General features: G+C 44.2%; 53 protein-coding genes, 1 tRNA gene, 1 other RNA gene and 1 other annotated feature (2 of these 56 running past the window's edge). Of the genes, 8 read left to right on the top strand and 47 right to left on the bottom strand.

From position 1 onward, the window contains the following. The 6 genes from HMPREF9429_RS06170 to ilvC form a co-directional block, all read right to left on the bottom strand. Nucleotides 1-460, bottom strand: partial view of a TrkH family potassium uptake protein gene (locus HMPREF9429_RS06170; RefSeq protein WP_006942453.1) — the 5' portion only. Its footprint begins 971 nt before the window's first position; only the first 460 of its 1,431 coding nucleotides appear in the window; the start codon lies at nucleotides 458-460; the stop codon falls past the left edge of the window. A 3-nt stretch (nucleotides 461-463) separates the two neighbouring features. Next, entirely contained in the window at nucleotides 464-1,810 is a 1,347-nt protein-coding gene (gene trkA, locus HMPREF9429_RS06165; RefSeq protein ID WP_006942451.1) for a Trk system potassium transporter TrkA, read from the bottom strand. A 104-nt stretch (nucleotides 1,811-1,914) separates the two neighbouring features. Then, nucleotides 1,915-2,508, bottom strand: coding sequence for a DNA-3-methyladenine glycosylase I (locus HMPREF9429_RS06160; protein ID WP_006942448.1), 594 nt, complete (start codon nucleotides 2,506-2,508; stop codon nucleotides 1,915-1,917). 94 nt (nucleotides 2,509-2,602) lie between these two features. Beyond that, nucleotides 2,603-3,112: an acetolactate synthase small subunit gene (gene ilvN, locus HMPREF9429_RS06155; protein ID WP_006942445.1), complete on the bottom strand. Its 510-nt coding sequence runs from the start codon at nucleotides 3,110-3,112 to the stop codon at nucleotides 2,603-2,605. After that, on the bottom strand, nucleotides 3,081-4,808 hold the full coding sequence (ilvB, locus tag HMPREF9429_RS06150; protein WP_006942444.1) for a biosynthetic-type acetolactate synthase large subunit: 1,728 nt from the start codon (nucleotides 4,806-4,808) through the stop codon (nucleotides 3,081-3,083). Before ilvB ends, ilvN begins: the two co-directional genes overlap by 32 nt. 27 nt (nucleotides 4,809-4,835) lie before the next feature. Further along, nucleotides 4,836-5,846 (bottom strand): ketol-acid reductoisomerase, encoded by a 1,011-nt coding sequence (gene ilvC, locus HMPREF9429_RS06145; protein WP_006942439.1) that lies wholly within the window; start codon nucleotides 5,844-5,846, stop codon nucleotides 4,836-4,838. Between the two features lie 55 nt (nucleotides 5,847-5,901). After that, nucleotides 5,902-6,138: a binding site (T-box leader), on the bottom strand. Nucleotides 6,139-6,286: 148 nt separating this feature from the next. Between ilvC and HMPREF9429_RS06140 the strand changes: the two genes are divergently transcribed. Continuing rightward, nucleotides 6,287-7,561: a M18 family aminopeptidase gene (locus HMPREF9429_RS06140; RefSeq protein WP_040774001.1), complete on the top strand. Its 1,275-nt coding sequence runs from the start codon at nucleotides 6,287-6,289 to the stop codon at nucleotides 7,559-7,561. A gap of 56 nt (nucleotides 7,562-7,617) precedes the next feature. Next, nucleotides 7,618-8,577, top strand: a complete 960-nt coding sequence (locus tag HMPREF9429_RS06135; protein ID WP_006942433.1) for a 3-hydroxyacyl-CoA dehydrogenase family protein — start codon at nucleotides 7,618-7,620, stop codon at nucleotides 8,575-8,577. A gap of 56 nt (nucleotides 8,578-8,633) precedes the next feature. Here HMPREF9429_RS06135 and HMPREF9429_RS06130 read toward each other — a convergent pair whose 3' ends face one another. Together HMPREF9429_RS06130 and HMPREF9429_RS06125 are read right to left on the bottom strand one after the other, a co-directional pair. Next, a complete protein-coding gene (locus tag HMPREF9429_RS06130; protein ID WP_006942432.1) occupies nucleotides 8,634-9,539 on the bottom strand; it encodes a vWA domain-containing protein in 906 nt (301 codons plus the stop codon). Between the two features lie 131 nt (nucleotides 9,540-9,670). Then, nucleotides 9,671-9,859 carry a twin-arginine translocase TatA/TatE family subunit gene (locus tag HMPREF9429_RS06125; protein ID WP_006942431.1) on the bottom strand — a complete coding sequence of 63 codons (189 nt, stop codon included), beginning with the start codon at nucleotides 9,857-9,859 and terminating at the stop codon, nucleotides 9,671-9,673. Between the two features lie 160 nt (nucleotides 9,860-10,019). On the opposite strand from HMPREF9429_RS06125, the gene nadE reads away from it, so the two are divergent. Then, a complete protein-coding gene (gene nadE / locus HMPREF9429_RS06120; RefSeq protein ID WP_006942429.1) occupies nucleotides 10,020-11,915 on the top strand; it encodes an NAD(+) synthase in 1,896 nt (631 codons plus the stop codon). A gap of 97 nt (nucleotides 11,916-12,012) precedes the next feature. Here the strand turns inward: nadE and HMPREF9429_RS06115 are convergent, their stop codons facing one another. From HMPREF9429_RS06115 to smc, 8 genes are all read right to left on the bottom strand, one after another. Further along, nucleotides 12,013-15,165 (bottom strand): efflux RND transporter permease subunit, encoded by a 3,153-nt coding sequence (locus tag HMPREF9429_RS06115; RefSeq protein ID WP_006942426.1) that lies wholly within the window; start codon nucleotides 15,163-15,165, stop codon nucleotides 12,013-12,015. 11 nt (nucleotides 15,166-15,176) lie between these two features. Further along, nucleotides 15,177-16,334, bottom strand: a complete 1,158-nt coding sequence (locus tag HMPREF9429_RS06110) for an efflux RND transporter periplasmic adaptor subunit (RefSeq protein ID WP_006942424.1) — start codon at nucleotides 16,332-16,334, stop codon at nucleotides 15,177-15,179. 18 nt (nucleotides 16,335-16,352) lie between these two features. Further along, nucleotides 16,353-16,922: a TetR/AcrR family transcriptional regulator gene (locus HMPREF9429_RS06105; protein WP_006942421.1), complete on the bottom strand. Its 570-nt coding sequence runs from the start codon at nucleotides 16,920-16,922 to the stop codon at nucleotides 16,353-16,355. A 129-nt stretch (nucleotides 16,923-17,051) separates the two neighbouring features. Beyond that, nucleotides 17,052-17,555, bottom strand: a complete 504-nt coding sequence (thiW, locus tag HMPREF9429_RS06100; RefSeq protein WP_006942419.1) for an energy coupling factor transporter S component ThiW — start codon at nucleotides 17,553-17,555, stop codon at nucleotides 17,052-17,054. Further along, complete coding sequence (gene thiM, locus HMPREF9429_RS06095) at nucleotides 17,548-18,366, bottom strand: hydroxyethylthiazole kinase (protein ID WP_006942418.1); 819 nt, start codon at nucleotides 18,364-18,366, stop codon at nucleotides 17,548-17,550. The genes thiW and thiM overlap by 8 nt, the downstream gene beginning before the upstream one ends. Before the next feature lies 1 nt (nucleotide 18,367). Continuing rightward, nucleotides 18,368-18,844, bottom strand: coding sequence for a YhcH/YjgK/YiaL family protein (locus tag HMPREF9429_RS06090; RefSeq protein WP_006942417.1), 477 nt, complete (start codon nucleotides 18,842-18,844; stop codon nucleotides 18,368-18,370). Between the two features lie 54 nt (nucleotides 18,845-18,898). Next, the gene (ftsY, locus tag HMPREF9429_RS06085) at nucleotides 18,899-19,846 is read right to left on the bottom strand and encodes a signal recognition particle-docking protein FtsY (RefSeq protein WP_006942416.1); all 948 of its coding nucleotides are present in this window, start codon (nucleotides 19,844-19,846) and stop codon (nucleotides 18,899-18,901) included. Nucleotides 19,847-19,849: 3 nt separating this feature from the next. Next, nucleotides 19,850-23,407: a chromosome segregation protein SMC gene (gene smc, locus HMPREF9429_RS06080; RefSeq protein WP_040773998.1), complete on the bottom strand. Its 3,558-nt coding sequence runs from the start codon at nucleotides 23,405-23,407 to the stop codon at nucleotides 19,850-19,852. A 286-nt stretch (nucleotides 23,408-23,693) separates the two neighbouring features. Between smc and HMPREF9429_RS06075 the strand changes: the two genes are divergently transcribed. Further along, complete coding sequence (locus HMPREF9429_RS06075) at nucleotides 23,694-24,647, top strand: magnesium transporter CorA family protein (protein ID WP_006942414.1); 954 nt, start codon at nucleotides 23,694-23,696, stop codon at nucleotides 24,645-24,647. Between the two features lie 59 nt (nucleotides 24,648-24,706). On the opposite strand, the gene HMPREF9429_RS06070 is transcribed toward HMPREF9429_RS06075, so the two are convergent. The 10 genes from HMPREF9429_RS06070 to HMPREF9429_RS06025 form a co-directional block, all read right to left on the bottom strand. Next, complete coding sequence (locus HMPREF9429_RS06070; RefSeq protein WP_006942413.1) at nucleotides 24,707-25,507, bottom strand: ribonuclease HII; 801 nt, start codon at nucleotides 25,505-25,507, stop codon at nucleotides 24,707-24,709. After that, a complete protein-coding gene (gene ylqF / locus HMPREF9429_RS06065) occupies nucleotides 25,500-26,369 on the bottom strand; it encodes a ribosome biogenesis GTPase YlqF (protein ID WP_040773996.1) in 870 nt (289 codons plus the stop codon). Before ylqF ends, HMPREF9429_RS06070 begins: the two co-directional genes overlap by 8 nt. A gap of 133 nt (nucleotides 26,370-26,502) precedes the next feature. After that, complete coding sequence (gene thrS, locus HMPREF9429_RS06060; protein WP_006942411.1) at nucleotides 26,503-28,410, bottom strand: threonine--tRNA ligase; 1,908 nt, start codon at nucleotides 28,408-28,410, stop codon at nucleotides 26,503-26,505. 347 nt (nucleotides 28,411-28,757) lie between these two features. Then, nucleotides 28,758-29,141, bottom strand: a complete 384-nt coding sequence (locus HMPREF9429_RS06055; protein WP_006942410.1) for a RidA family protein — start codon at nucleotides 29,139-29,141, stop codon at nucleotides 28,758-28,760. A gap of 47 nt (nucleotides 29,142-29,188) precedes the next feature. Then, nucleotides 29,189-30,601: an amino acid permease gene (locus HMPREF9429_RS06050; protein WP_040773993.1), complete on the bottom strand. Its 1,413-nt coding sequence runs from the start codon at nucleotides 30,599-30,601 to the stop codon at nucleotides 29,189-29,191. Between the two features lie 16 nt (nucleotides 30,602-30,617). Continuing rightward, nucleotides 30,618-31,838 carry a threonine ammonia-lyase gene (ilvA, locus tag HMPREF9429_RS06045; protein WP_040773991.1) on the bottom strand — a complete coding sequence of 407 codons (1,221 nt, stop codon included), beginning with the start codon at nucleotides 31,836-31,838 and terminating at the stop codon, nucleotides 30,618-30,620. A gap of 329 nt (nucleotides 31,839-32,167) precedes the next feature. After that, on the bottom strand, nucleotides 32,168-33,178 hold the full coding sequence (locus HMPREF9429_RS06040) for an electron transfer flavoprotein subunit alpha/FixB family protein (protein WP_006942406.1): 1,011 nt from the start codon (nucleotides 33,176-33,178) through the stop codon (nucleotides 32,168-32,170). 16 nt (nucleotides 33,179-33,194) lie between these two features. Next, nucleotides 33,195-33,998 (bottom strand): electron transfer flavoprotein subunit beta/FixA family protein, encoded by an 804-nt coding sequence (locus HMPREF9429_RS06035; protein WP_006942405.1) that lies wholly within the window; start codon nucleotides 33,996-33,998, stop codon nucleotides 33,195-33,197. Between the two features lie 80 nt (nucleotides 33,999-34,078). Beyond that, complete coding sequence (locus tag HMPREF9429_RS06030; protein ID WP_006942404.1) at nucleotides 34,079-35,218, bottom strand: acyl-CoA dehydrogenase; 1,140 nt, start codon at nucleotides 35,216-35,218, stop codon at nucleotides 34,079-34,081. Nucleotides 35,219-35,573: 355 nt separating this feature from the next. Next, the gene (locus HMPREF9429_RS06025; RefSeq protein ID WP_040773989.1) at nucleotides 35,574-37,022 is read right to left on the bottom strand and encodes a [FeFe] hydrogenase, group A; all 1,449 of its coding nucleotides are present in this window, start codon (nucleotides 37,020-37,022) and stop codon (nucleotides 35,574-35,576) included. A 361-nt stretch (nucleotides 37,023-37,383) separates the two neighbouring features. On the opposite strand from HMPREF9429_RS06025, the gene HMPREF9429_RS06020 reads away from it, so the two are divergent. Further along, nucleotides 37,384-38,943 carry a putative polysaccharide biosynthesis protein gene (locus HMPREF9429_RS06020; RefSeq protein WP_006942402.1) on the top strand — a complete coding sequence of 520 codons (1,560 nt, stop codon included), beginning with the start codon at nucleotides 37,384-37,386 and terminating at the stop codon, nucleotides 38,941-38,943. A 74-nt stretch (nucleotides 38,944-39,017) separates the two neighbouring features. On the opposite strand, the gene HMPREF9429_RS06015 is transcribed toward HMPREF9429_RS06020, so the two are convergent. Then, nucleotides 39,018-39,869 (bottom strand): polysaccharide deacetylase family protein, encoded by an 852-nt coding sequence (locus tag HMPREF9429_RS06015; protein ID WP_006942401.1) that lies wholly within the window; start codon nucleotides 39,867-39,869, stop codon nucleotides 39,018-39,020. A 297-nt stretch (nucleotides 39,870-40,166) separates the two neighbouring features. On the opposite strand from HMPREF9429_RS06015, the gene HMPREF9429_RS06010 reads away from it, so the two are divergent. Next, nucleotides 40,167-40,784 (top strand): SAP domain-containing protein, encoded by a 618-nt coding sequence (locus tag HMPREF9429_RS06010; RefSeq protein ID WP_006942400.1) that lies wholly within the window; start codon nucleotides 40,167-40,169, stop codon nucleotides 40,782-40,784. 290 nt (nucleotides 40,785-41,074) lie between these two features. Here HMPREF9429_RS06010 and HMPREF9429_RS06005 read toward each other — a convergent pair whose 3' ends face one another. The 10 genes from HMPREF9429_RS06005 to HMPREF9429_RS05960 form a co-directional block, all read right to left on the bottom strand. Continuing rightward, entirely contained in the window at nucleotides 41,075-41,449 is a 375-nt protein-coding gene (locus tag HMPREF9429_RS06005) for a hypothetical protein (RefSeq protein ID WP_040773986.1), read from the bottom strand. A gap of 52 nt (nucleotides 41,450-41,501) precedes the next feature. Beyond that, complete coding sequence (locus tag HMPREF9429_RS06000; RefSeq protein WP_040773983.1) at nucleotides 41,502-42,131, bottom strand: ECF transporter S component; 630 nt, start codon at nucleotides 42,129-42,131, stop codon at nucleotides 41,502-41,504. A 226-nt stretch (nucleotides 42,132-42,357) separates the two neighbouring features. Further along, on the bottom strand, nucleotides 42,358-42,642 hold the full coding sequence (rpmA, locus tag HMPREF9429_RS05995; RefSeq protein WP_006942396.1) for a 50S ribosomal protein L27: 285 nt from the start codon (nucleotides 42,640-42,642) through the stop codon (nucleotides 42,358-42,360). A 20-nt stretch (nucleotides 42,643-42,662) separates the two neighbouring features. Beyond that, nucleotides 42,663-42,971, bottom strand: a complete 309-nt coding sequence (locus HMPREF9429_RS05990; protein WP_006942395.1) for a ribosomal-processing cysteine protease Prp — start codon at nucleotides 42,969-42,971, stop codon at nucleotides 42,663-42,665. Next, complete coding sequence (rplU, locus tag HMPREF9429_RS05985; protein WP_006942394.1) at nucleotides 42,971-43,282, bottom strand: 50S ribosomal protein L21; 312 nt, start codon at nucleotides 43,280-43,282, stop codon at nucleotides 42,971-42,973. The genes HMPREF9429_RS05990 and rplU overlap by 1 nt, the downstream gene beginning before the upstream one ends. Before the next feature lie 161 nt (nucleotides 43,283-43,443). Next, nucleotides 43,444-44,568, bottom strand: a complete 1,125-nt coding sequence (locus HMPREF9429_RS05980; RefSeq protein ID WP_040773980.1) for an N-acetylmuramoyl-L-alanine amidase — start codon at nucleotides 44,566-44,568, stop codon at nucleotides 43,444-43,446. Nucleotides 44,569-44,670: 102 nt separating this feature from the next. After that, a complete protein-coding gene (locus HMPREF9429_RS05975) occupies nucleotides 44,671-46,329 on the bottom strand; it encodes a bifunctional ADP-dependent NAD(P)H-hydrate dehydratase/NAD(P)H-hydrate epimerase (RefSeq protein WP_006942392.1) in 1,659 nt (552 codons plus the stop codon). Between the two features lie 11 nt (nucleotides 46,330-46,340). Continuing rightward, entirely contained in the window at nucleotides 46,341-46,709 is a 369-nt protein-coding gene (gene acpS, locus HMPREF9429_RS05970; RefSeq protein ID WP_006942391.1) for a holo-ACP synthase, read from the bottom strand. A gap of 55 nt (nucleotides 46,710-46,764) precedes the next feature. After that, nucleotides 46,765-47,064 carry a hypothetical protein gene (locus tag HMPREF9429_RS05965; protein ID WP_006942390.1) on the bottom strand — a complete coding sequence of 100 codons (300 nt, stop codon included), beginning with the start codon at nucleotides 47,062-47,064 and terminating at the stop codon, nucleotides 46,765-46,767. 6 nt (nucleotides 47,065-47,070) lie between these two features. After that, complete coding sequence (locus HMPREF9429_RS05960; RefSeq protein ID WP_006942389.1) at nucleotides 47,071-48,294, bottom strand: aspartate kinase; 1,224 nt, start codon at nucleotides 48,292-48,294, stop codon at nucleotides 47,071-47,073. 344 nt (nucleotides 48,295-48,638) lie between these two features. On the opposite strand from HMPREF9429_RS05960, the gene HMPREF9429_RS05955 reads away from it, so the two are divergent. Then, nucleotides 48,639-50,135: a pyruvate kinase gene (locus HMPREF9429_RS05955; RefSeq protein WP_006942388.1), complete on the top strand. Its 1,497-nt coding sequence runs from the start codon at nucleotides 48,639-48,641 to the stop codon at nucleotides 50,133-50,135. A gap of 111 nt (nucleotides 50,136-50,246) precedes the next feature. On the opposite strand, the gene hisJ is transcribed toward HMPREF9429_RS05955, so the two are convergent. The 10 genes from hisJ to HMPREF9429_RS05910 all read right to left on the bottom strand — a co-directional run bounded on the left by hisJ (nucleotide 50,247) and on the right by HMPREF9429_RS05910 (nucleotide 57,225). Next, the gene (gene hisJ, locus HMPREF9429_RS05950; RefSeq protein WP_040773976.1) at nucleotides 50,247-51,113 is read right to left on the bottom strand and encodes a histidinol-phosphatase HisJ; all 867 of its coding nucleotides are present in this window, start codon (nucleotides 51,111-51,113) and stop codon (nucleotides 50,247-50,249) included. Nucleotides 51,114-51,182: 69 nt separating this feature from the next. Then, nucleotides 51,183-51,530, bottom strand: an RNA gene (rnpB, locus tag HMPREF9429_RS08920) — RNase P RNA component class A. Between the two features lie 44 nt (nucleotides 51,531-51,574). Beyond that, the gene (thiE, locus tag HMPREF9429_RS05945; protein WP_006942386.1) at nucleotides 51,575-52,216 is read right to left on the bottom strand and encodes a thiamine phosphate synthase; all 642 of its coding nucleotides are present in this window, start codon (nucleotides 52,214-52,216) and stop codon (nucleotides 51,575-51,577) included. A 12-nt stretch (nucleotides 52,217-52,228) separates the two neighbouring features. After that, nucleotides 52,229-53,023: a Nif3-like dinuclear metal center hexameric protein gene (locus tag HMPREF9429_RS05940; protein WP_040773973.1), complete on the bottom strand. Its 795-nt coding sequence runs from the start codon at nucleotides 53,021-53,023 to the stop codon at nucleotides 52,229-52,231. Beyond that, the gene (locus HMPREF9429_RS05935; protein ID WP_006942384.1) at nucleotides 52,990-53,691 is read right to left on the bottom strand and encodes a tRNA (adenine(22)-N(1))-methyltransferase; all 702 of its coding nucleotides are present in this window, start codon (nucleotides 53,689-53,691) and stop codon (nucleotides 52,990-52,992) included. The genes HMPREF9429_RS05940 and HMPREF9429_RS05935 overlap by 34 nt, the downstream gene beginning before the upstream one ends. 77 nt (nucleotides 53,692-53,768) lie before the next feature. Beyond that, a tRNA-Ile gene (locus HMPREF9429_RS05930) sits at nucleotides 53,769-53,843 on the bottom strand. A gap of 67 nt (nucleotides 53,844-53,910) precedes the next feature. Then, nucleotides 53,911-54,600 (bottom strand): RadC family protein, encoded by a 690-nt coding sequence (radC, locus tag HMPREF9429_RS05925; RefSeq protein WP_006942383.1) that lies wholly within the window; start codon nucleotides 54,598-54,600, stop codon nucleotides 53,911-53,913. Next, on the bottom strand, nucleotides 54,597-55,157 hold the full coding sequence (locus HMPREF9429_RS05920; RefSeq protein ID WP_006942382.1) for a Maf family protein: 561 nt from the start codon (nucleotides 55,155-55,157) through the stop codon (nucleotides 54,597-54,599). The genes radC and HMPREF9429_RS05920 overlap by 4 nt, the downstream gene beginning before the upstream one ends. Nucleotides 55,158-55,170: 13 nt before the next feature. Continuing rightward, nucleotides 55,171-55,440 (bottom strand): DUF4321 domain-containing protein, encoded by a 270-nt coding sequence (locus tag HMPREF9429_RS05915; RefSeq protein WP_006942381.1) that lies wholly within the window; start codon nucleotides 55,438-55,440, stop codon nucleotides 55,171-55,173. 108 nt (nucleotides 55,441-55,548) lie between these two features. Next, entirely contained in the window at nucleotides 55,549-57,225 is a 1,677-nt protein-coding gene (locus HMPREF9429_RS05910) for a glutamine--tRNA ligase/YqeY domain fusion protein (RefSeq protein ID WP_006942380.1), read from the bottom strand. A gap of 133 nt (nucleotides 57,226-57,358) precedes the next feature. Between HMPREF9429_RS05910 and HMPREF9429_RS05905 the strand changes: the two genes are divergently transcribed. Continuing rightward, nucleotides 57,359-57,671 carry the start of a fumarylacetoacetate hydrolase family protein gene (locus HMPREF9429_RS05905; protein ID WP_006942379.1) on the top strand. It continues 590 nt past the right edge of the window, so 313 of the gene's 903 nt are visible here — the first part of the coding sequence; its start codon is at nucleotides 57,359-57,361; its stop codon lies off the right edge, out of view.

Below are 57,671 nucleotides of genomic sequence, written 5' to 3'. Positions count from 1 at the left end.
TGAAAACCTTACTAATCTGAGGCATAACGGTTACGAACAGATTAATAAAGATAAAAGCACCCATCCATTCTAAAAGAATATGCCAGTCCTTAAAAATCCCCGTTTCTTCATGACTTAAAAGAAAGAGACCGTTTGTCGTAACTGCCGAAACGCTGTCCAAGATGCCATCAACTACGGAAAGCCTATGACTTATTATAAAAGGCAAGGCTCCCAAGAGAGCTAAAACTACCCAAGAGCCGGTAAGTAATACGGCTCCTTCACTAAGTCTCATTTGCTGTCGACGTGCTTTCCCCGGCCCGTAACACAGGCAAGAACCTATACCGGCAAGGGCCAGAGTGGGCAAAAAACACATGGTCACGCCGGTTTCCGAATATAGAGACAAGGCCGTAATAAGAAGCGCACCTACCGTAAAAAACGCCAAGATACGGCTTAAGCCGTAAAATATAAATGCACCTTTCATTTCCTATGCCTTTCCTGCAAAATATTTCATTACCTTATTGGCAAATTCCATGCGAATAAAGAGTATCGCTCTATCACCGGCTTGTAGTGATGATTGTCCGGTCGGTACGAAGGCTTCATCATCACGAACAAAAGCACAAATCAGACATTCTTTCGGCAATTGCAAATCCATCAGTTTTTTATTCTCTACATACGACCCTTTCTGAACGATAACTTCCATTGCTTCCGCTTTTGCTCCTTCCAAAAGAGCGACGGAAACAACCCCGCCTCGCCGAGCAAAAGCTAAAATTTCACCGGCAGCTAATAAGCGTGAGGATAATACAATATCGACGCCGACTTTTTCCATTAAATCCACATATTCAATGCGGGCAACGCGCACAATGGTTCTGGCAGCACCTAAATGCTTAGCTAAGAGGGCCAACATCAAATTCAGCTTGTCATCAGCCGTAAGACAAATGACGACATCCGCTTCCCCCACTCCTTCTTGGGTGAGTAAATCAATATCAGTTCCGTCTCCGCGAACAACGATGCCTTCTTCAATTCGTTCCGCTACCATGCGACTACGTTCGGCATCCTTTTCGATGACCTTTACTTGAACGCCCTGTTTATCCAACATTTTAGCCAAGGTTCGTCCCGTACGACCGGCACCGATAATCATAACTCGTTCGGGAGCTTTGATACCCGTCCCGACAAAATTCTTACTGAACTTTTCTATTTCTCCGGATGCACCGACAAAAAAGGTGTTGTCATGCGGTAAAAGATAGTCATCGCCGTGAGGAATGATCATTCGATTATTTCTGAAAATAAGTCCCGCCAAAACATCTTGAGGTAATCGCAAATCTTTTAAGGGAATATTGGCCAACTGAGATCCGGGCTGAATCTTCGTTTCGAAAATCCGCACCTTACCTTGGGCAAAATCTTCTACGTTTAAGGCTGCCGGCGTCATCAAAATACGATTGATTTCGCGAGCCGTAATATATTCAGGGTTAATCATTAAATCAATATTAAAATTTTCTTTTAAATAGACTTTAGATTCAGACAGGAAATCCAAATCCCTAATACGTGCCGCTGTATAAGAGATTCCGTGTTTTTTTGCCAAAATACAGGAAATCATATTCGTTTCGTCACTACTCGTCGCCGCCACGAGAATATCAGCTCCGTAAATATCGGGATCATTCATAGTTACGGGACTGGCACCGTTCGCCGGAACAGTCAACACATCCAAGGTATTTTTCACGACTTCCAGACGATCTTCATCATGATCGACTACGACTACATCCATTTGTTCATTTGATAATAACTCGGCAATGCTGTATCCCAGCTTACCCGCTCCGACAACAACTATACGCACCCTGTTACCTCCTACGTATACGCATATACTTACTTGATTACTGACTTGTTAAAGTTATCATACTCTCATTACAAACCTATGGCTATATGTAAAACATTAAATTTTTACATATCCTCCCGATATATAAAAGGTGCCGTCCGTCTGATAATCTCTCCGGCAGGGCATGAAGACGCGTGATCATGAATGATTCCGCAAGCCTGCAAATGAGAATACACGGTTACGGGTCCCAAAAATACGAAGCCCCTTTTTTTCAAATCGACAGCAACAGTCGTCGACAATTCATTAGCTGCCGGCACTCCCAATTTTTCATGACTCTTATAGACATATACCTTTCCCTTCGTATAGCTCCATAAGTAATCGCTGAAGGACCCGAATTCTCGGCGTATTTTTTTTAAGGCCCGGGCATTTTGAAAAACCGCCTTAATCTTGCTCCTTTGACGAATAATCCCTTCACAGGTCATAATCTTATCCGCCTCTTCCGGACCGCAATCAGCCAGAACCTCATAATTAAAGTTCGCATACGCCGCTTTTAAGGTTTCCCTCTTTTGTAAAATCGTATTCCAGCTCAGACCGCTTTGCATAAGTTCCAATACAAGATACTCGAACAGTACGGTGTCGTCATAAACGGGAACACCCCACTCACAGTCATGATATACCTTCATTTTTTCATTGACATTTGCCCAATCACAAATTCCCATGTCTTCACCCCCTTGCAAGACATATGTACATCATAAACCGTGCTTACAAGAACGTAAAGGGCATGTGTCCAATGTGACACATGCCCTTACACTTTTATAAAATCTGTACACCTTTAACTGCCGTTTCACCACGACTCAAACTGATTTGTCCCGTTCTGGCAATTTCTAATATCGTGTACTCATCCAACATTTGTAACAGCGCTTCTACGTGTTCTTCCGTTCCCGTTAAACGCAACATAAGGCTATTCTTTCCTACATCGACAATCTTGGCGTGAAAGAGCTCAGCTAAATTACTCAAATCCATCCGTTCTTTAGCCGTTTTATAGAGAACCTTAATCATAGCCAATTCATAGCTTACAAAGGGATTATCATCAAGCGTAACCACCTTAATAACATCAATAAGCTTGGCCAATTGAAAGACGGCCTGATCCAATTCCCAACGATCCTCTACGGTTACAACTATATTAATTCGCGTTACGTCCGCATCTTCTGTATAGCCCGCGTTAATATATTCTATATTAATGGCGCGACGACTCAAAAGGCCCGCTACATGGGTCAATACGCCGGGCTTATTATCTACCAGCAGTGCCAGATGTTGTCTCATGGTCGTCATCACCTCCAATGATCATTTCATCCAATTTTTTCCCGCCCGGAACCATGGGGTATACATTTTCATCAGGCGGAATATCCACTTCTATAAAAGCCGGACCGTCGACGGCAAAGAAAGCATCCAACACTTCTTCCAAATCGCCCGGATCATGTACGGCAAAAGCCTTAACACCCATAGCTGTAGCCACTGCCGGCATATCGGCATGATTTCCCAAGACGGATGCGGCGTAATGCTTTTCATAAAACATTCGTTGCCACTGATTGACCATACCCAAGACGCCGTTACGCAAAACAACAATCTTTACAGGAATATGATAATTAGCCAACGTTTCCAATTCTTGGCAATTCATGCGAATACTTCCGTCTCCGGAAAAGAGGACTACTTGATTTGCAGGGCAACCTAACTGTGCTCCCATAGCGGCAGGCAAGCCGTACCCCATAGTACCTAACCCTCCTGAAGTCAGAAAATGTCTGGACTGTGTAACATCATAAAACTGTGCCGCCCACATTTGGTGCTGTCCTACATCGGTAGCAATAATAGCCGAATCTCCTGCACGCTTACGCACTTCCTGCATCAATTTACGCGGAGAAACATAATTCTTTATGTCTCTGGAATAACAAGGATAGGCCCGATTCGTTTCCTTTACTTCTTGTCGCCATGCAGTATATTGTTCTGCCAATCGATCCCCAGTTGATTGAATTTTTTGGGCTAAAAGTGGTAAAGACCAACGCAAATCGCCGTTAACACTCACATGAGAATGGACAATTTTATTGATTTCCACGCGATCAATATCAAAGTGTATGATTTTAGCTCTTGCAGCGAAGGTATTAGCATTACCGGTTACACGGTCATCAAATCGAGCCCCTATAGCCAAAAGCAAATCACACCCTACAATAGCTCGGTTGGCTGCCCCCGTGCCGTGCATTCCCGCCATTCCTAAATGGTAGTCATACGTATCCGGTATAGCCCCTTTCCCCATTAAGGTCGTTACAACAGGAATTTGCAATTTCTCAACTACCTCTTGCAAAATCTGTGCCGTATCGGATGAAACAATACCTCCGCCTGTAAGTAAGACAGGACGTCGGGACTCACACAGTGCTTGTACGGCTTCATCAATATCCGTTTCATTGCCTTCATAGTGGCCCGTATACCCTCGTAATTGAACGGTCTCAGGATATTCATAATCGAATTCGGCATCAAATACATCCTTAGCCACATCAACGAGAACGGGACCGGGTCTACCGCTACGAGCAATAAAAAAGGCTTCTTTTAAAACACGCGGTAATTCGTGTACGTTCTTTACCAAATAGTTATGTTTCGTAATGGGCGTGGTAATCCCCGATATATCCGCCTCCTGAAAAGAGTCGCGACCAATCAAATGAGTTGCCACCTGGCCGCTGATTACAACCAGGGGTACCGAATCCATATAAGCCGTAGCAATGCCTGTTACCATATTACAAACACCGGGTCCTGACGTGGCAAAACAAACTCCGACCTTACCGGTAGCTCTCGCATAGCCATCCGCACCGTGCACGGCCCCCTGTTCATGACCCGTCAGAACATTCGGAAATTTATCTTTATATACTTCGTTATATAACGTGAGCACCGTTCCGCCGGGATAGCCGAAGATAACTTCAACACCTTCTTTTTTCAGCGACTCGATGACCGCTTTCGCACCGTTCATCAACATTTACCGAATCCCCTCCTTTATCGGGATTTATGAGTCTTTTTTATCTGTTTGCAACCAGGGCATCATAGCTCTTAAGTTAGCACCGACTTTTTCCAATTCGTGTTCACCATGCAATCGACGCATAGCCAAAAATTGAGCTCTGCCGCCGCCGTTATTTTCAAGTAACCAACTCTTTGCAAACGTGCCGTCCTGAATATCGTTCAAAACCGCCTTCATAGCCTTCTTGGATTCGTCAGTAACTACGCGTTTACCCGACATATAGTCACCGTATTCAGCCGTATCGCTGATAGATTTACGCATTTTCGCCATACCGCCTTCATACATTAAATCAACAATCAGCTTCATTTCGTGAAAGCATTCAAAATAAGCGATTTCCGGTTGATAGCCTGCTTCTACAAGCGTTTCAAAGCCGTTAGTAATCAACTGACAAATACCGCCGCACAAGACGGCCTGCTCACCGAACAGGTCCGTTTCCGTTTCTTCTCTAAACGTCGTTTCTATAACGCCCGCACGTGTACCGCCGATTCCCCAGGCATAGGCTAAGGCCAAGTCAAAACAATGTCCCGTAGCATCCTGGCCTACGGCAAATACGTCGGGAACACCGCCACCTTCAACATACGTACGGCGAACCAGATGACCCGGTCCTTTCGGAGCTACAAGGAAAACGTCGACGCCTTCAGGAGCCACTATTTGATTGAAGTGCACATTAAATCCGTGTGCAAAAGCAAGGGCGCTGCCGTCCCTCAAATTAGGTTCAATTTCGCTCTTATATACAGCCGCCTGTTTTTCATCGGGAATAAGAACCATCGTTACATCTGCTTCCGCAACAGCTTCGGAAACGGTTTTAACCGTAAGTCCGGCCTGACGTGCCGCATCAACGGATTTACTGCCTTCATATAAGCCTACTACTACATCCACGCCCGATTCTTTCAAATTCAGTGCATGCGCATGACCCTGACTTCCGTAGCCTATGACAGCTACCTTCTTTTCTTTGAGTAAGTTGCAATCCACATCTTTGTCGTAAAATACCTTTGCCATTTGAGCTTCCCCCTGTTGAATTAAAATAATAAGGATAAAAAAATAGTCCGTCCCCTAAAGGGACGGACTGTATCCGCGTTACCACCCTGATTCCCGACTTCTTACAAGACGGGCACTCTACAACGTACTAACATACGCGTTTCCTGTAACGTAGAAATAACGTCGATACTTAGTAAATTCGGCATCGCTCTTCAGGGAGGATTTTCATTTCTTCGTTGTCATCGACTCACACCGACCGTCGACTCTCTGTAGACACGGAGAAGAAACTACTCGTTCCCGTCATCAGATTTATGTATTTACATGAGGTATGAACGTATTATACATAAAAGTAATTTTGCCTGTCAAGTAATTATTTTTTACCTGTCCGTATCGGTTTTATGCCCCTTTTCGTCGTGCTATAATACTTGATATAGTTAGTTTTTATGCGAAAGGAGCGAATTATGACTCAACAAACGCACTCTCTCTTTAACCTTATCGAGCAAGGGGTCTCACCCTTTCATGTCGTCAATATCTGCAAGGAACGCTTAACAAAATCCGGCTTTATTGAACTGAATCCGACTGAAAAATGGAACCTTGAATGCCGTAAAAAATATTTTATTTCTTATTATGATTCGACCTTAATTGCCTTTACTGTCGGCACCGATCCGTTGAACAGTTTACGTCTGGCAGCGGCACATACCGACTTTCCGTGCCTAAAAATCAAACCGAATCCTGATGTAAGAAAGCCCCCTTACGGATTGTTAAATATAGAAGCTTACGGTGGCCTAATCAGACACGCATGGTTGGACCGCCCTTTATCCGTTGCCGGCAAGGTCATTACTAAAGGACATACGGTATTTGCTCCCCAAAGTCATCTCATTAATTTTGAAAAAGCCGTAGCGGTCATCCCCGAACCGGCTATTCATATGAACCGGACTGTCAACGAAAGTGCATCCTTCAACATCCAAACGAATATGTTACCCCTTCTGACACTTTTAGATAAAGACACGACAGACGACTTTTTCCTTTCTGCTTTAGGTAATATCTGCCATATTGAAAAAGACGAAATATTAGCTTACGATCTTAACTTATATCCTCTCATACAACCTACTTATATGGGCCTAAATAATGAATTTATAGGCTCTTCCCGTTTAGATAATCTGACCTCCGTCGATGCTTGCGTAAAAGCCCTGGAAACGTCTCATCCTCAAGGTCTTTCTATGATTTGCCTCTTTGATAACGAAGAGGTGGGAAGTAGAACCAAGCAAGGGGCCGCATCATTTATCATTCCCGACTTACTGAGGAGAATTTATGTCGACTTGGGCTATAGTGAAGACACGTATACCCGTCAATGTGCTTCCGCCTTTCTTCTGTCCGTCGACGTAGCGCATGCCTACCATCCCAATTACGAAGAAAAAAACGACATAACAAACTATCCCGTTTTAAACGGCGGCGTCGTCATTAAACGAGCTTCCGACCAATCCTATGCGGGTGATGCGGAAGCTGTCGCCGTTATAACCGCCTTGGCTGAAGAAGCGAAAATTCCTGTCCAGACCTTTGTCAATCGTGCCGACCAACGTGGCGGTACAACCTTGGGCTCCCTTTTATCGGCCAATTTACCCGTCCGCGCACTGGATATAGGAATCCCGTTACTTTCCATGCACTCTACCTTCGAAACGGCAGGAGCGGCCGACCAGTCACATTTAATTTCGCTATTGCAAGCTTATTTTTCTTAATCATCATTTATTGATGCAGCGGCACCTATTACTTTACTGCCGCCAAAGGAGAGTATATGAAACCTATAAAAGATATAAAAACAATTTGTAACTTAGGTTGCGGTACTATGGGGTTCGGTACGGCTATAGCCTTTGCCAATGCCGGTTATGAAGTAAACATGTTCGGCCGTAGAAATGCCAGTATTGACCGTGCGATGAAAAATATTCGCTTTACCTTGGATATTATGATGAAAAACAAGCTACTGACCGCTGAGGACTCAGAAGGAGTCGTAAATCGTATTCACGGCGTAACTACCCTGAAAGCAGCAGCCCGAAATGCGGATTTCGTCATTGAATCCGTAGCTGAAGAATTAACGGTAAAGCAACAGGTCTACCAAGAAATGGAAAAATATGTAGACAAAGATGTCATCTTTGCCACCGATTCATCAGGACTCAGTCCTACGCAAATCGCCTCCGTTTTAAAACATCCCGAACGTTTCGTAGTAGCTCACTTTTGGAATCCGCCACACTTAATTCCCTTGGTTGAGGTCGTCCCCGGCGAAAAAACGGTACAAGAAGTCGTTGATATTACGTGGACATTAATGGAAAAGATTGGCAAAAAACCGGTCGCTCTTTTAAAAGAAGCACCCGGTTTTGTCGGCAACCGCCTACAGTTCGCACTCTTACGAGAAGCCCTTCATTGCGTACAGGAAGGAATTGCTACAGCCGAAGCGGTCGATACAATTTGTAAATACAGCATCGGACGCCGCCTTTCCGTCACCGGTCCCTTGGAAACGGCAGATTTGGGCGGACTGGACATTTTTTACAATATATCCGCTTATTTAAACGCCGATTTAGCCGATGATAAAGCGGGCTCCTCAGTTATGAAAAAATGTGTAGACGAGGGAAAACTCGGTGCTAAAACAGGTACAGGTCTTTATCAATGGCACCCTGACGAATTAAACGCCATAAAAGAGCGCCGTGAAGAAATTCTTATCGAATGGCTGCAAAAAGATAATCACGGGAAAAAATTTTAATCTTTAGCAAGCACAACAAAAAGCACTTATCCGAGGATAAGTGCTTTTTCATGTCATTATTGATTGTCTTCAACTAAATTGTTTTTCCAATTACTCCGAATACGGTTATCCGACACAATGTCTTTTGCCAAATCAGCCACAGCCGCATAATTAGCTCTTACACCTGCATCCGTATTCTTATATTTTGCTGCATTTTCCGCTTTCACGCCGATACTCTTAGCTTCCGATGCGGCATCAATGTTAGCACCCAAGAAAACGAATTCCCAACCGTCTTTTTCCTGTTTATCCGAAATCATACGCTTAATGGTATCCTTCGTATATTCCTTACTATCGTTTTCCTGACCGTCCGTAATAATAACGAAAAGAACCTTATTATTCTTTTCGTTAATGCCGTCATACTTTTCTACCTTCGTAATAGTCGTACCGATAGCATCCATCAGGGCTGTCATACCGCCGGGAGTATATTCCTTATCAGTCATTTCCCGGACATTTCCCAAGCGTTCACGATCATAAATAGTTTTCGCATTATCGCTGAAAACAACAGCGGTTACATTAGCATCCACATCATCTTTTTTCTGCTTGGAAATCATGGAATTGAAGCCGCCGATAGTATCGTCTTCCAATCCGCTCATAGAGCCGCTCTGATCGATGACCATAACCAGTTCCAAATGATTGGGCCGTTCTTTTTTATCCGTCGCACCCTTATTATCGGACGACGAAGAAGTCTTGTTATCCGTAGCGGAAGTACTGCCGATATCCTTTGCCGAGGCACCGCCCTTAACCATATTAAGAAGTTGAGACACCCAATCAGACCCGCTTCCCTTCAATGAATTCCCGGCAATGCCGCTTGCCCCGTACTGTGAAAGAACCGTATCTGAAAGCGTTCCGGTCGCTCCTACGACGCCGAAGGACGCCATATACATGGTTGCAACCATGGTTGCAAATGCAGTTTTTAATTTCATACTGAATCTCCTTTCATCGATAAACTCGATTACACGGATTATTATATCAGAAAACTAAATTACTTTCTATAGTTTTCTAAAACTATAGAAAGTAATTTAGTTTTCTTTTCATTACAATCTTTTATACAAGTTTATTTCTCCGATTTTTCGTCCTTCGAAATATCCTTTTTCTCCTCATCACTTTCACTGCGATTTACTTCTTCTTTAAATTCACGCATGCTTGTTCCTAAAGCTTTACCGATGCCTGCAAGACGACTACCTCCGAAAAGCACGATAACAATGATTAATATAACTACCAATTCCTGTACGCCTAAATGCATGTGTTGTCACAATCCTTCCGCTAATGTTAATAAAACTTTTAAACTGCTTTATTATACCATGAAACGCGGTCACAAAAAAAAAGATTATTATGCGCCTTATCTGTCTTTACCGCTTCCATTATGGTAGTATTATAACAAGATATGTCGAAGGAGGCAGATTATGTTAAAAATCGGCTTGGCACAACTATTGGTAGAGCCCGGAAATGCAAGGGGAAATGTAACACGCATGAAAGAATATATTCAAGAAGCAGTCACTAAAAATTGTGATCTTGTCATTTTTCCCGAATTATGTATACCGGGATATTTCATCGGCGATAACTGGGATCAGACCGATTATATGAATGAATGTATCAGTCTGGGCGAAGAAATCCGAGCCTTATCGGAGAATATTACCGTCATATTCGGCAATGTCGCATTGGAAAAGGGAAAAATCAATCCTGACGGCCGTATACGAAAATATAATGCCATGTTTATTGCGCAAAACGGTAAATTCATTGCCCCCGGGCGTTCTCCTTATCCCTTTTATATAAAAACCCTCCTACCCGACTACAGAGAGTTCGATGATCTTCGCTATTTTACCTCTCTTACCGAGGTGGCTACGGAACGCCACGCTTTTCCGGAAGATTTTCTGTCACCGCTTCATCTGACTTTTAAAAACGGCGATGAGTTAATTATAGGTCCCTTAATCTGTGAAGACAGTTGGGATGAAAACTATGCTGTAAAGCCCATGTCTTATCTGAACGATTCATATGATATAGATTTGTATGTAAATATCTCCAATTCTCCCTTTACCTTAGGAAAACCGGAACGGCGTCATCGCCTCTTCGGTCATTCGTTAAACCGCTTCAAAAAGCCGGCAGTTTATGTAAACTGTACAGGTGTCCAAAATAACGGAAAAAACATTTATACTTTCGACGGATCGGCCGGGGCCTATAATAATGACGGTTCTCTTTTTTATGAAGGCTTCCCCTATACAAATGAATTGGTCGTCTTGACCTTCGATCCCGATACTCGCTCCTTTACAGGCATGAAATCCATATCTTCGCAACGTTCTGAAACAGCTTCTATCTATGAAGCCCTGCATTACGGGATTCAAAAATTCACGGAACAAGCCGGTATCCGCAAGGTCGTCATCGGCGTGTCCGGCGGTATCGATTCAGCGGTAAATGCCGCTCTTTACGCAACAGTCTTTAAACCTGAAGACATGCTGCTCGTCAATATGCCGAGTACATATAATTCGCAAATGACAAAAAGTCTTGCTGAAGAATCGGCTAAAAATATCGGCTGTACTTATGCGGTCATTCCTGTCCAGGATAGTCTGGAACTTACGAGAAAGCAATTTTTACAAATGAATCTTACACGTAACGGCGAGGTATTGTCATCTCTTACACTTACGCCTTTTATGGAAGAAAACGTTCAGGCTCGTGATCGGTCTTCGCGTATTTTAGCAGCCGCCGCCGCTGCCTTTGGCGGAGCATTTACCTGTAACGCCAATAAGGCTGAAATGACTGTCGGTTATGCCACCTTATACGGAGACGGAGCCGGCTTTTTAGCCGCTACAGCCGATTTATGGAAACACCAGGTATACGACTTGGCACACTATCTTAATACTGAAGTCTTTGGCCGTGAAGTAGTACCCCAAGGCAGTATCGACATTATTCCCAGCGCCGAATTATCGGCCGCTCAGGATATTACAAAAGGCCAGGGTGATCCGCTTATCTATCCCTATCATGACTATCTCTTCTCCGCCTTTGTCGAACGTTGGCAAAGAGCCACACCCGAAACGATTTTGCGTTGGTATGACGAAGGGACTCTGGAAGAAAACCTGCATACTCCCTTATGTATTACCGACATCTTTCCGGGTCCGTCCGAATTCATTGCCGACTTGGAACGCTGGTGGAACCTTTTTTCCGGCTTTGCTGTCGCCAAGAGAATTCAGTCACCGCCCATGTTGGCAATCAGCCGAAGAGCTTTCGGCAATGACCTTAGAGAATCACAAATACGACCGTACTACACGCAAGAGTATGAACGCTTAAAAAAGAAGCTACTTCAATAACTAAAAGATGAAGACCGGCCCTTTATTATAAAGGGCCGGTCTTCTCTTCAAGCAAAAAACAGGTACTTCCTTTGGAACTACCTGTTTTTTAGGCCTTTTATTCGTGTAAACGAGTAATCTGACCTTCTTCACGTATCTTTTTATCGCCACCTATACTTTCAATAATAATGAAGAGCATAGGTATGATAAACACACCTAAGATTGTCGCAACGGATGTCCCGAAAACGACCGTAATCCCCATGGTAACACGAGATGCCGCTCCGGCCCCGCTGGCAATAGCCAAAGGTATACAACCCATGACAAAGGCTAGAGACGTCATAACGATAGGACGAAGTCGAATCTTGGCCGCTTCAATAGCTGCTGAAACTACATCCATCCCTCTTTCATCAACACGCACCTTCGCGTATTCAATAATGAGGATAGCATTCTTAGCCGCCAAACCGATAACTGCCAAAATACCGATTTGGAAATAAATATTGTTCGTCTGATTCAGTAAGTATACAAATAAAGAAGCTCCGAACAACCCCGTAGGCACACTGAAAAGCACGGCAAACGGAACCTTCCAACTTTCATATAAAGCCGCCAAAACCAGAAATACGAAGAGTAATGCCAACGCGAAGATATACAGAGTCTTGCTGCCTGCAGCTACTTCTTCACGACTCATACCCGACCATTCATACGTATAGCCTTCAGGGAGCGTCGTATTTGCCGTTTCCTGAAGGGCTTTTAAGGCATCACCCGAGCTTGCTCCCTGTGCCGGCGAACCGGTAATCTTAATAGCCGGATAGTCATTAAATCTGGTAATCATCGGTGCCGTACCCGTCATTTTGGGACGAACAAAGTTATCTACAGAAATCAACTGACCGTCCGAGTTCCGTACGTAAATATGTCGATTATCTTGAATCTTTTCTCTAAATTCGGGTGCTGCTTGAAGTACGACCTTAAAGTTACGTCCAAAGGTTGTAAAGTCATTAACCTGGTACGACCCGTAATACGCCTGTAAGACGGCATACAAATCCGTTAAAGCCACTTTTTGTCGAGCGACCTGTTCTCTGTCAATATCTAACTGATACGTAGGCGTATCATTGGAGAATGAAGTGCGAATCGAACCGATCTCCGGGTGTTTGCTTGCCGCAGCGATAAACTTTTTCGCTACATCCGCCAATTCGGCCGTAGTGTGACCGCCACGGTCTTCAATTTCAATGGTAAAACCCGAACTTGTGCCCATGCCGTCAATAGGCGGCGGATTAATGGCTATAACAGTAGCTTGGGGAATGGCATTGCCGAATCCCATAGCCTTGCCTACCAATGTATCGATAGATAAATCCTTGGTCTTTCGCTCACTCCAATCATCCATAGTGACAAAGACGACGGCCGCATTCGACTTTTGGCCGCCTGCCAACATGCCGAAGCCTACAATTTCCATGGCGTCCTTAACACCCGGTTGCTGTTGCACCCACGTGCCTACCTTACGAGCTACCTTTTCTGTTTCCGTCTGAGATGTACCTTCGGGAAGTGTAATATCGACCATGGCAAACCCGTTATCCTCCGACGGAACAAAGCCGGTAGGGATACGCGTAAACAAAAGACCTGTTACAGCACTGATAATGACAAGAAAAGCCACTACCCACTTTAAATGAAGTTGCAAGTGAGCCAGCCTCTTGCCGTACCAGTTAATAAATTTATCAAAATATTCATTGAATTTCTCAAAGAATACCTCAATCCCCTTTGCCGATTCTGTAGGTTTGTGAACCTTAAGCATTGTGGCACAAAGTGCCGGCGTTAAAGTCAGTGCGACGAAGGCTGATATGGCGACGGAGATAGCAATAGTCAAGGCAAACTGCCGATACAGGATGCCGCTCATGCCGCTTAAGAAAGATACGGGAACAAATACGGCCGCTAACACGCAGGCAACCCCGATAACCGGGTTTTGTACGTTTTCCATGGCAATAATTGTCGCTTCTTTAGGCTTTTTATTATTGTATTTAATTTCATACTCAACGGCTTCAATAACGACGATAGCATCATCGACAAGAAGCCCGATTGCCAATACCATGGCAAAAAGGGTTAACGTATTAATCGTAAAATCGAGTACCTGGAAGAGTGCAAAAGTACCGAGCAAGGATACGGGAACGGCAATCAAAGGAATCAACGTCGACCGTCCGCTTTGCAAGAAAAGATATACAATTAAAGCTACAAGCAATAACGCTTCAATGAAGGTTTCAATAACTTCCTTAATGGATTCACGAACAAAGTTCGTACTGTCATATATAACCTTGTATTCCATATCACTGGGGAAGTTTTTCTTAGCTTCTTCCAATGCTTTTCTGACTCCGGAAACAGCCTGCATAGCGTTAGCTCCTGCCGACAAGCTGACCATAAATATCGCACTGGGGTTACCCTTATATAAACCGAATACATCATAACTCTTCGATCCCAATTCCACTTTGGCGATATCTTTAACGCGAACCGCACTGCCGTCCTTATTGGTTCGAATAATTACATTTCCGAACTCATCGGCCGTAGACAAACGGCCGTTAGCACGCAAAGTGTACTGATAAGCCTGATCCGTCGGAGACGGCTGAGCACCGATAGTACCGACAGCAGCCTGTGAATTTTGCGTACGAATAGCCGTAATGACATCCGTCGGTGTAACTTGTAAAACACTCATTTTTAAAGGATCGAGCCAAATACGCATAGCGTAATCGGCACCGAATTCCTGAACCGTACCGACACCGTTTACGGACTTCAATGCATCCATGAAATACTGAGTTGCATAGTTTTTCATAAAAGTACCGTCATAAGTCCCGTTAGGCGATACCAGTGAAAATACCATTGCCGTGGAATTTGACGACTTTTGTACGGTTACGCCCGTACTCGTAACTTCCGTAGGTAAGGTAGACGATATTTGACTGACACGGTTCTGAGTATTAACCGTATCCATATCTTCGTTACTGCCGCTCTTATACTGAACGTTCAGCGAATACATACCGTTGTCACTACTGGTACTTTCCATATAATCTAAATCGTCGACCCCCATCATTTGCCGTTCAATAACACTGGCAATGGTCGTTCCGACAACTTCCGCATTAGCTCCCGTATACATGGCAGATACACGAACTTGCGGCGGTGTAACCTTAGGATATTTGGAAACAGGCAAGGTTATAATCGACAAGATCCCGGCAATGGAAATGACCAGAGAGATGACGATAGCAAAAATCGGCCTGTTTATAAAAAACTTAGATATCACTTTTGATCCCCCTATTTGGACTGTCCGTCATCGGCTGAAGGGTTGAGAATATCATCCTTCGTCAACAAATGCTGATTCAATTTTGCACCGTTAGCTTTCTGATAACCGTCAACGATAATGATATCATTATCTTGTAAACCGTCCGTAATCAGCCAGAATTTGCCGATCTGCGGACCTACTTTTACTTCTTTTTGTTTAGCTTCTCCGTTTTCATCAATAACGGAAATGAAGTATTTACCTAAAGTCTGCTGTACGGCACGCTGCGGCACGGTAATCGCTTTTCTCTTAACCTGTGCATCGGAAACGACTGTAGCATACATACCCGGCAAGAGAACATTTTCCGGATTATCGAAGACGGCCCTTACAACAATAGCGCCCGAGTTACCGTTCATACCGTGATTTACTTGTGCAATATGCCCCTCATAAGCATATACGGATCCGTCGCTGAGACGCAGTTTTAAATGATCGCCCCAAGATGTAGGATTACCGGCCCCGGATTTGACCATTTCCAAGTACTCGGCTTCACTGATTGTAAAGTCGACAAATACGGGATTATTGGACGAAATAGTGACTAAAGCCGTACCTCCGGCTGTCGCAAAGGTACCGATCGGTACATCATCAACATTCAGCGTCCCGCTGAAGGGAGCATACACAATAGTATCATCCATATTATCCTGTGCCGCCGCTACCTGTGCTTCTTGAGCCTGTAATACGGCATTTTGTTGAGCCGTAGCCGCTTCCTGATCCGTTACGGTCTGCATGGCAATAGCGTCTTCATCAGCCAAAGTCTGGTAACGACGCAAGTTAAGCTCTTGGTTGGCAAGATTAGCCGCCGCCTGTGCCTGTCCGGCCTTTGCAGCATTTAAAGCCGCCTGATAGGAACGACTGTCCAATCGAAACAACGGTTGGCCTTCCGCAACGGCTTGACCGCCCTGTACGTATTTTTCCAAAACGCGACCGGACACCTTCGGCATAACGGGTACCTTATCCGTCGCCGCTACGACACCGCTGTATTCAGCGGGAACAATCGTGTCTTCCGCTACAATTTTATATGTATTAACGGCTACGGGCTGCTTCTCTCCGCCTGTGTTACCGCCACAACCGGCAATAGCCGCCGCCACAGCAATTGCTAATAAACTTACTGCCAAACCTTTGCATTTTGACCTCATAGTAGGTAACTCCTCCTCTTACTTCTTAATACCGTATAACACGATGCGCATACATTCTTCCATATACTTCGGATAGGAATAGTATTTATCGTCTTCAAGTTCATCCAAATGATTCAAAATATTGGTGGCCGCACCCATAAGCATATGCAACAAAGCAAGAACATAAAAGTCTTTATACTCATCCGACTGTTCTACGTCTTGCAAAAAGTTTAATAATAAATCCCAGTCTCTTTTGCTTGCCTCTGCCAATTCGGCGGCGATTTCCGGCATTTTTCTCAAGATGGCTTCATATTGGCGGAGCGAAAGAATTTCGACCATTTCGGATCGCGCGTCAAAATAGGTGAGCAATTTCTCCTCCACCGTCTTACTTTCATCCTCAATTAGCTTTACGTGGTGTGTATATAAATCATTCATAACTGAAAGAATGGCATTTTTAACAATTTCCTGTTTGGATGAAAAATTCTCATATAAGGTTCTCTTACTGATATGCAGACGACGAGCCAAATCATCCATATGAAATGCGGGGCCGCGTTGATTCAATTCTTCAAGAGCGACACGCAAAACATGGGTACGAATATCTTTCTCCATATAAACTCCTCGTTAAGTTAAAAATTATAAATAAAACCGGTATTGAAAACCCAGTACCATCTATCAGTTTAATACATACATACTTTATAAGTCAAGTCGTGAAGCGGAAATCCCCATATTAAAACAGGCTTATCTGTATATGTATTCTTTGAGTCTTTCCAACGGCAGTACCTTGCAAACGAAGGTACCGACGACCGCCCCCGTTACGGTACTCGGTAAAAAGGCAACGACGAAGAAAAACCAAGCCGCACCGGCAGACCCGAGTATGTAAGATCCTATCGGCCAGGAAATGAGACCTCCGATAATACCCGTACCTACTACTTCCCCTATAGCCGCCGCATACACACTACCCGTACGTTTATACATAAAGGCTGACAAAAAGGCACCGCACATACTGCCCGGATAGGCCAATACCGTTCCCATGCCCAAAATATTACGCAATGTTGAAATACAAAAAGCCGCAGCCGTTCCGTAACGACATCCCAAAATAACGGCGGCCATAACATTTAATGCATGTTGTACGGGAAATATTTTCGCCGCTCCGACAGGTACCGATAAAGGGGACAATAAGACTCCCAGCGCAACCAACAAAGCGGCTACGGCCAAGCGGGTCAAGGGCCTTCTATTATTCATAGTCTTTCACTACCCTTCCGTCCAAAATATAAATATCTTTATGCAACTCAAAAACGCAATCACATAATCGTTGTCTTAAAGTTCCCGGTCCCGTTCGAGGATCTCTGTTTACAACCATTTCACTCGCCAGGCCTAAAGAGAGAATGCCCCCTACAGCCGCTGTAAAAGCATCCGTTACGGAAGCAAAAGCGGCAATGAGAGCCGTCGTCATACACCCCGTGCCGGTAACAAAAGGTAGCAACGGGCTGCCGTTATGACAAGACACGGTCCGCTTTCCGTCGGAGATAATATCCACAGCGCCCGTAACAGCAACGACAGTCCCCAGTTTCCGGCTGAATTCGCTTACTTCTTCACCGGTAAGTTGTACCTTGCCGCTATTATCCACGCCCGCGCCTTGAATAAGTTTCCCCGTTGCCAAGCTAGTTATTTCATCACCATTACCACGAATCACGGCCATGTGTCCCGCTTCAAGCAATTTACCGGCTGCATTGGCACGGCTTTCCATACTGCCGGCACCGACCGGATCGAGTACCATGGGGACTCCGTGATCGGTACCTATGGCCGCCACCTTTTCCATAATCTTAAGCCGTTCATCGTCAAGGGTTCCTAAGTTTAATACGGCCCCTTTGGCCCGCGTAATCACTTCTTTCGCTTCTATCGGTCTTGTCGCCATGATAGGCTTGGCTCCTAATGCTAAAGTAATATTCGCACAGTCAGTAGCCGTAACATAATTTGTGATTTCGTGAATCAGCGGTTTCCGTCGCCGTATATCGCACAGGGCCAGTCCGACTTCCTTTAATAAGGTCTCCATATCAAGCCTCTTCCTGTACTTTTACTTTGACAATTATCTTACGGACGGCTGCTCCCCTACCGTCAGGAGCACATAAACACCGATGCCCGTCTGTAGGATAAAAAACGGCAAAAGTTTTGCGTCTTTCCATCACTACGGAAAGGTCATTTTCAAGGGACGGGCTGAAAAAACGTGCATCTTGCGCCGAACGATCTTCTGTCACCTCGCCCAAACGACACAAAGGCTGCCATCCTATACATTCACTTCCGTCAACGAGTACCTGAATATCTATATACCGACTATGACATTCCGTCTTACATTTATCTGCCGGTGCCGTCATACTCTCATCAACATTCATATAGTTGCCGTTACCCAAATCATGTCTGCCCGTTTCAATCGTATCGAAATCCACATGAGCCAACATTTCGATAAACGGTCTTATATGTGCGGGTACATACTGTGCATCTTTCTCCCATTGATCCAGATTGCCGAGAAACATAGTATCTCCTCCTAATTTTATATGTACTTCCGTCCCGTTTTACGTAGAGCTTACTTATCCCATTTCACTATCTTCTTCCATTTCCGCACCGGCTCTTTCAAACAGAGCATCGGCAAATTGAGCCGCATCAAAGGGCTGTAAGTCGTCCGCACCTTCACCGACACCGACCCAGCGAACAGGTACACCGAGTATCCGTTTTATAGACAATACGATACCGCCCTTAGCCGTTCCGTCTAATTTCGTCAAGACTACGCCTGTAAGAGGAACTACTTCACCGAATAACTTAGCTTGACTGACGGCATTTTGCCCTGTCGTCGCATCCAGTACCAATAAGGTTTCATGCGGAGCCCCTTCAACATTTTTAGCAGCTACACGGGCCATCTTCCGCAACTCTTCCATCAAGTTATTTTTCGTATGCAACCGCCCCGCCGTATCTACGAGGAGTATGTCCGCATGACGGGCTTTGGCGGAAGCCGTAGCATCGTAAACCACCGCCGCCGCATCAGCGCCTTCTCGGTGCTTAATGATAGGTACTCCTACACGTTGCGCCCAAATAGTCAGCTGATCGGAGGCGGCAGCCCGGAAGGTATCTCCGGCGGCAATCATGACGGACTTACCGTGTTCCGTATAGTATTTTGCAAGTTTACCGATAGTTGTCGTCTTACCGACACCGTTTACACCGACTATAAAAATGACCTTCGTCCCTTCCATATCTTGTTCCGGCTCATCGTTTTCTTCCAATAATTTTACAACGACCTTTTCCAAATACGGTACAACATCGCTTCCGTCTTTAATCTCCTTTGACTTTACGCCCTCTCGAATCTGTTCCAGTAAATAATCGGTCGTTTCAATACCTATGTCGCCTGTGAGCATAACCGCTTCCAAGTCATCGTACATTTCGTCGTCTATGTTTGCATACCCCAGAACAACCGTTTCAATACCTGTAAATAAGGATTTCTTCGTTTTTTCCAGACTGTCTTTTAATTTTGAAAAAAAGCCCATTCCTTAAGTTCCTTTCTCTATGAATTCATCAACTTGGACCGTGATCAACTTCGATACCCCTTTTTCCTCCATTGTTACGCCTTGCAGGGTATTAGCCGCTTCCATGGATTTACGTCGATGTGTGATAACAATAAACTGCGTATCACCGCTGTAATTTTTCAAATACCTGGCCATTCGATCTACATTAGCCTCATCCAGAGCCGCATCAACTTCATCGACCAGACAAAACGGAGCCGGCCGATAAGCCAGGAAAGCTAATAACAGTGCAATAACCGTAAGTGCCCGTTCACCGCCGGACAATAAGGTTAAAGACTGGGCCTTTTTTCCGGGAGGTTGAATTAAAAAGTCGATGCCGCTGGTCAATATGTTGTGAGTGTCGTTCAACAATATCTTAGCCGTACCGCCGCCGAAAAGTCGTGAAAAGATTTGTTGAAAGTAACCTCCGATTTCATTGAAGGCTTGCTCAAACTGCATAGACATGGCCTTATCGATTTCTGCTACTATCGCTTCCAATTTTCCTTGCGATTCAGCAAGGTCACGACTCTGTTGCTCATAAAGTTCAGCTTTGGCAGCCACTTCTCTATACTCTTCATCCGCATTGGGATTGACCGTACCGAGTTCAGCTATACGGTTTTTTAAAGAGCGGACCGTTTCTTGCAATTCTCGCAAAGAACCTTCTTGTTTACGAGCTTCCGCTTCTTCACGTGTCAATCCCTGGTCGGTTAATTTTTCAGTACATCTTGAAATCTCACTACCGTATTTTTCAATTTGAATATCGGCACGACTTATTTGCTGCCGGTAATGTTCTTTTTCTTCTCGTAAAAGCTTAAGTTCCTCGTCAGCCGCCTGTCCCTTACTGAAATTCGCTTCTCTGGCCTGATAAAAAGCATTCTTGTCAGCCTCTTTGGCAATAACGGCCTTTTCCTTTTCAACCAGTAACGTTTCATCAACACGCCGCTGCCGACTTAATGACTCAATCTGCTCTTTTACTTCGTCAAGCTTACGGCTCAGCCCTTTTTCCTGTGCCCCCAGCTCTTCCAGACGTCCAATCTGTTCTTGCCTGCTTTCCTGTAAATGTGCAATTAGTTCTGTAAGCTTGGCCGCTTCTATACGCCGTTCTGTCAAAGAGGTGCCTATATAGTCCGTATTTTCCCGAGCTTTTAACACTTGCTGTTTCAGATCTTCAATGATTGAGGTGTTTTCTTTTTCCTCATAAGCGGACAAGCGCTCTTGTGCCTTTACCAGAAGGTTCTGTATTTCCGAACGAACCTCATTCAGGCGTTGCTCCCCTGCCGCTTCATTACGAATTTCATCCTTTATTTGCTCGTAATCAGCTGCACTTTTCTGTAGTTGCCATTCACAGCGCCTCAAAACCTCTGTCGTTTCATTAAACTTTCTCGTAAGTAAGGTTACCGCCGTACTCCGTTCATTAAAAATTCTCGTGGCTGTCGCTACTTCCGACGATATATTTTGCAATACATCTTCTTTTTTTCTTAAGTCGCAAGCCGTTTTCTCAATAACCTGCTTGCGTCCCGTTACGGAAGACATGGCTCGGGCAGAACTGCCGCCGGTAAGGGAGCCGCCTACGTTAAAGACGGTTCCGTCTAAACAAACGATACGTATGCAATTTCTATATTTTCTTGCTACTTCCGACGCTCTGTCAACCGACTCGGCAATCAAGGTTTTTTCCAACAAAGAAGAAAAAACGGATTCATAGACGGCATCATACGAGACAAGGGACTTTGCCGTTCCTATAATTCCTTCTTCAGCAAGGGCTGCCTCTTCATCCTTGCCTAAATGTCTGGAACGAACCGTATCAACCGGTAAAAAGGTAGCCCTTCCCGCCTTAATCCGCTTTAAAAAGGTCACGGCCTCTTTTGCCGCTTTTTCCGAGGTAACGACAATATGTCTGGACGCTCCGCCCAGAGCCGTGTCTATAGCCGTCATATATTCTTCAGGAATTCGGCAAAGATTTCCGGCAATACCGCAAACAGATGAACTCCACGGCTCCTTGGACTGAAGGACTGTCTTGACAGCACGTCCCAATCCTTCGCCATCACGTTCCAAGCCCTCCAACAGGTGCAATTTCTGACGCAGTGCATCACACTCGCTCTTTAAGACCCCTTCTTGTTTCGCCGTTTCGTCTAACGATTTTTTTAAAGACTCAAGCTCCTCACTTGCCGTCCGAAGCTTATCTTGAAGAGACTTTTCATTTATTCGAACTTGCCCTATCTCGGCTTCCAAGTCGAGGTGATGCCGTTCCAGTTCTTTTTTACGCTCCTCAACTCGTTCAATTCTTTCTTTTAACTCTCCGGACCGTTCTATATTTTCCGTTAATCGACGTTTAAAATCCTCGACATCTCGATGTAAAGCATACTGCTTTTCTTTGCGTAATTGTACCGCTTTTTCCTCTGACCGCAAAGATTCTTGAATCGCCTCGGCCTGCGTCGTCGCCTCAAGCATCAATTTTTCCGTAAGTGTTACACTTTGCACTGCCGCTTTTTCTTCTGCTCGACCGGATTCCAATCGGGAAGTCAATTCCGAAATTCGTGCGGATACCTTTTCTTTACGAATGCTTATATCTTGAAGATCCGATTTTACAGTCTCTATAATACGTCGATTATCTTCGACTTGAAGGTCATACCGTTCCAACCTTTCTCGCAACCTGTCCGCTTCACTTTTAGCCGCTCCGGCGGCCTCATTTAAAGCCTGCATGCGAGCACCTTCCGCCTCAATAGAAGCCATGACGCGTTGACGTTCCCGCTCTTTTGCTTCTATCTGTTTTTCTACATTACGATCTGCAAAAAAAGCTTGCTGACGAATATTTTCCGCCTTAGACAACAGTCTTTCAAAGTTTTTTAACTCTTGTAAGGTCAAGGTTCCCTCATAGGCCCGTCGTTCTTCATCTAAAAGACGGAAAGAGCGTAATTTTTCCACTTGTCTCGTCAAGGGTTCCAACCGTTCTTCCAGCAAAACGGTCATATCGTGAATGCGCTCCAAATTGGCCTTAGTCTCGCAAATTTTCTTCAACCCTTCTTCTTTACGTCCCTTAAACCGACTGATTCCGGCAACTTCTTCAAAAATAATCCGCCGTTCTTCAGGCCGGCTATTTAGAATACGATCAACTCTATTTTGCCCGATAACGGCCATAGAGTCCTGTCCTATACCCGTATCGGCAAAAAGATTATGAATATCCTTTAAGCGACAATGTCTTTTATTAATATAAAATTCACTGTCACCGGAACGAAAATAGCGGCGAGTAACAACGACTTCCCTAAATTCCGTGTCCAACGTCTTATCGGAATTATCGAAATACAAGGATACTTCTGCAACCCCCTGAGGTCGTCGCGTATCCGTACCGGAAAAAATGATGTCTTCCGCTCGCTGTCCGCGTAACTGACGCACATTCTGTTCACCCATGACCCAACGGACGGCATCGGAAATATTACTTTTCCCGCTGCCGTTAGGTCCGACAATGGCGGTAATACCCTTGTCAAAGGTCAATGTCGTTTTATCTGCGAATGACTTGAATCCCCGCAATTCCATCTTCGTCAGTTGCACGTTACAATTCCTTTCCGTCTACCTCATAAAGATTGTATATGTAACAAAAGTGGACGCATAAGTCGCCCATTTCTTATCTTGAGTCAATTGCATCCCTTAAAAAAATTGAATGCTACATATATATAACCTATTATATTATATAGCAAAACCTCTCCCCTGTCTTTAAAAAATCCTTTGAAACGGCTTGTAAATCTTTGTTCTTTCCTCTTGACTTGTCTCGTCCCGTGTGATTATATTAGTTTGAGTTTATGTGCACCTGAAGTCGCAACGAGGGGAGGTATACGGCATGCTGGAAGTATTCAAACATAATAACGGCCACTTGGAAGATGATTTATCTATCGCTACGGCCGAAAAAGGCTCTTGGATTAATGTTGTGAACCCCGACTCGGACGACCTGCAAATTGTTTCTATGGTCACGGAAATTCCTACAGACGTACTGAAAATGGCCCTGGATACGGAAGAACGTTCTCGTGTGGAAATCGAGGATGACTACGTGTTCGTCGTCATCAATATTCCTATTATTCTGGAAACGGACAGTTATGACACTTTGCCTCTCGGGGTCTTTATTACACCTGATTTTATCGTAACTGTCTGCCTGCAGGAAACGGATGTTATGAAAGCCTTTACACAGAACAAGTATCCTTTATTTTATACTTTTAAAAAGACTCGTTTCCTCTTTCAAATACTCTTTCGCACGGCCACTCTTTTCTTGCGTTACTTACAACAAATTAACCATCGCACGGACGACATTGAATCCATTTTGCGTCATTCCATGCGTAACCGTGAATTCTTCATGCTCCTTGAATTACAGAAATCTTTGACCTTCTTTGCATCCGCTCTGCGAGGTAACGGAGCTGTCATGGAAAAGCTTTTGAGGTTGAGACGAAATCAATCGCTCCACCATCTTTTAAAGCTTTATGAAGAAGATGAAGATTTACTGGAAGATGTTATTATCGAAAATAAACAGGCCATCGAAATGGTGGAAATGTACTCCAACATTCTCATGAATATGTCCGATACCTTCGCCTCCATTATTTCGAACAATCTGAACATAGTAATGAAGTTTTTGGCCTCCATTACCATTATTTTATCTGTACCGACAACTATTTTCAGCCTCTGGGGCGTCAACGTTCCCCTTCCTTTCCAAGAAAATGAATGGGGATTTTTCCTGGTTATTACGATTGCCATGATTTGTTCCGCCGTAGCCGTAGCCCTCTTGTGGATGAAAAAATTATTTTAGAGCGAAACACAAAGACCTCCTTACCGACGGTAAGGAGGTCTTCTTTTCTATATTTTTTTCTACAGAGTATCCCGGCTAAAACCTACCATAGATTTAACGGGCTCAAAACTTTTTCGGTGAATGGGACAAGGTCCGTATTGTGCAATAGCATCTTTATGAGTCTGCGTCAAATATCCCTTATGTTCGGCAAATCCGTACCGGGGATATTGTCGATCATATTCTTCCATAATACGATCTCTCGTAACTTTGGCTATAATCGAGGCTGCCGCAATAGATTGGCTTTGTGCATCGCCACCGACAATAGACTCATGGTAGATTTCCAAATCCGGTAAAGGCATAGCATCAATTAAAACGGCTTGAGGGGAAATATCCAAAGTCTTAACCGCTGTGTACATCGCTCGTTGCGTAGCGTGATAAATATCGTAACGATCAATATCTGCTTCCGAGAAATTTATGCATGACACAGCTATAGCTTCATTCATAATCGTGTCAAATAACTCTTCTCTTCTTTTATGTGATACTTTTTTGCTGTCATTAAGACCGTAAATAAGCGGCCGAATCGGTAAAATAACCGCAGCAATCGTTACGGGACCGGCTACGGGACCGCGCCCCGCCTCATCAATGCCTGCAATATAACGATATCCTTTTGCATACAGTTTTTCCTCATAGCGGAGCATTCCCTTTAATCGGGCTTTTTCTTTTCTTATTCTTTCCCGTCTTTTTCTGTACGCAGCTGCAGCCGTTTGGACTCCTTTACGATGATCCTCATCCATGGCCTGTAATAAAGGCTGTATATGTTCGCCTTCCGTTTCCAGTAACATGCGAATTTCTTCTAAAGAAAGGGTTTGTATATCAACCATCCTGTTTCTCCGCAAATTCTTCAGGCATATCCAGAGAAATAGGCCCTATATGACCTTCTCTGAAATCTTTTATAATAAGTTTATATGTTTTTTCCATGTCAATACGATTGCCCGGCAAAACAGCACCGCGATTTCTCCCGATGCGCTCAATAGTTTTATACGGGTCTTCATCTATTTCGGACAGTTTAAAACGTTTCTTCAATGCCTCACTATATCTTACCGATAAGGTGGTAATCAAATCGGCGACAACTTCTTCCATATCGTATACCGTATCCGATATAGCTCCTGTGGCGGCCAAACGTCTGGCACACTTTTGTTCCTCCAACTTAGGCCATAAGACACCCGGGGTATCAAGTAAGTCCAAATTATCTGCCAAGTGAACCCATTGCTTGCCTTTAGTTTCACCCGGCTTATCAGCTGTTTTAGTAGCATTGCGACCGGCCAGACGATTGATCAAAGTCGATTTTCCTACATTGGGAATACCTAGAATAATTGTCCGGACAGAGCGACTTTTTAATCCCTTGGCACGCCACTTTACAAGCTTCGGTTCCGCCAGCTTTCGCACCGCTTGTACCAACTGCTTAATTCCCTTGCCGTCCTTACTGTTTAAGGCCATCACCATGCGTCCCTGCTCTTTATAATAAGCCGTCCACAGCTTAAGAATTTCCGTGTCTGCCAAATCGGCTTTATTCATGACGACAATCGACGGTTTCTGTCCCAAAAGTTGCCCTATCATAGGGTTGGTACTGCTCATGGGTATACGTGCATCGACCAACTCGATAGCCACGTCAATAATTTTCAGATTTCCTTCTATCAGTCGTCTGGCCTTAGCCATATGACCGGGATACCAGTTAATAATCACGGTTTTTCCCCCTTCTACACTACAAGTACACCTATTGTACGGTAAAAGACCTGCGTAAGTAAAGATGCCATACGCTACGGGCTGCATACAAAAAGAGAACCGACCTTAAGGACGGCTCTCTTTTTGTATAATCTTAACCCTTACGGCTTTCGGATAATTCTTGAATATGTGCGATGAATTCATCAACATTACGGCTGCCCAAATCGCCTTGCGAACGATCACGAACGGAAACGGTTTGTTCCTGTACTTCTTTTTCGCCGATAACACACATATACGGAACTTTTTCCATTTGTGCCTTACGGATTTTATAGCCGATTTTTTCATTGCTTTCATCAAGTTCTACTCGAATACCGGCTTTTTTGAACTTCTTGCGAAGTTCTACTGCATAGTCCATTTGCTTTTCCGAGATAGGCAAAATCTTTACCTGTGTCGGAGCCAACCACACGGGGAATGCCCCTGCATAGTGTTCAATTAAGATGCCGATGAAGCGTTCAATACTTCCGAAGCAAGCACGATGAACCATGACGGGACGATGCTTCTGACCGTCTTCACCTACATAGGTCATATCAAAGCGTTCCGGCATGAGCATATCGAGCTGAATAGTACCGCATTGCCAGGTACGGCCGATAGAATCCTTAACATGGAAGTCAAGTTTCGGACCGTAGAATGCGCCGTCGCCTTCGTTGATCTGATAGGGTACGCCTTTTTCTTCAATGGCTTCCTTCAAGGTTTGCGTTGCTAAATCCCAGATTTCATCGCTACCCATAGAATTTTCCGGGCGAGTAGACAACTCTACATGGTACGGTAAACCGAACATCTTATAAGCTTCATCGAATAAATCAAGAACGCCTGTAATTTCTTTCTTCATCTGTGACGGCAGCATAAAGATATGAGCGTCGTCCTGAGTAAAGCTGCGAACACGGAAAAGACCGTGCAATGCACCGTGTAATTCATGACGATGAACCAAGCCTAATTCAGCAGTACGCATGGGAAAATCGCGATAGGAATGAACATTGCTCTTATAAACCAGGATACCGCCCGGGCAGTTCATAGGCTTAATAGCATACGGTTCATCGTCAATAGTTGTAAAATACATATTTTCCCGATAATGATCCCAATGCCCCGACTGTTCCCATAATTGACGATTTAAAATAATCGGCGTACTGATTTGGTCATATTCATAACGGTCATGAAGTTCATTCCAGAACTTAAGCAAAGTCTGACGTAAGAGCATTCCCTTCGGGTGAAAGAAGGGGAATCCGGGACCTTCTTCATGAAAGCTGAACAAATCCATTTCCTTGCCCAGTTTACGGTGGTCACGGCGTTCAGCTTCTTCACGCAGTTTCAAGTATTCATCGAGAGATGACTGCTTGTCAAAAGCGGTGCCGTAAATACGCTGCAACATCTTATTTTTTTCATCGCCGCGCCAGTAAGCACCGGCAACAGATAAAAGTTTAAAAGCCTTAACCTGACCGGTTGTCATTACATGAGGACCGGCACAAAGGTCATAGAAGTCACCTTGGCGATATACAGAAATAGTTGCATCTTCCGGTAAATCTTTGATCAATTCCACCTTGTAAATTTCGTTTTCTTTTTCAAACATGGCCAAAGCTTCGGCTCTGGAAACTTCTTCATAGGTAACGGGGAGATTCTCTTTTACAATTTTATGCATTTCCGCTTCAATAGCCGCAAAATCATCTTTCGTAAAACGATGTTCCGTATCGAAATCGTAATAGAAGCCGTTTTCAATAGCCGGGCCGATTGCTACTTTTACATCTTTAAACAAACGACGCACAGCCTGTGCCATAATATGTGAGGCCGTATGACGCAATGCGTCCTTACCTTCTTGAGATTCAAACGTAAGAAATTCTACAGTCGAACCGTCTTTAACGGGTCGGCGCAAATCCGTAACTTCTCCGTCCACCTTAGCTACCAGTACCTTTTTGGCAAGGCTGTTGCTCAATTGTGCAACGGCATCTCCCAAAGAACAGCCGTCCGCGAATTCTCTTTTGGCTCCGTCTTGTAAAATAATTTCTGCCATTCTTCACATCTCCTTTAAAAATAAACATGACCTCTCATCCCAAGGGACGTAGAGGTCATGATCACGCGGTTCCACCCTAATTACCGAATACAATCTCGGTATCTTTTATTGCTGTAACGGTGCAACCGTATCTGTTTCAACAGTAGGCTCCGAGGCGGTAACGGTCATACGCTCATAGAATGCTCTCACCGATTGCATTCCTCTCTGCATAAGCGGTTCACATGCCGTCGTGTCCTCATCACGGCTTTAATATATATCTTTGATATGACGTCATTATAAGACTATCATTTTTTACTGTCAAGATAAAAAATTAAAAAAGCGGATCTCATGATCCGCTTTCTTTTTAATTATTCGGCATAAGCCGTTACTTCCACTTCAACAGATGCACCTTTAGGCAACTCCGCTACGGCTACACACGAACGAGCAGGGAGGTTATTTTTAAAATATTCTCCGTATACGGCATTTACGGCACCGAAATAGGACATATTCGTAATATATACAGTTGTTTTTACGACATTATCGTATGTCATGCCGGCAGCTTCCAATAATGCTCCTACATTTTTCATGCACTGCGTTGCTTCAGCCGTAACTCCGCCTCCAACGAGTTTCCCCGTTTCCGGATTGAGAGCTATTTGGCCGGATGCAAATAAAATATTACCGGCTTTAATGCCTTGCGAATACGGTCCTACAGCACCGGGGGCCTTATCGGTTTTAATTACGTTTACTGCCATATAAAACACTCTCCTTTTAATGTTTTTATTTATTATATCAAAGGAATTTAACCTTCGCTACCGTTGTTAGCCCCTTTTTCCTGTAAATTACCGTGTATATCATACTCTTTCTTATTCAAGCCGCAAATAAAGTAAAAAACGGTAATAACTGCCATATAAACCCATGAAGAAATAAGGGACATACGCGTATCTTCGTTAAACCACATACCGATAGTAACAAGGACGAGAAAGGCAATACAAAACCAGTTCGCATAAGGATACAGGGGAGACTTGAACTTATGGGCATCCATTGCCTCTTTACCCCAGTAAGCACGAAATCTCTTCTGCGAATAGGCCAGAACAAACCAGGCTATCATACCGGGAAATACGGAAGCACTGTATAGGTACAGGAACAGCTTTGAATCGGGAATCAGGTAGTTCAAAATAACGCCGAAAATCAAAAATCCTATAGTGACACCGATACCCACGCGAGGCACTCCGGACTTGGAAAGTCGCATAAAAATTTTCGGTGCCTGACCGTTTTTTGCCAACGTATATAACATACGGCCGGAACTGTACAAGCCGGAATTGCATCCTGACAGAGCTGCCGTAAGGACTACAAAGTTGATCAGGCCGGCTGCAGCCGTAATTCCCACCTTACCGAAAGTCATAACAAAGGGGCTTCCTATAAAACTTACCTGATTCCAAGGATAAATACAGAGAATGATAAAAATGGAACCGATATAAAAGATAAGTATGCGCCAAACAATACTTTTCGTCGCCTTACGTAAAGTTTCCTTCGGTTCCTGTGCTTCTCCGGCCGTAATCCCTACAAGTTCAACACCTTGAAAGGCCGCCGCTACTACGCACATGGCTGCCAACATGCCACCAAAACCGTTAGGCATAAAACCGCCATTAACCCAAAGATTATCTATCCCTACGGGCACTCCTTCATTACCGAAGCCGAAGATAATAACGGCCGCACCGACGAAAAGCATAACAACGATGGTCGTAACCTTAATAAATGCGAACCAAAATTCAAATTCACCATAATACTTAACGGCTGCTAAATTGGCTATAGCAACAATGAGCATACCTACAAAAGCTGAAATCCATTGCGGTATATCGGGAAACCAATAGTGTACATAAATCCCTACTGCCGTAATTTCCGACAGACCGATGACAACCCACATGAACCAATAGCTCCAAGCTGTGAGATACCCCACATAGGGGCTGATATACTTATGCCCGTATGTGGCAAAGGACCCGGTTACCGGTTCCTGATACAACATTTCGCCCATAATGCGCATAATAAAGAACATAACCACGCCGGTCAATGCATAGCACAATAATACGGCCGGACCGGCCATCATAATCGTATTGGCCGATCCCATAAAAAGGCCTACGCCGATAGTTCCGCCAAGGGCAATCATTTCAACATGACGAGGCTTTAAGCCCCTTTGCATCTCTTCTCTTTCCATTTGTGACACCGCCTGTTTACTTAAAAATGACTTCGTATTTTTCATTTATTAATCGTTGTTTTAAATCATCTACGTGCTTTTCATTAGCCGTTTCCAATTCCAGCGTAACCGCCGAATGTTTAGCCCCCATACCGTGCTGACTACGCTCATGTGTGACAGCCAAAACATTGGCCCCCGACTCGGCAATAATGGACAACAACCGGACCAGCTCACCCGGTCTGTCAGGGATCACCGTCGTAAAACACGCTTTACGCCATGCTTCCGTAAGGCCGCTGTTAATAATGCGCGTCATATTATTTACATCGATATTCCCGCCGCTAATAACAGCCACGACCTTCTTTTTGTCCAGGCCTAAAATCTTATGATTCATTAAGGCGGCCACCGGAGTTGCACCGGCTCCTTCGGATACTGTTTTAACTCGTTCAATGAGCCAGAGAATGGCTGCCGCTATTTCTCCTTCATCAACCGTTACGATATCATCCACATAGTCACGGCAAACGGCGTACGTTAAATCACCGGGACGCTTTACAGCAATTCCGTCAGCCAATGTAGCCATGCCGTCATAAGTACAAATAGCCCCGTCATATACGGATTTTTGCATAGACGGCATATTGGCAGACTGTACGCCTATAATCCTGATTTTCGGATTTACGCTCTTAGCCGCTACGGCAATGCCCGAAATTAAGCCGCCACCGCCTATAGGAACGACAATAGCATCCGTGTCGGGAAGTTGCTCCAACACTTCCAAAGCAATCGTCCCCTGACCGGCCATAACATAGGGGTCGTTGAAAGGATGTACATACGTATAGCCGAATTTATCCGATAATTCCTGAGCTTTTGCCGCTGCTTCATCAAAAAAGTCACCGTGTAAAACTACTTCCGCCCCATATCCCTTAGTAGCTGCAATTTTCATTAACGGCGCGTGTTTGGGCATACAGACAATGGATTTACAACCGTAACTGGTTGCTGCCAAGGCCACGCCCTGAGCATGGTTTCCCGCCGAAGCGGCAATAACACCCTTAGCTCTTTCTTCGTCTGTCAATGCGGCAACCTTATTGTATGCCCCCCTAAGTTTGAAGGACCCCGTTCGCTGCAAATTTTCCATCTTCAAATAAACTTGACAGCCTGCTACATGACTGACCGAGTTGGAATAGGATAAGCCGGTTTTTTGAGCAATTCCTTTCAACCGTACCTGTGCTTCCCTTACCATCTCGGGAGTTACACAAGGTGTACCCATATAGATCCCGTCCTTTCATTCGATTCGAGTATGTTATGAATCTTTATTTGTCATAAAATATACACGCTTTATTGTGCACCGTCAATGGAAAAGTTCTATTTTTCACTTTTAGCATATTGACCTCAATGCTATTACAGACGTGAATCTAATCATGTTTATACCATTCTTTCCAACCTATTATATTATATATTTGTCTTTCTACAAAATACATTTGTGTAAGTAAGTGATGCACCGGCTTTGAAACCTCTCCCCTTTTACGACCGGGAAAATCGGCATACAAAAAACCCCGACAGATAAACTGTCGGGGTTTATATTTAGGTTGTAGTATATTACATACCTTTAGCGGCTTTAATAGCTGCCGTTAATTTCGGAACGATTTCAAAAGCATCGCCTACAATGCCGTAGTCAGCTACTTTGAAAATCGGTGCGTCTTCATCTTTATTGATGGCAATGACGCAATCAGAACCGCTCATACCTGCCAAATGCTGAATAGCACCGGAAATACCTGCGGCAATATAAATTTTCGGTCCTACAGTTTTACCTGTCTGACCTACCTGGTGCAAAGCATCAATCCAACCGGCATCGACAGCTGCACGAGATGCACCTACGGCACCGCCCAAAACGTCCGCCAATTCTTTCAGCATACCGGTGAACGCTTCATTTCCGTTCATGCCGCGACCGCCTGCGACGATAATATCGGCTTCTTCAATCTTAATACCGTTGCCGCCCACTTTAATGAGTTCGACAAACTTCGTCAGGAAATCGGCTTCCGTCAAATCTACATGCATATCGATAACTTCACCGGTTGCATTCGGATCAGCTTCAGGTTTCTTAAATACGTTCGGACGAACCGTACCCATTTGCGGACGATTGTTACGGCACACGATTTCAGCCATAATGTTGCCGCCCAATGCAGGACGAGTCCAAACGATAGTCTTGCCGTCATCATCAACAAAAAGGTTCGTGCAGTCTGCCGTCAAACCTGTTTGCAATGCATTGGCAACACGGGGGCCCAAATCACGCCCGATATTCGTAGCACCTACGAGGTAAACATTCGGTTTCACTTCGTTGAAGAAATGAACTAATGCACGCGTAAATGCTGTTGTATTATAGTGTTCAAACTTAGGATCGTCATATACATACACTTTATGTGCACCGTGCGCAATTAATTCCTGTGCCAACGGTTTTACGTTATGTCCGATTAATACGGCACCGACTTCATCACCGATACCTTCAGCCAACTGTTTGCCCTGGCCTAACAGTTCTAACGTTACGTTACGTAATTTGCCTTCAAATTCTTCAGCGATTACATACACGCCTTTGTATTCCGCTAAATCCATTTCACGTACCTCCTTGTTATATAATCTTTTGTGCAGTCAATTTTTCCATCAAAACGGAAACTGCTGCATTCGGATCTTCTTCTTTAATAACAAGCCCCTGTGTTCTCTGAGGCGGAGTGAAAATCTTACGAACCATCGTCGGAGAGCCTTTCAAACCGATCTTGGTTTCGTCAACTTTAATGTCGTCTGCTGACAAGTGCGGAATTTCGCGTTTTTTTGCTTTCATGGTACCGCGAATGGTCGGGAATCTGGGTTCATTCAATTCCTTAACAGCCGTAATCAATACGGGGAACTGAGCTTCCGTTACGATATAGCCTTCTTCATTCTGCTGTTTTACGCGAACCGTTGTGCCGTCCACGTTAATTTCCGCAGCATACGTAATCTGAGGAATACCGAGTTCCGTAGCAATTTGCGGACCTACCTGAGCCGTATCGCCGTCAATAGCCTGTTTACCGCAAAGAACGATGTCGAATTGTTCGATACCCTGCAATTCGGCTACTTTTCTGACAGCCTGTGCCAAGCAATAGCCCGTAGCCAGTGTATCGGAACCGCCGACTTTTCTGTCCGTCAGGAGATATGCATCATCAGCACCCATTGCCAAACCTTCACGCAGTACTTCTTCAGCTTGCGGGGGGCCCATAGAAAGCAAGGTAACACGAGCACCTTGACTGTCTTTCAACTGAAGTGCCGCTTCAAGTGCGTTCTGGTCAAACGGATTAAAAATGTTGGGAACGCCGGCGCGAATGACCGTATGCTTTTCGGGATCGATTTTAACTTCCGCCGTGTCCGGAACCTGCTTGACACATACTAATATTTCCATATTATGTCTACCTCCTAAAGTAGTATATTTATATCACACGGGTCCGGCCCCTGAAGGCCGGACCCGCATCATAAACAAATTTACCGCAAAATATTGCCGGAAATAACTAAGCGTTGAGCTTCGTTCGTCCCTTCGTAAATCTGAGTAATCTTAGCGTCACGCATATGACGAGCCACCGGATATTCTTCACTGTAGCCGTAACCGCCGAAGATTTGAACAGCGTCGGTCGTAACTTCCATAGCAATATCGGAAGCATACATTTTAGCCATAGCAGCATCGACAGAATAAGGTTTCTTTTCTTCTTTACGCATAGCTGCCTTATAAACCAATTGACGAGCTGCTTCAATCTTCGTAGCCATTTCAGCTAATTTGAAGGAAATAGCCTGGAACTTGCAAAGCGGTTTGCCGAATTGAACACGCTGTTTGGAGTATTCAATAGCATCAGCCAAAGCTGCTTCGGCAATACCCAAAGCCTGTGCCGCAACACCGATACGGCCGCCGTCCAAAGTCATCATTGCAATCTTGAAGCCTTTACCTTCCTGTCCGAGGAGGTTTTCAGCCGGAACTTTTACGTTCTGGAATACTAATTCCATCGTCTGGGAAGTATGTATACCCATTTTATCTTCTTTTTTACCAAATGTAAAGCCGTCCATGCCTTTTTCGAGAATGAATGCACTGATGCCCTTCGTGCCCTGGGACTTGTCAGTCATAGCGAAAACGATATAAATATCAGCTGCGCCGCCGTTGGTAATGAAAATCTTGGAGCCGTTCAATACATAGTGGTCGCCTTCTTTAACGGCAACGGTCTGCTGGCCGGCAGCATCCGTACCTGCATTCGGTTCCGTCAAAGCAAATGCACCCAGCTTCGTGCCTTCACAGAGGGGTTTCAAGAATTTTGCTTTTTGTTCTTCCGTACCGAATTCATAAATCGGATTTGCACACAGGGAAACGTCTGCCGAAAGAGTAATGGAGATACCGGCATCATATTTAGCCAGTTCTTCAACTGTCATAATGTAACTTAATACGTCAGCACCTGCTCCGCCGTATTCTTCAGGGAAGTACGTTCCGGCTAAGCCCATTTCCAACATTTCAGCTACGATACCTTCATCGTATTCATGGTTATGATCGCGTTCCGTAATGCCCGGCAACAAGCGTTTTTCACCGAAATCTTTAACCATTTTCACAAACATTTCCTGGTCTTCTGTCATGTTGTAATCCATTGTTTGCCACACTCCTTCAATGATAATAATAGATAATAAGTTGCAATCTTTAATATAAAGATTACTTAAAGAAAGCCTAAAGCATGAATAAAAAGAATACTTCTTACCTGTTTTCTTTATATAGATTGTACTTCTTTTCACATTACAATGCAATAGAAAGATTTTATAATTATCCTTTTTGTAATGTTTATTATCAATGGCTACATGAATATCTATCTCTTTTTATCATATCAGACAGCTTAAAGCACTTAAAACATTGTAGTTTACCGTTGTATAATGTCCATAAACTGTAAAAAAGTCGCTGTAAAGACGACTTCCACATCTACAACGACTTCCTTACTTAATATTTATAATTTTATTCTATCGGTTTATATTTCGGCGACAACGGATTGGTCTGCGGGGTTACGGCCCCGCCTTCCCCCAAATTCCCCGACTTATCTTCAAAGAAGGTATGAATATATTTTTCAGACCTTTCGGATAAAGGTTGTCCGTAGAAATCACTGTACAGTTCTTGAATTTCCGGATTTTCCCACGCTGCCTTAATCGACACTTCCGAATCTCGTTTGTATAAGGAGTTCATACGCGCCTGATTCGTTTTTTGCACTAAGGGCATCTTCACCTTAGGCTGACCGCCACCGTTAATACAGCCGCCCTGACAAGCCATAAATTCAATAAAAGTATAGTCCTTAAACGTACCGTCGGCCATAATTTTATCCAAAAAACGACGAGCATTCCCAAGTCCGCTGACGACGGCAACATGCAGGGAAATCCCGGAAAAATCAATAGTCGCTTCTTTGACACCGTCAAGACCTCTTACCGGTTCATAAGGAATATATTCAGCCGGCATAGGTTTTCCCGTATAGAAATAATAAGCCGAGCGCAAGGCCGATTCCATAACACCGCCCGTACTGCCGAAAATAATACCTCCACCGGAAGCTTCGCCTAAATGAGAGTCGAAAATCCCGTCATCCAACGTGTTGAAGTCGATATTTTCCGCCTTTAACCATCTGGCAAGTTCCCGCGTCGTAATACAAATATCCGAATCCTTCAAGCCGTCAATATGCCAATATTCGGCTGCGGCATTTAATTCTTTCCTCTTAATTTCCGCCTTTTTCGCCGTGCAGGGAGTAACGCATACGGTTACCATTTTTTTGGGATCTATCCCCGCTTTTTCAGCAAACCAGATTTTTTCCGTCGTATTTTGCATTAATATGGGACTCTTAGCCGATGATAAATGAGGAATGTATTCGGCATAAAATGTTTCGGCAAATTCTACCCAAGCAGGACAACAACTCGTAAACTGCGGCATGGCAAAATTTCCCGTCGTAATACGCCGTACCAATTCACTGGTTTCTTCCATTATCGTCATATCGGCACCGAAATTGGTATCGAAAACATAGTCTCCGCCGAGAGCTCTCAATGCTGAAATCATTTTCCCCTGTGCAAAGGTACCGGCCTCAGCTCCGAATTCTTCCGCTATGGCAACACGCACAGCCGGGGCTGTCTGAAAAACGACAACCTTATCAGGATCGGCAATTGCCGCTTTTACAAGATTCGTATCATCTACTTCCATCATAGCACCGAAGGGACATGCATTGGCACATTGGCCGCAATGAACACAAACAGGTACATCTCCCGTGCGTTCCAGGGAATAATAATCGAGAACGGTCTGCGTTGTTTCACAAGCTCTACGACACAAGGTGCAGTTCTTACACTTTGTTTCATCAAAATGCACAGCCGGATTATCATCGGCAATAGGCACCCGTTTATCATAAAATTTATATTTTGATTCAAAGCCTTCCACAGCCTTCACTCCTTTTATTTTTATGTCCCATCCTATATTTCCATAACAATATCAGGGTGTTTTCTTAAAAATATGTAAGTTTTACCGTTTTCCTATGACTCAAACTACATACTTATTCTTATATCATGCGTTCAAGTTATATAAATAATACTATTTTTCACAAACTTTTGTAAAGGAAAAATCGATACCTATCTGCTATTAAACGCATACTTTCCTTTCACTTATAACAACAATAGTCGTCACCGTCTGTATAGATGCGGTCATTGCTTGTAGCCCCATTTCAGATATGCTAGAATAAATTGTTATTTTATTAAACGATTAGGATCTCTCTATATATAAATTATGTTGAAAAGAGGAAATTATGGCAAATAAATTTGTTTCCGGTACACTGATCCTCACTTTATCAGGCTTTGTCGTCAAAGCTATCGGCAGTGTCAACTGGATTATTCTGTCGCGTATTCTCGGCGGCGAAGGAATCGGCATCTACCAAATGGCCTTTCCCATTTATCTGCTGGCACTGGAAATTTCCAGCGCCGGTATCCCTATTGCCATCTCCATTATTACGGCCGAAAAAGCGGCTCGCAAAGACTACGGCAACGCCAAGCGGGTTTTTAGAGTGTCTCTCACCCTACTCATGTCGGCAGCCGTCGCCTTGAGTATTATTGTTTACTTTGCTTCATCCCTTCTCATTGAATACCATCTGATTCGTGACAGTCGTGCATACTATTCGCTGATTGCTTTAGTTCCTGCCATTTTCTTTACTACCGTCATTGCCGGCTACCGCGGTTATCTGCAAGGCTGGCAGCAAATGACGCCTACGGCCTTATCACAAATTGTGGAACAACTTGTGCGCGTGGCGACTATGCTGGCCTTTGCCTACTTGCTCTTACCCTACGGTCTCGATTATGCAGCCGGCGGTGCCAGTTTGGGTGCTGCTATGGGCGGTATTTCCGCTTGGCTGGTACTCTTATACTTCTACTATAAGTTAAAACGTTCTCTCCCTGAAACATCTCCCGATGAAGAAAAGGAATCGGTTGTTAGCATTTTAAAACGCCTCATCGTTTTGGCAGTTCCCATTTCCATGGCCAGTATTATGCTTCCCGTTGTTTCCAACCTCGACTTGATGATTGTCCCTTATCGCTTGGAAGTAGCCGGCTTTGCTACACATAAAGCTACGGAACTCTACGGTTATCTGACAGGCATGTCCGTCCCTTTAATCAATTTGGCGACCATCTTAACAGCAGCCATGGCCATGAGTCTGGTCCCGGCCATTAGTCACAGCTTTACGCTCGGAGACAAAGAAGAAATCTACAATCGTACAGCGGGAGCTGCACGTATCGCTCTCTTGGTAACCATACCGTTCAGCGTCATGCTCTATGTCCTGGCTGAACCGGTCGTAACCTTCATTTATAATGCCCCTGCTGCCAAAGATGCCACTCAGGCTATTGCCGTTGCCATCTGTTTTTTAGGTATGCATCAAATTACGACAGCCATACTACAAGGCCTGAAAAAACCGAAAATACCGGTTATCAATATGTTTTTAGCCTGCATCGTCAAAGTTCTGTGTAACTGGTTCCTCGTCGCGGTTCCGTCCTTGGGAATTACAGGTGCCGCCTACGCCACTGCGGCCGATATCGGCGTTGCTGCGGCCTTAAATCTCATTTTTATTTACAAATATACGGGCTATATTCTCGATTTTAAGGTTGTCTTTAGAAACACGATTATTGCGGCTGTTATGGGTATCTTCATGTATTTTCTATACGACATGTCTACGGCCGTCACATCAAGCCTTTTCTTACAACTCTTGACTACAACCGTATGCGGCTCCGCACTGTACATCGGTCTTATGGTCCTGACTAAAGGCCTTACACGAACGGATGCACAAAGCTTGCCGTTCTTCGGCAAATATTTCTACAATTGATTAATGGCACAATAAGAGCCCCCGTCTAACCTTTTCGGTCAAGACGGGGGCTGATTGTTTTAGCAGTCTTTATTTTACGGTTCGGGAATAGTCTTTGCCAAGGGCTTGGTAAATTCCATATGATCGAAGAATTTATGGCTTTTCCATAACAAAGCACTGAAAGCACTTAACGTTAAGCGGAAGCGAAAGTGTTCAAAACTTACGGGGCCTTCAAAAAAGGGTACGCGGTCCAGATTGTACGGATCATCCCAAGGAAATACACGTCCCGTATCTACGGTAAACCCGTAACGATAACCGGCATTTTGCGTTTCTTCCAAAACCGTATCCGTAAACTTCCCTTCCGGAAAAGCAATAAAAAGGCAAGGCTTTCCCAATCTCCATTCAACAGCCTTCTTCGATTCAACCAATTCATGTCTCATACCGTTTCGGTCAAAACTGTCAAGCGGTCTATGACTGAGCGTATGACTGCCGAACTCCATGCCGTTATCCGACATTTCTTTTACCTGTTCCCATGTCAAGTATCCGGGACGGCCGACAAAATCCGTAATAAGGAATATGGTACCCGTCATTTTATACTTCTTCAAAATAGGGTAGGCATACTCGTAATTATCCGCATACCCGTCATCAAAGGTGATTAAAACAGGTTTGTCGGGTAATTCACCCTTTCCGTCCATATAGTCCGTAAATTCTTCCAGAGTCAATGCATGGTACCCGTTTTCACTCAGATAACGAATCTGCTTTTCAAAGTTTTCCGGTTTCATTGTCAAAACCGTATGAAATTTATTGTTTACCTGGTGATAATTGAGAACAGGTACACCTGTCAGCTTATAGTCCGTCGACGCAAAATACCAATAAGCTATTACTCCGAAAAAAAGAACAAAAAAAGCCAATCCCAAACCGACAGCCCAAGCATATATTTTTTTCACCGATTCAACTTCCCCTCCGTAGATTTACTTATGTAGCATACCATGTTTACACAAAACTGTAAAAGGGAATAACCGAAATGCCCCCTATTAGAAACAGGATTTACTCAATTAGAAGTTGCTTGAAGATTTAGATAAAAAGAATGTGTTTGATATTGAAGACTATATCAAGAGAAAAGGCAAAGTTAAGCTTAATAGAAATACAGTAATTACAAGATTGTAATATTTTCTGTTATAGCTTTATGTGGCACGGGTATTTTGGGTATAATAAGATAAATTTGGAGTTGTAGAGGTGAGCATTTGGAAGAAAATAGACCTGATTTTAGAGATATAAAATCATTTGAAGAATTTAACAGATACTACTGGTATCGAGAAGAGCTTTCACAAATTTGTAAGTACCTTGGATTAGAATACAGATGTACAAAAAAAGAATTAAATCATATTATAGAACAATATTTTAAGGGAAATAGAGTAGAAAAATTTTTGAGGAAAAGAAACAAAAATCAAACCGAAATAATAACCCTAAATACATCATTACTTGAATGTGGGTTTTCCTTTAATCAGAAATTTCGTGATTATTTTTCAGCTGTAACAGGTGTTAATCCGTTTAAATTTAATGCTGATATGGCAACAGCTTGGCGAAAAGTAAAACGGGAAAACAACATAAATTTTACAATCCAAGATATGATTAAAATATACTATGGAGAGTCAGACTACGCCAAGTATGATAATTCAGCTTGCCAATGGAATCAATTTCTAAAAGACTTTTGTGCAGATGAATTTAGCAATCATTACTCCAACAAGTTAAAAGTTGCGGCTATCCTTTGGAAAGAAGTTAGAGATTCAAAAAATAAAAAAATTTATTCACGGAGACTTCTAAAAGAATATAGCTACAAAATAGAAGAGTACTGTAAGTAAACAACTTCAAGTTTGTCGAACGGAATATAAAATATTAAAGACGATAGAAATAAAATATTTATCGTCTTTTTCATGACTATTTTCAATTTATATTGCGAACAATAAATAGGGAAAACTCGCAAGAGTTGCTAACTGGTATTTCAAATGCGTTTCACTAGTATATACACGACAAGATGCTATGGTATCTTTTTGGTAGCTAAACAGACAAAATATCTTGTTTTTTGCAAATAATACTTAAAAAGAATGTTGAATTATCAGCATTCTTTTTCATTTCAGATTGATTCTCGGAATTAGACAAAACCGTTTTCCTTTAACCACACCGAATTTTTTTCATGTAAAGCTTTTTTTAGCAATTTTAAACTGATATTTTCTTCCTTTATAACCAAAGAAGCTTGAGTAAGGTACTTCGTTTCTTCAAAAATATAGTTATCCAACTTTTCCTTACCTACAGCCTGAATCAAGTCGGGGCGCAAGTCTTCAGACTCCTGTAAAACGGTTAACAGATTTTTCCATCGATTATACTCTGTTTCAGTCATAACAAATCGATTATATTCATCCGTATCCACTACCTGGTCACTGCAGATAAGAGCGGCTGCATAGTCTTTTCCCGTCAATACGTCCGTTACCTTCAGCTCTCTTCGTTCATTATTGACAAATACTTCCACTCCGTCATCTCCCTCCGCTTCCGTGAAAAATACCGCCCGAAGGCGGTATTTTTTATGAACGTACAATACCGGACTTACGCAATGCCGTTACTACAGGAGTTACGATAAGCCCGCAGACAATCGCTTCGGGAATTCCGTTAGTAAGCGTAATGCCGATCATCAAATTAATGACATTGGTAAAGGGAATTTGCTGTGCTTCTGCAAAAGCGGAGCCGACGAGAAGTGTATACATTCCCAAAAATAGAACTGTATGGCAAACCGTAGCAATTACAGCCGTTAGAGCCGTCCTGGTATAAAGGGACAGACCTCTTTTTCCCGCCAACTCATACACTTCATAGGCAATAAGGCCCAATAAAACACGCGGCACAATACAGATAGCCGCATCATATACGATACTTGTCTGTACGGCAAAAAGCATTAACATTGCCGGTGCCCGCAAGGTCTGAACAAAAGAAAAGACGCCGAACATAAAACCTACAGTCATGCCGACTCTTCGCCCCCCCGTAAGAGCCGCTATAATGGTCGGCACATGCAATATGGTGGCATTCATAAAACCTAAGGGGATAAAACCGTAACCTGTGACACCTAAAAAAACGGTCACAGCCGTTAACAGACCGGCAATAGTCAACTGCCGTACATTCATAAAGCTTTGCCGCCCGGACATGGTCGTAACTTTTTCCATTTTCATCCTCCGTTCTCGCTCTCTATTGAGATACAAGTCGTTTATTGATCGTAATAAAGACCGTCCTTTCGGTGTATCTCGTTTTGATAATACCCGTAGTGAAAGCCAATCTTTTTTACGATACGTTCAGTATATCACAAACTTTTTTTATTGACTATATTCAAATTTCATGAATTTACATAAAAAAACTCCTTACAATAACTGTAAGGAGTTTTATCTTATATCCTTATGCTTCTACCGGATATACGCTTACCTTGCGATTATAACGGCCGGCACGTTCATATGCAACCTTGCCTGCAACTTTTGCAAATAATGTATCATCTTTGCCGATACCGACATTCGTGCCGGGATGGAAGTGCGTACCGCGTTGGCGAACGAGGATATTGCCTGCCTTGCAGACAACGCCGTCGTGTAATTTGACGCCAAGACGTTTGGATTCGCTGTCACGACCGTTACGCGTACTGCCGACACCCTTTTTATGAGCAAACAGCTGTAAATCAAATTTGAACATTTCGTTCACCTCCCGAATTACTAAGTTAACACGACATATTCAGGATATTGTCGTGCAATTTCATTTAATCCGGAGACAACCGTCTCCAATACGATAGGTACTTCCGGAACAAAGCTCAACGTATGAGCTGCCAAAAACCCCTCGCTTTGCTCATACACCACCTTCTCTTCACCGGCATAACGTATTATACCGAGCAGAGCCGTCTGTGTAAGAGCGGATACGGCGGCACAAACAATATCAGATCCTTCTTCGGCGTAGTCGGCGTGACCTTCTACGATAAACCCGCATAATCTGCCTTGTCTGTCCTTCTCCATCTTAATGCGTATCATTAGCCTTCAATCTTTTCAATGACAACCTTTGTAAAAGGCTGACGATGACCTTGACGACGACGATAGTTGGATTTGGCTTTGTACTTGAAGACAAGAATCTTCTTTTCTTTGCCCTGAGCAACAACTTTCCCCGTTACTTTAGCTCCGGATACGACGGGAGTTCCGACTTTCAAATCTCCTTCACCGCCGACAGCGAGTACTTCGTCAAAAACAACAGCCGAATCAACTTCAGCCTCCAATTTTTCAACAAAAATCGTTTCGCCTTCCTGAACACGGTACTGCTTACCGCCCGTTTTAATAATAGCGTACATGGTGACACCTCCTCATCATTATACTCGCTGAATACGGCGCCTTGCGGACTTAGGCCTCTTCATGCGGCTTATGCACAGCCACGTCTGTATGCTATGACTAGTCTATTTTACAAGACAAAAGCTCTCATGTCAACTAATACAGACATGAGAGCCTCGTTTTATTAGGCAAAGAATTTACTTAGTCCATCGACGATACTTTCAGCAAAGCTTTGCTGTTGCGCATCGGTGTTCAAAGTTTTTTCTTCTGCAGGGTTGGACATAAAACCGAGTTCCAAGAGAGTGGCCGGCATGTCCGTATGGTTTAATACATAGAAGTTAGCCGTACGCACCCCTCGATCATCAAAGGTTGTAGCTTTCATATTAGCGGCATGTAAATCCGTGGCCAAGCGCTGGCCGTCGGGCGAGCCACTCGTATAGTAAGCCGTTACACCGCCGGGTTCGGCTGAATCGCTGGAGTCGATATGAATGGATACGAAAGCATCAGCTCCGGCAATATTGGCCACATTACAACGAGCCTGAAGTTCCTCAACGGCGCCGGCATTCGGTCCGTATACATCCACATCGGCTGTACGCGTCATGACGACTGTTGCTCCCTGTGCGGAAAGTAAGGATTGTACGCGACGAGCAATGGCAAAGGTAATATTCTTTTCTTGCGAATAGGCTCCTACAGCGCCTGAATCCGTGCCGCCATGTCCCGGATCAATGCAGATAACCTTACCTCTTAAACCGGCCTCTGTCGATCGTTTATACACAGGCACTGCTTTCGGCTTTGTTGTAGATGCTACCGTGGGATCTGTCTTACCGATTCCTTTGCTGCCCACATTCAAATGCTTCCATTTATTCCACTGTTTAACCTTACCGGATTTATCGTTAATATCAATAACAACGCGACTGGCAGCACTGCCGGAAGGACCGAGCGTAAAGACCTTGACATCGGCGGCCGTCACCGCATTCGGAACCTTAAAAACTACATCTGTATCGTTAATCCGACGTGCCAACCCCATCTTGGTAACTATATTCGTATCTGCATTGTACTTGGTTTGCAGATTTTGGGCTACTTCAGTATTGGGCAGGGTGACGGTAACGTATTTACCGTCTTTATCAATCCCGAGTTTCGGGGAAACCGCTTTATTTACGTCCAGAACAGTCCGAACAAAAGGCGTATTCGCATCATTACGAGTCGCTATGCGCACGGAACTGACTTGAGCCTTATCAACAGCTTGCCCGTTCAGTACGGGAACCAGACAAAAGATTGCCAATAAGGACAAGAATAACAGTCTTTTCATGACTTCACTCTCCTTTACAAACAACGTTTTATTATTATAGCACATCGTTTCTGTACGAGTAAAACATGATGCATGCTGTTCTCTGTCCGTTTCGATACATTTTTATGACATTATATACGGTTCTTGTAAGGCCGGCATGGGACGAGCTTCATCCCATTGAGCTAAAACTTTGGGCACAGCGGATGCTACCTCCGTTGCGGTAAATCCGTACGGACCGATATGTCTGGCACAATAATCACCGGCGGCACCGTGCAAATACACAGCTGCACAAGCCGCAACAGCCAAAGAGTCAATACCGTCATGACAAATCATGGCGGCCGTAATTCCGCTCAATACATCACCCATACCACCTGTCGCCATACCGGCATTTCCCGTTCTATTAACATATACGTGACCCGTTTTAGCCGACACGGTAAGTGTAGGAGCCCCTTTTAATACCAGATTCACGCCGTAAGTATGTACGAAATCCGTAGCCGCTTTAATGAGATCCGTCTTAATATCTCTGACGGATAAACCCGATAGACGGGAAAATTCAGCCGGGTGCGGCGTAATTACCGTCCGCTTACCATACTTTTTAAAAAAAGCCTGTTTATCATGTTTTGCCAGACAATTCAAGCCGTCCGCATCAATTATCATGGGGCAGGTCGTTTTCTCTGCTATATAGTTAATAAAATCAAATACACCTTCATGCTTTCCCATACCCGGACCCATAACAAGAACCGATACATTTTCCAGATTATCTATTATTTCACGGGCTTCACTGCCTCCCAAGGTACGAGTTCCTGTCGGTCCGACACCGCAAACCATAACTTCCGGTTGTCTTGCAATACAATACTTTGCCGTTTCTGCCGGGGTATATAAAAAAACCTTTCCCGCTCCGGCACGCACGGCACCGTCAACAGCCATCAAGGCGGCACCGGCCATGTCATTACAGCCGGTCAGGACGGCTACAGTTCCGTGCGTTCCCTTGTGACTGTCCACACGTCGAGGTCTGACGGCATCGATAACATCTTGCCGTTCCGGCAAAAAAACGGCTTCCTTACATTGTTCCGACAAGGCAACAGGAATTCCTATATGATCAATTTCCAACTTTCCCGTACAAGCCTTTCCCGGGTAAAGGAACTGCCCTTGTTTAAAAGCCCCGAAGGTGACGGTTAAGTCCGCCATAACGGGAGCCGATCCCTCTTCTGACTCAGAGCCGCTTACAGCTCCCGTATCACTATTCACTCCACTGGGCATATCAACGGAAATAACGGTCACGTGCCGACCGGCGGCTGCTTCGTTAACAGCCATCACTATGCTTTTATACGGTTCCCGCAACTCCCCCTTGAAGCCTGTCCCTAATAAGGCGTCAATAACGACATGACAGGTATCCAACTGTTTTATTAACAATGCTGAATCCGATGCCGTTCTATAGTAAATCAAGCTGCAACGTTCACCGTCACACATAGCTTCCAACGTCTTTAAGTGTGCCTTGCTTTCATCGCTGTATCCGTCCTTTTCTCCGAAAGCGTAGACATACACGCGACCTCCTTCTGCCAGAATATGTCTGGCCGTTACAAATCCGTCGCCACCGTTATTTCCCTTTCCGCAAAGAATCATAACATCTTTACCGCTCCAACCGCCGACATATACGCCGCCCTTTTCGCAGACGGCTCGACCTGCATTTTCCATCAATACAGCCGGAGCTATGCCGTACGGTTCACTCATGGACGCCTTATCTATAGCTTTCATATCCGCCGCTTTTCTTAATATTTTCATCTCATAGCCTCCTACGCATCCCAAACAACCTGTGCAATTGCATAATCACCATCGTGTGAAATAGATAAAACGGGCATATTGGCAGATTTTTCCGCCGCTTTTTCTGCATAATAACCGTGTAAAATCAAATAGGGTGCACCTTCTTCAGTATGTCCTACTTCCACATCGCGCCAAAGTCCGCCTCTAAAACCGCTCCCCAATGCCTTAAAAAAAGCTTCCTTGGCTGCATATAGTCCGGCATAGGAAGCAACGGCACCTTGCCCCTTACGGCGACAATAAGCGATCTCTGCCGGAGAAAACAATCTCTCCAGACGTCCTTCGTGCCCCTCAACCAAAGATTCAAGGCGAGCAATTTGAACAATATCAATACCGCTGAACATAATTCCTCCACATAAAAAACAAACCTGCAACCGCAGTTACAGGTTTAAAATATATCTACCATTTTTGCATGCGTACACAAACGGCCAAACCTTCCAAATAGGCTCGGAAGGTACGAAAAGATACGGTCACATCCGAATAGACCCCATCTGCTACCTTGTACGATATGGTAACTGTACTATGCTGATAATCGTAAGAAAAACCGTGCAAATTGGACTCAAACGTATACTTTTTGGCCGGAACTTCAAACTGAGGCGGTTTTTCCTTATCCAGACCGCGAATCATATTATGAAGCAATACGTTTTTTGGCAATTCGCTTTGTAAAATTTCTTCCGTAAAATTATCAAGTACAGTCATGAATTTTCAGTCCTTATCAAAGAAGTGTGCATGTATAGCCCGTACAGCTTTATCAACAGATTCTTCACCGATTAAGCACGTAATACTGATTTCAGAAGTAGATATAATTTCAATATTAATTCCGTTATCACTCATAATACCGAACATGCTGGCAGCAATACCCGGATGTCCGGCCATCCCTGCACCTACAACAGAAACTTTCCCCATTCTTTCATCAATGAGAATATCTTCAATGCTCAATTCATCACGAATTTCAGCCAATACATCGCGTACAAGAGCCGAATCATCCCGACTTACCGTAAAGGTAATGTCCGTCACGCCTTCGTTGGCAACCCTTACACTTTGTACGATCATGTCCACATCTATATTGTGATCTGCCAATTCCGCAAAAATACGATAAGCATACCCCGGTTTGTTGGGTACACCGAGAATTGTTACTTTAGCTACATTTTTATCTTCCGCCACGCCGCGAATAAGGTATTGCTTTACTTCCATAGAATAACCCTCCTGTATCATTGTTCCTTTTATTTCGGAAAAAGTCGAACGTACATGAATAGGAACGTTAAACCGACTGCCCATTTCAACGGCACGAGGTTGCATAACGCCTGCACCGAGTTTAGCCATTTCCAACATTTCTCCGTACGTTATTTCTTCCATCTTGCGCGCCTCCGGAACAACACGGGGGTCGGAAGTATAAATACCGTCTACGTCCGTATAAATTTCACAGGCATCTGCATTTATAGCTCCGGCAACGGCAACGGCCGTCGTATCCGAACCGCCTCTACCCAAAGTGGTAATATCGCCATCATCCGTCATACCTTGAAAACCGGCTACAATGACAATATTGCCTTCTTGCAGAGCCTCTTTGACTCGTTCGGCGTTAATTTCCAAAATTCTGCCTTTGTTATATGCCTTGCTCGTTACAATACCGGCCTGAGCCCCCGTAAAAGATACAGCCTTGTGCCCCGCTTCGGCAAAGGCCATAGCCATCAAGGCTATGGATATCTGTTCGCCTGTAGAAAGGAGCATGTCCATTTCTCGACCGTACGGTTTTGATGTAACTTGACGGGCCAGCGAAACGAGTTCATCTGTCGTATCACCCATGGCGGAAACGACAAGGACGACCTGGTCGTCCTCTTTCATACCCTTGAGCACACGTTGCACAATGGATTGCATTTTATCAGGTGTGGCGACAGAACTGCCGCCGAATTTTTTTACAATTAATGCCAACTTAACTCCCTCGCTTTGACCAGATTCATAATCGTGCCGAATCAGTAATTACGCATACTGCACGACAGTAACTATTACAATCAGAATGATAGCATGGAGACCTTTAAAAGTAAAGATTATACCGGCTCAATACAGCCTAATTTTACGGTTTTACAGACCTATGACCTGTTTTACAATATTCTTCATTCTTGCCATGCATGACTTTTGGCTATTTTATACGGTTTTATCATATTGAGGTTTTTCAGAGAAAAAGTTATTTATTTCACATTCTTTTCATCGTATACTGAGTTTATAGAAGGAATATACCATTTACCTTCTTATAAACCGGAAAGGACCGTGATAATATGAAACAACATATAGACGCTTTATATGAAGAATTATATTCTTTACGCGCAGATATTATGAATGACGGCGAAGCTCTCTTTCGTACCTGGTTGCCGGGCATTGAAAGACGTCCTTTCCGTTTCAGTGCTTTAAACCTGGCCTATTATCTGGCTGTTCGCTGTCACGACCTACGCCCCGTTCAAGAACGGCTTCTTCCCCTGGGACTTTCCTCTTTAGGACGTAGCGAAGCCCGTACCATGGCTAACCTTGACGCCGTCATGGCAACCTTGGGCCGTTTATGTGAAAAAGAAGAAAATCTAATCAATTATCCGTCACAAAAGTGGTTCTTTCACGGCGATAAACTGTTAGACCACAATACGGGACTTATCTTCGGAGCCGCCAATAATATAAATACTCATATTATGGTAACCCTTCCGCCCGAAGCGGCTGATGACTACAAACTTGTTCGCAATTTATTGGAAGCCGGTATGGATACGGTTCGCATCAATTGTGCTCACGATGACCGCACGGTTTGGACCGCTATGTTGGATAATTTAGAACGGGCAAAAAAGGAAACAGGCAAAGATTGTCGCGTATACATGGATTTGGCCGGTCCGAAAATCCGTATTTCGGGAGTTCTTATTACAGGCGATACGGATAAATTAGTGGAAGGAGACTCCTTCTTCTTATCTCAATCCATCGGAGTCTGTCCGCCTGAGGCACTCGGAAAAATTGTCTTGGCCTGTTCGGCACCGGAAGTCTTTAATACGTTAAAAGAGGAAGACCCCGTTCTTATCGATGACGGAAAGCTCACGGCCAGAGTTACTGAAATGACTGATAACGGAGCTTTTTTAACCGTTACGGCTGCTAAAGAAAAAGGCTTCCGTGTAAAGCCTAAAAAGAGTCTGAATTTTCCTGAAACACACTTGGACATTACGCCCCTAACCGCCAAAGATCTGGAAGACCTGGATTTTATGATTGGTCGCGCCGACAGCATAGGTTACTCCTTTGTGCGTAATGGAGACGATATTGAGCTGCTACAAAGAGAATTGAAAAAGAGGCTGGGCAAAAAGTCTTCTTCCATTGCTATTATTGCTAAGATAGAAACAAAGGAAAGCGTAGCCAACCTGCCGCAAATCATTGTAAAAGCCGCTTCCAAACAACCTTTCGGCGTCATGATTGCTCGCGGTGATTTGGCGGTAGAAGCGGGTTATCATCGTTTATCGGAACTTCAGGAGGAGATCCTCTGGATTTGTGAAGCCGCTCATGTCCCCGTCATTTGGGCCACTCAAGTACTGGAAACTTTAGTTAAGACGGGCTTGCCAACTCGAGCCGAAATAACCGATGCCGCCATGGGTGAACGGGCGGAGTGCGTAATGCTCAACAAAGGACCTCATATTGTAAAAGCCGTTTCGATTCTCAGCGATATTTTAGGGCGTATGAATGAACACCAGCGTAAAAAAGCTCCTCAATTACGAGCCCTCAGTATTGCCCTGCACACAGTTTTTAAAGACTGATTTAAAAAGGCGTAGCACACCTGTGTTACGTCTTTTTGTTTTTCCCGTATCTTTTCGCAGACTGCAGAGCTCTGTCTTATTCATCCCTGTATTTCACAAAAGCTCATTGCCTTATCCCCAGGCCCGTTCCAGATCTTCTACGCTATGAGAATCGGATCCGGGTATAAACGGGACTCCCAATACGTCAGCCATGCCTTGAATGAAGCGACTCGGATACATTTCCCGACATTGAGGCTTAAAAAAGCCGCTCATATTATAGTCCAACTGCCGTCCCTGTTTTCTCATAATAAGGAGTATCTCTTTAATTAAGCGGCAATTTTGTTCATCAAGAGGTTTGGTAAAGCCGAAGTGCAGTCTATATTTTTTTATTAGATCAAGATGCCCTATGCGCACAGGAGTGTACTTGCCCAAGTCGGTGCACACAGCCTTTTTTAAACAGGTAAAATATTTATAATACAATGCATTTTGGTCGAAAAGCCAAGGCCCGAAGGCTTTCCGGAAATCATCCGTACTGTAGTCTACACAATAAAACTTCCCGTCATATCCGTCTAAGAAGTGTAATGATAATATATTATCCTCCGTAAATGCCCCGTATTCATTCAAAAAAGAGCGCGTATAGTCTTCAAATCCGGGCAGGTAATCCACTTCAAAGCCGACGGAAATATTGATACGGGTTGCATAATCTTTTTTTAACCTTTCAGCCAACTCTAAATATACTTCGACTTGATCCGCTTTAAGCGCTCCCGTATCACAGCCGGCTTTAATACCTCCATATACGTTCTTAAACTCTACCGGCAAGGGGGCATGTTCAGTTAAGCAAATTTTATCGATTTTTAAATCAATAGCCTTCTCGATCATTAATGCCGTCTTATCACCACTTCCATGAGGACACAGCTCTGTATGTACATGGCCGTCGACTACTCGCCGTCCATAGACACGGTTTCCCATAAACTGTCGCTCTTCTTTCATATTAATCATACGCTTCGTCCTCTTACGCTTCATCATAATAAAAGGACCGCTTCGAAAAGCAGTCCCTTTTATTTGCGAATGATGAGTAATCAATAAGCCGAGTTTTGTTCTGCTTGCGCAGTGGTAATCATCTATCTAGACAGACCGTTGCCGGCCTGTTCGAGCGACACAACCCGGAAGATCAGCGGGCAACTTCATCCCTTCCCTATTCGGTCTTGCTCCGGATGGGGTTTACCTAGCCGGCAAGTTACCTTACCGCTGGTGCGCTCTTACCGCACCGTTCCACCCTTACCACTTACGTGGCGGTACACATTTCTGTGGCACTGTCCCTAAAGTCACCTTCGCCGGACGTTATCCGGCATCCTGCCCTACGGAGCTCGGACTTTCCTCCAATACCTTCGTACTGGCGATTACCTTTCATACTCATCGTGTATTATCATACGCTATCTCTTGTAAACCCGTCAAGAAAACTATTTCAAAGCTTGCCTCAAGTCGTCAACGGCTTTCTTTATATCCTTTTGCGATACGACAGCACTGATCATGGCAAAGGAACGGAACCCTCTGTCATATAAAGTGCGAATATTTTCTAAACCGATACCGCCGATAGTCACGACGGGAAGCGGAAATTCCAAGGCACTGCGAATGGTTTCTTCCGTAACGACCTCATCGGCATCGCTCTTTGATGATGTCGGGAACATAGGCCCGAAGCCGACATAGTCCGCGCCGTCTGCTAATGCCCCCTGTAATTCTTTTGTCGTATTCGTCGATACGCCGACAAACACATTTTGACCGGCTATTTTCTTTACGATTTGAACCGGTGCATCGTCCTGTCCGACATGAATCCCGTCGGCTCCGCAAGCAACGGCTAAGTCCACGGAGTCATTCATAATAAATGTCGCTCCGTATTTTTTACACATAACCGCAATTTCCGCTGCTTCGGCATATTTTTCTCGCCAGGTTTTATGTTTTTCCCGATATTGAATGATTCTTACGCCTACATCTAAAAGGGTTTTCGCTACTTCCGTATTCTTACGCCCCAAAGATAAGGCCTCGCCCATGACCACATAAATAGGATCATCCTTTAAACGCTGAATATGTTCTTCTTTAGTCATTATTCACCCTCCTTAAAGATATGAAATAAAATCACGACTCGTCGAATCAACAACGAAGTTTACTTCCCAACCCCGTTTCTCACTTTCTGTCTGTAACAGGCGTTGCAGCTCGAATACGACGGGAAATTCCGTTCCGTAATGTCCTCCGTCAACTAAAAATATATCGTCTTTTACCGCTTGCTGAAAATCATGATATTTTACATCGCCCGTAAGATACAGGTCCGCACCGGCACGAACGGCGTCATTCATGAAACACGTAGCAGCCCCGCCGCAAAGAGCGATTGATTCTACTATTTCTTTTTCTTTGCCGCCATAAGGTAAGACAGGTCGATTCAACTTTACCTTAATATATTCCATGACTTCAGCAAGGCTCATGGCCTCAGAAAGTCTGCCGATTCTCCCCATCGAACTGCCTTCTTCTCCGTCTAAGGGCCGCACGTCATGAAGTTCCAAGAGGGAGGCTAAAACGTCGTTAACCCCTCCCGTTGCCGAATCCAGATTGGTATGAGAACAATATACGCCTATATTGTGAGACAATAACTGTGCAAACATCCGACCGTCATACGTATCCGTTCTCAAAGCCTTAATTCCCGAAAAAATTACGGGGTGATGACTGATAATACAATCAAAACCATGATCTACAGCGTAGCATACATTTTCTTTTGTTACGTCCAACGTCAATAAGACGGATTGCACTTCCTGTTCCGGATTTCCTACAAGTAAGCCCGGGTTATCCCAGTCTTCTTTTAAAGTCAAAGGTGCCAGATTTTCCATTACATCAATGATCGCTTTAAATGACACAGACATTTTCTTTCCTCCCATTCAGCTATTTCCTTTTTGGTTCTTTCAGCGTCTTCGAAGCGGCCTGCCGCTTCCATGCCCTTCAGAAAACGGTCTTTTTTGCGTATTATTTCATCTATCAGCTCGCCTAACAACGGATTCTTATTATTCCAATTGAGCGGTCCCGTCTCATACTGCCAGGAAGGAAAATCAGCTTCTTTACCGGGTTCAATTCGTAATACTTGATATAGGCGACCGTCCTCTTTAATCAATGTTTCCTCTGTTATACGAAAACCGTGTTCAACCGCATATCGACGCAATGCATCGGCATCACTTTGAGGCTGTAAGATAAGATACTTCAATTGTCTCACAAGGTCGAATCTTGCCTCAAGAATTCGCATCATCAATTTGCCGCCCATACCGCACAGAACGGCACCGTCCATTTCACCGATACTTACAGCTGACAAGCCGTCTGCCAGACGACAATCAATGCGATCCGCAAGTCCGGCCTGAGCCGTATGAGTCGATGCGGACGATAAGGGACCCGGTGCAACATCGGACGCTACTACATGCGGACAAATCCCCTGTTCACACAAATATACGGGTAAATAGGCATGATCCGTCCCCACATCAACCAGGGTGGTATTGACAGGCACCATTTTCGCTACAGCTGAAAGACGTTTTGATAATTTCATATAAAACCTCACTTGCTTTTCTCACGGTTTATAAAAAAAGCTATCCCGCAACAGTGCGAAATAGCTTTGTTTACATGTGGTGGGCCTACTTGGGTTCGAACCAAGGACCAACCGGTTATGAGCCGGTGGCTCTACCGCTGAGCTATAGGCCCGGTAGACAAGGCTTTAAACCTTGCCTGATTATTATACGACAATCCGCGCGAGTCAGTCAAGAATGGCTTATATATAGCCTCTCTCACACAAACTGACATAGGTTCCGTCACCGATAATAATATGGTCCAAAACAGGAATTCCCATGACTCGACCGGCCTCAGCAATACATTGAGTGGCTTTTATATCTTCTTTTGAAGGGGTCGGATCGCCACTGGGATGGTTATGTATAAGAATAACCGCCGCCGCATTGTATTCCAAAGCATATCTGAAGACGTCTCTGGCCTTAGCCAGACTTTCATTGAGTGTCCCGCTCGTCAGCTCTCGTAAGGCAATCAGTTTATTTTTGGAAGACACGTACAAGGCTGAAAATTTTTCTTGTCTCAAACAGCGCATGTCTTCCATTACATAGTCGGCCACTGTAGAGGGACTGCTGAAATCCCTGGCGTTTGCCTTTACTCTCTGACGGGCAATTCGTTTGCCCAACTCTATAGCGGCACACAAAGTGACGGCCTTATCCCTGCCTATTCCTTTTACGGTACAAAGACGTCTGACATCCGTCTCTCCCAAGTAATAAATATTTTCTTCCGGCAAGGTACGAAGAATACACCGTGAAACGTCTAAAACCGACTGTCCCTTCGTGCCCGTACGCAATAAAATGGCCAATAAATCCTGATCTGAAACTGCAGCGGCACCATGGTGAAAGAAACGTTCCCGCGGCCGCTCACCGGGAGCCAGTTTTTTTAACTCTGCGCTCATAAGCACATACCGGCAATTCCTGCCAGTACATACAAGGCACTTAAAGGAAGGCCTACGACATTCGTGTAATCGCCTTCTATCTTTTCAACCAATATAGCTCCGCGCCCTTGAATTCCGTAAGCACCGGCCTTATCGGACGGTTCTCCCGTTTCTACGTAAGCCTCAATTTCGTCTTCAGTCAAATCTCTGAAAGTAACCAGGGTCATTTCCGCATGAGTCCATACACCGTCATCTTTCTGCAAAGCAATGCCCGTATAAACGGCATGGGTTTTGCCCGATAATCGATGCAACATGGACATAGCCTCTTCATCAGAGCGAGGCTTTCCCAATATTTTACCGTCGGATACCACTACCGTATCGGCACCCAGTACCCACCGGCCTGTATACTTTTCGGCAATGGATGCCGCCTTTCCGGCGGCCTGTCTAATAACAAACTTCTCGGGATCATCGTTTTTCGGCACATCTTCGGCATATGTACCGACTTTTACTTCATAGGCCGCGCCTATTTGTTCCAATAACTCCCTGCGACGCGGCGACCCGGATGCTAAAATCAGCATACCTGTCAACCTCCTAAATTCGTCTGTAAATAAATACAGCTACTAAAATTCCGATAATACTGAGAAGATTCGGGGCAAAATGAATACCGAGCGTAAGCTCCATAACATATAAATTCAATGTTACATTGTGAATATTAAAAATTTCATAATGGCGAACCAAATCGGGCATAATACTTCCGAAGCTCAAACCCGACAAAACCTCGCCTATAATGCCGCCTAAAATACCGCCGACAATTAAGAACAGCAATAATACGGGTATACTCTTATATCCTGCAGACTTCATCTTATTCCTCCGATAACAACCTGATAAATTTATTATACAAACAACTGTCTCTAACGGCAATATAAGAAGGGATACCTTCTCAGAAAGAGAGCGGTATCCCTTTTACGTCTATCCTTTTTGCTGCATTTTAGCCCATGTATCGCGTAAGCCGACAATACGATTGACTACCAAATGTCCCGGCTGACTGTCTCGGTCAATGACAAAATAACCTTGACGCAGAAATTGAAACTTATCGCCTTCCTTAAAATCACCTAAGCCGGCTTCGGCCTTACCTTGCGTCACCATAAGACTGTGCGGGTTGACTTGACTCAAGAAGTCACCGTCATCACCTTCACTGTCGGTTCTCAACAACGATTCATACAAACGGCATTCCGTATCAACCGCATCGGCAGCGTTAACCCAGTGTAAGGTACCTTTTACCTTACGGTTAGCATTGGCGCCGCTACCGCTTTTGCTGTCCATATCGCAAGTGCAACGTAATTCAGTAATATTGCCGTCTGCATCTTTAATGACTTCTTCGCATTTAATAATATATGCATATTTCAGGCGAACTTCTTTTCCCGGGGCTAAGCGGAAGAATTTTTTGACCGGCTCTTCCATAAAGTCGCTCCGTTCAATATACAATTCTCGACTGAAAGTCATCAGACGCATTCCCATTTCTTCATTTTCCTGATTATTATCGGCAACTACTGTTTCCGTAAGGTCTTTCGGATAGTTGGTCAAAACGACTTTAATCGGATCGACTACGGTCATATATCTAGGCGCTTTCAGTTTCAAATCTTCGCGAATACACGATTCGAGAAATGCAGGTTCTACCGTACTGTCCGCCTTGGCTACTCCGATACGTTCACAGAAATTGCGAATTGATTCAGGAGTATAACCCCGCCTGCGGATACCGGCAATAGTCGGCATGCGAGGGTCATCCCAACCGCTGACCAGACCTTTCTCAACGAGAAGTCGTAGTTTACGCTTACTCATAACCATATTGGCCACATTAAGGCGTGCAAATTCAATCTGCTGAGGCTTTTGATTTTCCGGATCGTCCCATTCTTCAACAACCCAATTATACAAAGGACGATGGTCTTCAAATTCAAGGGTACAAATGGAATGAGTAATCCGTTCTATAGCATCTTCCAAAGGATGAGCAAAGTCATAAATAGGATAAATGCACCATTTATTCCCCGTACGGTGGTGAGACGCATGAATGATTCGATATAAAACGGGATCACGCATATTAATATTCGGACTGGCCATGTCTATTTTAGCCCTCAATACCTTTTCTCCGTCAGCATACTTCCCGTCTTTCATTTCTTCAAACAGACGTAAGTTTTCCTCAATAGAACGATTCCGATAAGGGCTTTCTTTACCGGGCTGACTGAAGGTACCGCGATACTCACGGATTTGTTCTCCCGTCAAGTCATCTACATAAGCCTTGCCCTTTTTAATGAGCTTAAGGGCCTGCTTATAAAAAATATCGAAATAATCGGATGCGAAGTAAAGACGATCTTCCCAGGAAAATCCGAGCCAAGCCACGTCCCGCTTAATGGATTCCACGTATTCCACATCTTCCTTTGACGGGTTCGTATCATCAAAGCGCAGATTGGTCAAGCCTTTATATTTTTTCCCGATGCCGAAGTTGAGGCAAATGGACTTGGCATGTCCGAGGTGCAAATACCCGTTCGGTTCGGGCGGAAAACGAGTGTGTACACGTTCTCCGTATTTTCCCGTTTCATTGTCTTTATCTATAATAAGTTCAATAAAATTTTTGGTGTTTTCCTGGTCCATGAGGCATCTCCTTCTTTCCGTTAGTGTTTAAATTGTATCATAAATAAAAAAGCCCTTCCAGTACTGAAAAAGCGGCGAAAGGACGCCGACTGTGTTATAATAAATCCATCTTATATGCAGGAGCTGATTTGAAATGGAAATTCGTAAACTCGTAACCTTTGAAGACGCCGGCTTCGTTCAGTGGGGAGTTCTTACGCCCGACGAAAAAAGCGTATACAGTGCTATTGCCTTGGAAGAAGCGTTCTTTACACCCCTGCCCGAAACCCTGTCGGAATTCATTGCCCAAGGTCCTGAAGGACTCTTGGCTCTGGCTGACAGTCTGGAACAAAATGAAAGGACCGAAGCCGTGCAACCCAAGACCTTAGATACGGTTCATATTCTGACTCCCTTGCCCGACACGATTCACAATATCCTATGTGTCGGTAAAAACTATTGTGAACACATTG

Source organism: Megasphaera micronuciformis F0359 (genome assembly GCF_000165735.1).
In the GTDB taxonomy this organism is placed as follows: Bacteria; Bacillota; Negativicutes; order Veillonellales; family Megasphaeraceae; genus Megasphaera; species Megasphaera micronuciformis.
This window is presented reverse-complemented; position numbering and strand designations above follow the sequence as displayed.

Coding starts and splice junctions, on each gene's coding strand:
- thiW (WP_006942419.1), bottom strand. CDS start 17,555: ATGAATAATAGAAGGCCCTTGACCCGCTTGGCCGTAGCCGCTTTGTTG.
- thiE (WP_006942386.1), bottom strand. CDS start 52,216: ATGACTAAAGAAGAACATATTCAGCGTTTAAAGGATGATCCTATTTAT.
- HMPREF9429_RS06140 (WP_040774001.1), top strand. CDS start 6,287: ATGACTCAACAAACGCACTCTCTCTTTAACCTTATCGAGCAAGGGGTC.
- HMPREF9429_RS06040 (WP_006942406.1), bottom strand. CDS start 33,178: ATGGATTTAGCGGAATACAAAGGCGTGTATGTAATCGCTGAAGAATTT.
- HMPREF9429_RS05935 (WP_006942384.1), bottom strand. CDS start 53,691: ATGAAATTATCAAAACGTCTTTCAGCTGTAGCGAAAATGGTGCCTGTC.
- HMPREF9429_RS05940 (WP_040773973.1), bottom strand. CDS start 53,023: ATGTCTGTGTCATTTAAAGCGATCATTGATGTAATGGAAAATCTGGCA.
- HMPREF9429_RS06050 (WP_040773993.1), bottom strand. CDS start 30,601: ATGGAAAGAGAAGAGATGCAAAGGGGCTTAAAGCCTCGTCATGTTGAA.
- ilvN (WP_006942445.1), bottom strand. CDS start 3,112: ATGAGACAACATCTGGCACTGCTGGTAGATAATAAGCCCGGCGTATTG.
- rpmA (WP_006942396.1), bottom strand. CDS start 42,642: ATGTTCAAATTTGATTTACAGCTGTTTGCTCATAAAAAGGGTGTCGGC.
- rplU (WP_006942394.1), bottom strand. CDS start 43,282: ATGTACGCTATTATTAAAACGGGCGGTAAGCAGTACCGTGTTCAGGAA.
- HMPREF9429_RS05965 (WP_006942390.1), bottom strand. CDS start 47,064: ATGACTGTACTTGATAATTTTACGGAAGAAATTTTACAAAGCGAATTG.
- HMPREF9429_RS06070 (WP_006942413.1), bottom strand. CDS start 25,507: ATGGTTGATATACAAACCCTTTCTTTAGAAGAAATTCGCATGTTACTG.
- HMPREF9429_RS06035 (WP_006942405.1), bottom strand. CDS start 33,998: ATGGAAATATTAGTATGTGTCAAGCAGGTTCCGGACACGGCGGAAGTT.
- ilvC (WP_006942439.1), bottom strand. CDS start 5,846: ATGGCAAAGGTATTTTACGACAAAGATGTGGATTGCAACTTACTCAAA.
- ilvB (WP_006942444.1), bottom strand. CDS start 4,808: ATGTTGATGAACGGTGCGAAAGCGGTCATCGAGTCGCTGAAAAAAGAA.
- HMPREF9429_RS06110 (WP_006942424.1), bottom strand. CDS start 16,334: ATGAGGTCAAAATGCAAAGGTTTGGCAGTAAGTTTATTAGCAATTGCT.
- hisJ (WP_040773976.1), bottom strand. CDS start 51,113: ATGATTAATATGAAAGAAGAGCGACAGTTTATGGGAAACCGTGTCTAT.
- HMPREF9429_RS06125 (WP_006942431.1), bottom strand. CDS start 9,859: ATGCATTTAGGCGTACAGGAATTGGTAGTTATATTAATCATTGTTATC.
- radC (WP_006942383.1), bottom strand. CDS start 54,600: ATGAGCGCAGAGTTAAAAAAACTGGCTCCCGGTGAGCGGCCGCGGGAA.
- thiM (WP_006942418.1), bottom strand. CDS start 18,366: ATGGAGACCTTATTAAAGGAAGTCGGACTGGCCCTGTGCGATATACGG.
- HMPREF9429_RS06055 (WP_006942410.1), bottom strand. CDS start 29,141: ATGGCAGTAAACGTAATTAAAACCGATAAGGCCCCCGGTGCTGTAGGA.
- HMPREF9429_RS06130 (WP_006942432.1), bottom strand. CDS start 9,539: ATGAAATTAAAAACTGCATTTGCAACCATGGTTGCAACCATGTATATG.
- HMPREF9429_RS05990 (WP_006942395.1), bottom strand. CDS start 42,971: ATGATACGCATTAAGATGGAGAAGGACAGACAAGGCAGATTATGCGGG.
- HMPREF9429_RS06020 (WP_006942402.1), top strand. CDS start 37,384: ATGGCAAATAAATTTGTTTCCGGTACACTGATCCTCACTTTATCAGGC.
- HMPREF9429_RS05975 (WP_006942392.1), bottom strand. CDS start 46,329: ATGAAAATATTAAGAAAAGCGGCGGATATGAAAGCTATAGATAAGGCG.
- HMPREF9429_RS05915 (WP_006942381.1), bottom strand. CDS start 55,440: ATGAAGTCTGCAGGATATAAGAGTATACCCGTATTATTGCTGTTCTTA.
- HMPREF9429_RS05980 (WP_040773980.1), bottom strand. CDS start 44,568: ATGAAAAGACTGTTATTCTTGTCCTTATTGGCAATCTTTTGTCTGGTT.
- HMPREF9429_RS06075 (WP_006942414.1), top strand. CDS start 23,694: ATGCTGGAAGTATTCAAACATAATAACGGCCACTTGGAAGATGATTTA.
- acpS (WP_006942391.1), bottom strand. CDS start 46,709: ATGTTCAGCGGTATTGATATTGTTCAAATTGCTCGCCTTGAATCTTTG.
- HMPREF9429_RS06090 (WP_006942417.1), bottom strand. CDS start 18,844: ATGTTTCTCGGCAATCTGGATCAATGGGAGAAAGATGCACAGTATGTA.
- HMPREF9429_RS05910 (WP_006942380.1), bottom strand. CDS start 57,225: ATGGACCAGGAAAACACCAAAAATTTTATTGAACTTATTATAGATAAA.
- thrS (WP_006942411.1), bottom strand. CDS start 28,410: ATGGCAGAAATTATTTTACAAGACGGAGCCAAAAGAGAATTCGCGGAC.
- HMPREF9429_RS06160 (WP_006942448.1), bottom strand. CDS start 2,508: ATGGGAATTTGTGATTGGGCAAATGTCAATGAAAAAATGAAGGTATAT.
- ftsY (WP_006942416.1), bottom strand. CDS start 19,846: ATGGGCTTTTTTTCAAAATTAAAAGACAGTCTGGAAAAAACGAAGAAA.
- HMPREF9429_RS06030 (WP_006942404.1), bottom strand. CDS start 35,218: ATGGATTACAACATGACAGAAGACCAGGAAATGTTTGTGAAAATGGTT.
- HMPREF9429_RS05920 (WP_006942382.1), bottom strand. CDS start 55,157: ATGCTGATTTTAGCATCCGGGTCGCCGCGTCGCAGGGAGTTATTGGAA.
- nadE (WP_006942429.1), top strand. CDS start 10,020: ATGTTAAAAATCGGCTTGGCACAACTATTGGTAGAGCCCGGAAATGCA.
- HMPREF9429_RS06105 (WP_006942421.1), bottom strand. CDS start 16,922: ATGGAGAAAGATATTCGTACCCATGTTTTGCGTGTCGCTCTTGAAGAA.
- HMPREF9429_RS05955 (WP_006942388.1), top strand. CDS start 48,639: ATGAAACAACATATAGACGCTTTATATGAAGAATTATATTCTTTACGC.
- ilvA (WP_040773991.1), bottom strand. CDS start 31,838: ATGGGTACACCTTGTGTAACTCCCGAGATGGTAAGGGAAGCACAGGTA.
- HMPREF9429_RS06135 (WP_006942433.1), top strand. CDS start 7,618: ATGAAACCTATAAAAGATATAAAAACAATTTGTAACTTAGGTTGCGGT.
- HMPREF9429_RS06000 (WP_040773983.1), bottom strand. CDS start 42,131: ATGGAAAAAGTTACGACCATGTCCGGGCGGCAAAGCTTTATGAATGTA.